The following is a 57,671-nucleotide window of genomic DNA, read 5'->3' as shown; positions in this document are numbered from 1 at the left end:
ACATTTGACGCTAAAAATGGTAAAATTAACTTTAACTAAATTGAGAAGAAGACAAAAGAGGAGACAAATAATGCGGATTTTATTTATCGGTGATGTGATGGGTGAAGCAGGACAAGAAATGTTTGTGGAGACTGTCCCAGTACTAAAAAGAAGCTTGCACCCCCAATTAACGATTGCGAACGGTGAAAATGCCACTCGTGGACGTGGTATTAATGAAAAAGTTTATAAAAAATTGTTGAAAGCCGGGGCAGATGTGATCACGATGGGAAATCACACCTGGGATAATCAAGAAATCCAAGAATTTATTGGCTCCACTAAAAAATTGATCAGACCTGCTAATTTTTCTGCCGGGCAAGTTCCTGGCAAAGGATATACGATTGTGAATGTCAATGGCACTAAGGTCGGTGTCTTAGATATGCAAGGACGGGTTTTTATGAATCCTTCTGATGACCCATTTGCAGTGGCAGAAGAAATCATCTCACAACTGGAAAAAGAAACTCCAGTGATCTTTGTTGATTTTCACGGTGAAGCAACTAGCGAAAAAGAAGCTTTTGCGTGGAACTTTGACGGCCGTGTTTCAGCCGTAGTTGGGACACACACCCATGTGCAGACGAACGATGCGCGGATTTTACCGCAGGGGACTGCTTTCTTGTCGGACGTGGGATTCACTGGTCCATATGATGGAATTCTAGGAATGCGACGCAGCAGTGTGATCAGACGTTTTAAAAACCAGATGCCGACTCGTTTTGAAGTGGAAACTTCTGGCGGGCAGACTTTGGGTGCCGTCGTGATCGATGTCGATGACCAAACGGGACGGGCGAAGAAGATCCGCAATATCCGGGTCGACCCAGACCATCCATTCATGGAATAAAGCAAAAAAGGAGGAACTGTTGCATGCCGCAAAAAACTAAAAGAACACCGATGATGGAACAGTATATGGAGGTTAAAAACCAATATCCTGATGCTTTTTTATTCTATCGTTTAGGTGATTTTTATGAAATGTTTTATGATGATGCCGTCAAAGGCTCACAAATTTTGGAATTAACACTGACTTCTAGAAATAGAAATGCAACTGATCCGATTCCAATGTGCGGGGTACCACACCATGCTGTACAAAATTATATTGATATTTTAGTTGACCAGGGTTACAAGGTGGCAATTTGTGAACAAATGGAAGACCCGAAGCTCACTAAGGATATGGTGAAGCGCGAGGTGATCCAACTTGTGACACCCGGGACTCTAATTGATGGACATGCAGGTGAAGCCAAGGAAAACAACTATTTAACGGCGATCTATGAAGAAGATGGACGCTATGGTTTTGCGTATGCCGACCTATCTACTGGTGAATTAAAAACTGCAGAATTAACCACGACTGCTGATTTACTGAATGAAATGTTGAGTTTGCGGACGAAAGAAGTTGTTTTAGCTCCGAGTGTGACCCAAAACACGTTGGATGAATTACAGAGCCTCAAAATTTTATTCTCACACCAAGAACAAATTGAAGAAAAGTCCGAGGTTGCTTATACAACACAGGATTTGCACAGCCAATTAGAGATTACCGTAGTGAGCTACTTAGTCTCCTATCTGTCGGTCACGCAAAAACGGGCCTTAGCTCATATTCAAAAGGCAGTCGCGTATGAACCAGCGTACTTTTTGAAACTTGACCACAGAGTTCAACGTAACTTAGAACTCTTGGAAAATTCACGAACTAATAAAAAGTCAGGGACCCTGTTATGGCTGCTGGACAAAACTAAAACAGCCATGGGGGGACGGTTATTAAAGCAGTGGATCACTCGGCCGTTATTAAAACAAAATGAAATTGTTGAACGGCAAAATATTGTGCAAATTTTATTGGATAATTATTTTGAACGGTCCGGTCTGCAAGAGGAACTTTCTCAGGTCTATGATTTAGAAAGATTAGCTGGGCGCGTTGCTTTTGGCAACGTTAATGGTCGTGATCTGATCCAGTTAATGACTTCCTTGGAGCATATCCCACAAATCAAATATATTTTGGAACAATTAAATGACGGTCAATTAGACAGCCTGTTAGCCGAACTTGATCCGGTGGAAGATGTGGCTGACTTGATTGAGACCGCGATTGTTCCTGAACCGTCTTTATCTGTTACTGATGGTAATTTGATTCAAGCCGGTTATAATCAGGAACTTGATCAGTACAAGGATGCCATGAACAATGGACAACAGTGGTTAGCTGAATTAGAGGCACAGGAACGAGAAGCGACAGGGATTCATAATTTAAAAATTGGCTATAATAAGGTTTTTGGCTATTATATTGAAGTTTCTAAGGGAAATATTGCCAAGTTACCCGAAGGACGTTACGAACGCAAGCAAACGCTGGTGAATGCAGAACGCTTTATTACACCAGAACTCAAAGAAAAAGAAGCAATGATCTTGGGGGCTCAAACTAAGGCTGCTGATTTGGAATACCGCCTCTTTACGGAGATCCGCGAACAAATCAAGGACCGGATCTTGCGTTTGCAAAATTTAGCAGCGGCAGTTGCCAAGCTGGATGTTTTGCAAAGCTTTGCAGTGGTTAGTGAAGATGGCCATTTTGTTCGGCCTAAGTTTGTTAAGGATCATCAAATTTCAATTCAGGGCGGCTGGCATCCAGTGGTTCAAAAGGTGATGGGTAAGCAAAGTTACGTGCCTAATGACGTCGAGATGCCGAAAGATTTGGAGATCTTATTGATCACCGGACCAAATATGTCTGGGAAGAGTACTTATATGCGTCAATTAGCGTTGACAGTTATTATGGCTCAGATGGGTTGTTTCGTGCCGGCACAAAGCGCAACAATGCCGTTGTTTGACCAGATCTTTACCCGGATCGGAGCCGCTGACGATTTGATCAGTGGTGAATCAACCTTCATGGTCGAAATGATGGAAGCTAATTTAGCTTTAAAAAATGCCACCCCACAAAGTTTGTTGCTCTTTGATGAAATCGGTCGAGGAACTGCGACTTACGACGGGATGGCTTTAGCACAGGCAATTATTGAATACGTTCATGATAAGGTGCAGGCTAAAACGCTTTTTTCGACCCATTATCATGAATTAACAGCTTTAGAAAATAATCTGCCGCATTTAAAGAATATTCATGTTGGTGCGGTTGAAAAAGATGGCGAGTTAGTGTTCTTGCACAAGATTCAAGCCGGTCCAGCTGACCGTTCCTATGGGGTTCATGTGGCAAAATTAGCCGGTTTGCCAGCTAGTTTGTTAAGTAATGCCAGCCAGATTTTAGCTAAACTAGAACAGGCTGGACAATCATTGCCGCCAAGTGGAGCTGAAGTACCTAAAACATCTGAAATATCTGAATCAACCTCACAAGCCAGTGAAGCAGTTCAGGAGGTTCAAGAAGTTAAACCAGCAGCAAGCCCATTACCAGAACAGGTTGAGGCTGAACCAGTAGATGAACAACTGTCCTTGTTTGGTGAAACAGAATCCAAACTGAACAAGAAACAGTCTAAGATCGTGCAAGAAATTCAGAATGCGAATTTAATGGCAATGACACCGATGGATGTGATGAATGCCGTTTACAAATGGCAAAGTCGGTTAAATCAGAAAAAGTAGTTCAATAGCACACCATTCTAGTAAGAAAGGAGTCAACCAATGGCTAAAATTCACCAATTAGATTCAATCTTGGCGGACCAGATCTCAGCTGGCGAGGTGGTTGAACGCCCTGCATCAGTTGTGAAAGAACTGGTTGAAAATTCTCTGGATGCCGGTAGTCGGCAAATCGATGTTAGTGTTGAAGATGCCGGTCTAAAATCGATCACTGTGGTTGATAATGGGGCAGGAATCCCTGTCGAAGATTTAGAGATGGCCTTTCATCGCCATGCCACCAGTAAAATTACCAACCGGCAAGATTTATTTCAAATTGTAACTTTAGGTTTTCGGGGTGAAGCCTTACCAAGCATTGTTTCAGTCGCAGACGTGGTGATGGAAACCGCTGTTGAAGGTCAGCCTGGGACTAAGATTCACTTACAAGGCGGCAAGGTCCTTGAAAAAACTGCTTCAGCTAGTCGGCGTGGAACAAAAATTGTTGTGAGTGACCTCTTTTTTAATACTCCAGCGCGCCTAAAATATTTAAGTTCGATTCAAACCGAGCTGGCAGCTATCACAGATATCGTTAATCGTTTGGCATTAAGTCATACAGAAGTCGCGTTTTCCTTGAGCAGTAACGGCCGCGAACTGCTGCATACTCCGGGTAATGGTAATTTAAAGCAAGTGATCAGTGCGATATATGGAATCAACGTTGCTAAGCAGATGGTAGAATTTGACGCAGAAGATCAGGATTTTAAAGTCAGTGGTTTTGTGTCCTTGCCGAAATTAACACGAGCTTCTAAAAACTATGTCAGCTTTTTACTAAACGGCAGGTACGTGAAAAACAGTCACTTAAATAAAGCCTTAATTCAAGGCTATGGTTCAAAGCTGATGGTTGGACGCTACCCAGTGGCGATAGTAATGATTCAAGTGGATCCCTTATTAGTTGATGTGAATGTTCACCCGACTAAACAAGAAGTTAAGTTAAGCAAGGAAGATGAATTGTGTAATTTGCTGGCCAAGAGCGTTTATGCTCGTATCGCACGGGAAAATTTGATTCCGGATGCTTTAACTAACATGCATAGTGGGCAAAAAAGAAGGACCAAAAGTCAACAATTGGACTTTGGTTTAAGCGAAGGAAATGCAAGATATCAAGCAAGCACGACGCAAAAACGTCCTGGTGCAAAAGAAGTTTTGGATGCATTGATGGGCGGCAAGCAAGAACCGACATCAGACCAAAAAGTGCAGCCGCAAGAACTGACAACCACGCAGGTTCAACCGGTGATCATTAAGCAATTGGCTGATTTGGAATCTTCTTCTGTTAAACAGTGGGACCAAAAGTACCGGCAAGAAGTTCCGACTAAAGTGCCAGAAACGGAGGCACCGTCAGTTGATAATGATACTAGCCTGATTGAGGAAAACGAGGAAGAGCCAACCAGCAAGGGCTTTCCGGCCTTAAACTATTTTGGTCAAATGCACGGGACATTTTTATTCGCTGAATCAGCAGACGGCTTTTACATTGTGGATCAACACGCTGCCCAAGAGCGAGTTAAATATGAGTATTATCGTCAGGCAATCGGTGAGGTTGCAGCAGATCAGCAAAACATGTTACTGCCAGTAATTTTGTCGTTTCCAGTGAATGATGCTTTACAAATCGAACAGAATTTGGATAAACTGGCTGAAGTGGGACTATACTTAGAAAACTTTGGTCAAAACACCTTTGCTGTCCACCAGCATCCCACTTGGTTTAAAAAGGGACAAGAAGAAGCAATTATTCGAGAAATGATCGATTATATCTTGGAAGACCATCAACTGACTGTCGCTAAGTTCCGCGAAAAAACGGCGATCATGATGAGTTGCAAGCGTTCGATCAAGGCTAACCATCATTTGGATGAGAAACAGGCCAGGTCGTTGTTGGAACAATTGCGTCAGTGTGAGAATCCATATAATTGTCCCCATGGCAGGCCAACTTTGGTCCACTTTACCACGGCTGAAATGGAGCATATGTTTAAACGGATCCAAGACCCGCATCAAGGTCACCCAGACCTAGGCTAATTAAAGGCAGTTACAAATAATTTAAAAGAACTGAGGCTCTTGCATGTATGAATATTTTAGCGGGTATGTCACAGATGTTACCCCACATTACATTGTGTTAGAAATTAATGGCATCGGCTACCGACTCAATGTCGCGAATCCGTATAGCTATTTTGTTGACACAACTAAGAAACAAAAAATTTACATTTATCAAGCTGTCCGGGAAAATGATATTAGTTTGTTTGGTTTTAAAGATTTCCCAGAAAAACAGCTGTTTTTAAAGTTGATCAGCGTTTCAGGAATTGGACCGAAAAGTGCCTTGGCTATTTTGGCGACCGAAGACCATGCTGGTTTAGTGAATGCTATCGACGCTAATGATGAAACTTATTTGACGAAATTTCCAAGTATTGGTAAAAAGACGGCTAAACAAATTATTCTTGATTTAAAGGACAAGATGGCTGATTTGACGACACAAACCCCATTAGTCGATGATCAACAACAACTGACTCAAGCAGATGACCCAGTCTACCTGAAAGAGAGTTTAGAGGCACTGTTAGCCTTAGGGTATACTAAAGCCGAGGTCAAACGGGTCGGTAAAAAGCTGCGTGAATTTAGCGGAAACTCTACGGACGAATATTTGCGTCAAGCGTTGAAACTGTTAATGAAAAAATAGTATAGTAAAGGAGGTCTGTCTGAATGGATGAGGATGAACGGATCATTTCGGCTGAAAGTGCTGATTTTGCGGAAGAACAAACGGAGCTAAGTTTGCGGCCGAAGACTTTGACTCAATATATCGGCCAAGAAAAAATCAAGCAGGAAGTTGCGGTATACATTGAAGCAGCTAAAACCCGCGAAGAACCTTTAGACCACGTGTTGCTCTATGGACCTCCTGGTTTAGGGAAAACGACCCTGGCGGGGGTAATTGCTAATGAAATGGAAGTTAACTTTAAAACGACCAGTGGACCAGCAATTGAAAAGCCTGGGGACTTAGTGGCCTTATTAAACGAGTTGCGTCCGGGAGACATTTTGTTTATTGATGAAATTCATCGCTTGCCTAAAAACGTCGAAGAAATTTTGTATTCAGCGATGGAAGATTTTTATATCGACATTGTGGTTGGACAAGATGCCACGGCGCACCCGGTTCATTTTCCTTTACCGCCATTTACCTTGGTGGGTGCAACAACACGTGCCGGCTTGTTATCGGCACCTTTGCGGGCACGGTTTGGTATTGTGGAACACATGCAGTATTATACTGAAGCTGAACTAAGCCAAGTTGTTTTACGGTCAGCAACGGTGTTTAATACCAGGATCGATCCGCTCGGTGCGAGAGAAATCGCGCGCCGTTCACGGGGGACTCCGCGGGTGGCAAACCGTCTGTTAAAACGAGTCCGAGACTTTGCCCAAGTGGCTCATAAAGAAATGATCGACCAAGAAATTGTGGATTATGCCTTAAATCTCTTGCAGGTTGATAACCAGGGCTTAGATGAAACTGACCGCAAGATGTTACAGACGATGATCAACTTGTATAATGGCGGGCCTGTTGGATTAGCGACGATTGCCGCTAATATCGGTGAGGAAACGGAAACGGTCGCAGATATGCTTGAACCGTATTTAATGCAGATCGGCTTTATGAAACGAACTGCCAGAGGACGAATGGTGACCCCAGCGGCCTACGCCCATTTGGGAATTGACCCACACAAAAATAAAAAATAAGAAGAAGGTTTTACTAGTGTCAGAACAACATTTAACTACTGAAGATTTCGATTATGATTTGCCTCATGAATTAATTGCTCAAACTCCATTAAAGCAACGTGATGAATCACGGATGCTGGTGTTAGACCATGTTAGCGGTGAATATCAAGATGATCATTTTTATAATGTCATTGATCGTTTGAATCCTGGCGATGCCTTGGTAATGAACGATTCACGCGTGATGCCTGCTCGTTTATACGGGACTAAACCGGAAACCGGCGGTCATTTGGAAGTCTTGTTATTAAACAACACTGAAGGAGACAACTGGGAAACGCTAGTTAAACCGGCAAAACGCGCTAAAGTTGGGACAGAAATTGTCTTTGGCAATGGTGAATTAAAGGCGACAGTGACCGAAGAATTAGAACATGGCGGCCGGATGGTTGAATTTCACTATGACGGAATTTTCATGGAAGTTTTGGAAGCTTTGGGCGAAACGCCGCTACCACCATACATTAAAGAAAAACTCGATGACCCTGAAATGTATCAGACAGTTTATTCTAAAGAAATTGGTTCAGCAGCCGCACCAACTGCTGGTTTGCACTTTACTAAAGAATTGTTGCAAAAGATTGAAGATAAAGGTGTGAAGTTAGTTTATTTGACTTTGCATGTTGGTTTGGGAACATTTAGACCAGTGACAGAAGAAAACATCGAAGATCACCAAATGCACAGTGAATTCTATCGTTTAAGCGAAGAAGCTGCCCAAACATTGAATGAGGTTCGTCAAAATGGCGGTAAGATCGTGGCCACAGGAACAACTTCGATCCGGACGCTGGAAACCATTGGGACTAAGTTTAATGGTGAAATTCGGGCAGATAGCGGCTGGACAGATATCTTCTTGAAACCTGGTTATGACTGGAAAGTGGTCCAAGCCTTTATTACTAACTTCCATTTACCAAAATCAACTCTAGTGATGTTAGTTGCTTCCTTTACAGGCCGTGAGAACATTCTCAATGCTTATAAGCATGCGGTGGAGGAAAAATATCGCTTCTTTAGTTTTGGCGACTGCATGTTTATCTATTAAACACTAGGCAGTTGTTGGACGTTAACTCAAGTCAAAATAAAGCACAGGTCTTGTTTGATCAGACGTGTGCTTGGATAGGATGGAAATTTAAATGAGTGAAGCGGCAATTAAATACCGTTTGATAAAGAAAGAAAAGCACACGGGTGCTCGTTTGGGCGAGGTCACTACACCACACGGTACTTTTCAAACGCCAATTTTTATGCCAGTGGGAACACAAGCCACGGTTAAATCGTTGGCACCTGAAGAATTAAAAGAAATGAACGCCCAGATTATTTTATCGAATACTTATCATTTGTGGGAACGCCCAGGTGATGATTTAGTAGCTGAAGCGGGCGGTTTACACAAGTTTATGAACTGGGACCGGAGTATTTTAACTGATTCTGGCGGTTTTCAAGTCTTTTCGTTAGCGAAATTACGTGATATTTCTGAAGAAGGGGTACGGTTCCGGAGCAATTTAAACGGCTCGAAGCTCTTTTTGTCACCAGAAAAAGCCATTCATATTGAAAATAATCTTGGGGCAGATATCATGATGAGCTTTGATGAATGCCCACCATTTTTTGAAAGTTATGATTACATCAAAAAATCAGTCGAGAGAACTTCACGCTGGGCTGAGCGGGGCTTAAAGGCACATCGCAATCCGAACACCCAAGGTTTATTTGGAATCGTTCAGGGGGGCGGTCACAAAGAACTGCGCCAACAAAGTGCACGTGACCTAACTTCATTGGACTTTGCCGGCTATTCGATCGGTGGTTTGTCAGTTGGGGAATCTAAGGCGGAAATGAACCACGTCTTAGACTTTACGACTCCGTTACTACCTGAAAACAAGCCGCGGTACTTGATGGGTGTTGGTTCGCCCGACGCTTTGATCGATGGTGCTATTCGCGGGATCGACATGTTTGATTGTGTCTTACCAACCAGAATTGCTAGAAATGGGACCTGTATGACATCACACGGACGCTTAGTCGTTAAGAATGCAAAATATGCGCGTGATTTCCGACCATTAGATGAAAATTGTCAATGCTATACTTGCCGGAACTATACTCGAGCTTATATTCGGCACCTCTTTAAGGCAGACGAAACCTTTGGCTTACGGTTGACAAGTTACCATAATTTGTATTTCTTGCTGGACTTGATGAAGCAGGTCCGTCAAGCAATTATGGATGACGAATTATTGGACTTCAAGGAAGCTTTCTTTGAACAATATGGTTTAAATGTCGAAAATCCTAAAAATTTCTAGTTTTTATGTTGAAGAGCTAGTCAGTTTGCTGATTTTCTGCTAAAGTAAGTAATGTATATTAAGATTGGAGAGAACGTTAAATGTTTATGTTAGGTGCAGGTAGTGTCGCAGGTGGAGGTTTCTCTACTATTCTGATTTTTGTTGTTTTTATTGGGTTGATGTATTTTATGATGATCCGTCCACAAAAGAAACAACAAAACCAGCGTAAAGAAATGATGGATGCCTTGAAAAAAGGCGACAGTGTGATCACCATTGGTGGTTTACACGGTGTGATCGACAGTTTGAATGATGCTGATAAGACAGTTACTTTGGACTGTGACGGTGTCTACTTGGTCTTTAACCGTTCAGCAATTGGTCGGGTTGAAGGTCATGCTGCAGCCGCTCAGCCACAAGCAGCTAAAGAAGTCACAGAAGAAACACCAGTTGATTCTGTAGATCAAGCAGACGACAACGCTGAAGATTCAGAAAAATAAGCGCTCAATCGTTAAAATGGCTCGTTGTCCGATCGTGACAACGGGTCTTTTTCATTTGAATCAAGTGTGCAGACTTTAGTTTCAACTAAATTTTTGGTAAACTAAAGCAAGACACTTAACTAAATGACAGAGTGGAACAAAGCGGTTAATTCCTGTGTGCTATCGGGCTTGACCTGTAATGTGTTTTTGACATTGATGGCTGGGTTTGGAGAAATACGAGGAATTGCTTTGAGAAGTTCAACTAAAAAGGGAGATTGAAAACATGCAAATTACACGTCATGATGAACCATTACAAACAGTCGGTGAACCACAAAAAGTTGGGGAAAAGATGCCTAACTTTACAGTAACTAATGCTCAGGGTCAAGAGGTACAATTGACAGATCTATTGGGCAAACCAACATTAATTAGTGTTGTTCCTAATATCAACACGAGTGTTTGCAGCATTTCAACTAAGAAATTTAATCAAGAAGTTGATAAGTATGATGGAATTAATTTCTACACCATTTCAACAAACACAACTGCTGAACAAAAAGACTGGTGTGCAGCTGAAGGAGTTCAAAAGATGGAACTTTTGTCCGATCATGCTGGTGATTTCGGCCATAAAACAGGGCTATACACTCCAGATCCTGAAAATCCTACTGATACCCGTAGTGTTTGGATCATCGACCCAGCTGGTACAATTTTGTACCAAGAAATTGTCATTGAAATGACACATGAACCTAACTATGAAGGTGCACTTGGATTTTTATCTGCACTAAAAAAATAAAGAATTGACGTCAAAGAGACTGTGGTTAACTAACCAGGGTCTCTTTTTTTGGCTAAAATTTGGACTAAAATTCAGCAGTAAAACACGAAAGTTCATGCAAAAGCTCTGTTTTAGATTACAATTTAATTAGAATTTTGAACGTCAAAGTAATTTTTTTTCCATGCATTCAAAATGGATGATAATTATCCATAAGATTTTTATATACTATATTATAATAATTTTAAAAAACAAATTGGCGAAAAAGTCGAGCTATTTTGGGATTGAATAGTTTCGTGGATACTAAGAATACACGATGTTTTGCCAAATTTATGGAATAATTTTTTTGGCTAAAATAATAGACATGATTTGTCCATCACTATTTGACACAGTTTAGAGACTGTAATAATATACTTTTCATCGAATAGTTTGATGTTCGAAATACTTTTTTGAGTGAGGTGGCAAGTTTGAAAATAATGGGTGCACAAGAGATCATGGATCTCATCCCGAATCGCTATCCAATTTGTTATATCGATTACGTCGATGAATTAGAACCTGGCGAGCGGATCTTAGCAACTAAAAATGTGACGATCAATGAGTCCTTTTTTAAAGGCCATTTTCCGGGAAACCCTGTTATGCCAGGAGCGTTGATCATTGAAACCTTAGCCCAGGCAGCTTCGATCTTAATTTTAAAATCACCTGAATTTCTCGGTAAAACCGCGTATTTGGGAGCTGTCCGCGACGCTAAGTTTCGTGAAATGGTCCGGCCGGGCGATGTTTTAAAGCTTGAAATCAAGATGATTAAAAAGCGAGCGAACCTTGGAATTGTCCAGACAACGGCATTAGTCGATGGGCAGGTTGCCTGTTCAGCTGAATTGATGTTTGTTGTGGAGGAAACTGGTGAAAAAGTTTAGGCCAGTCTGTTAGTGGCATATATACTTTGATTACCAAATTATTTGAATGGCAAACAAAAAGGACGGTAAGGCGATGAGTGAGAATTATCAAAAGATCAGTGAGGCGTTAGTTCAGATTTATTCTAACATCTTGCGGATCGAAGAAAATGAATTGCGCAAAAGCCAATTTAACAACCTTACTATTCAAGAAATGCATGCAATCAATGCGATTTCTATGTATGATCACAAAACAGCTTCCGAAGTTGCTAAAGAATTACATTTGACACCCGGCACCTTAACTTTGACCATCAATCGCTTAGCCAAGAAAGGTTATGTCGAGCGGATCCGTTCAGACGATGATCGTCGGATAGTGCGGTTAGGGTTAACTAGAAAGGGCAGAGTCGAATATCGGGCTCATGCTGCTTTTCATGAAAAGTTAGTGAAGAAATTTTTGAAAGGCTTCAATGATGAAGAAGTTCAAGTGATCTACCGGGCCTTACGGAATTTGGAAGACTTCATGGCAGATCATTCTTGATTATTGAGGGGAAGAAATTAGATGGAAAAATTAAAGATTGTTGAAACAGCCAGTTATATTCCACCTAAGACGGTGACAAATGATGATTTAAGCCAGTTAATGGAAACCTCTGACGAATGGATCACAGCGAGGACCGGCATTAAAGAACGGCACATTAGTTTGGGAGAAAATACTTCAGACTTATGTACCAAGGTTGCCAGTCAACTCTTGCAACAAAGTTCTTGGCCGGTCGAGACCTTGGACCTGATCATTGTTGCTACAATGTCGCCAGATTCGTTTACGCCTGCCACGGCAGCTATCGTACAAGGAAACATTGGGGCAGTCAACGCTGTGAGCTTTGATGTTTCGGCAGCCTGCTCGGGTTTTGTATATGGCTTGGATGTTGTCAGTAAGTTTATGACAGGTCGGCAAGGAATGCGGGCGATGTTAATTGGCGGCGAAGTCTTGTCCAAGGTCGTTGATTGGACTGAACGAGGAACGGCAGTTTTGTTTGGTGATGGAGCGGCAGGAGTTTTATTGGAAAATAACTCAGCTGATTCCTATCTGTTAGCGAGTGTGTTAAAAACCTACGGCGATCAACATGAGAAGTTGACTGCTGGGCAAACACAACCACTGACAGAGTTTCCCCCGCAAACGTCAACGGTCATCCATCCATTCACGATGAATGGTCAGGCGGTTTATAAGTTTGCGACTCATGCAGTCCCAGAAACAATTATTGCTGCCTGTCAACAAGCTGGTGTAACAGTTGATCAAATTGATCATTTTGTTTTACACCAAGCCAATGCCCGGATCGTGAAGGCCATTGCGAAACGAATGAAGCAGCCGCTGGAAAAATTTCCACTGAATATTGCTAAATATGGTAATACTTCGGGAGCGAGTGAGCCGATCTTGCTAGATGAGCTTGTTAAAAACGGGCAGATCAAGCGGGGACAGTTACTTGTCTTAAGCGGTTTTGGCGGCGGGTTGACCGTAGGAACACAAATTATTAAATATTAAGAAATTAACAAAAAAACAGGAAAATTAAAGGAGAAAATTATTATGACAGAACAAGAAATTTTGCAAAAAGTACAGGATATCGTGGTTGATGAATTGGACGTTGAAGCTTCTGATGTAACTTTAACAGCTGATATTAAAGATGATTTGGATGCAGATAGTTTAGATGTTTTTGAAATCATGAACGAACTTGAAGACGAATTAGACTTGAAGCTTGAAGCAAGTGAAGACGTACGTACGATCCAAGATGTTGTCAACTACGTGAAAAAAGAACTCGACGCTCAAGCTAAATAAACGAGGTGACTTGGGATGGAAAAGACAGCTATCCTATTTAGTGGCCAGGGTTCACAGTATAGTGGAATGGGACTTGATCTGTATCAAAAAGACGCCCTCTTTCATGAAACATTGGACCGTTTGAATTCATATTTGTCATCATTTGACTTACTAACTGTCCTGGCGAATGAAAAGCATGAATTAGACCAGACCAAGTTTCAACAGCCAGCCATTGTTGCAGTGAGTTTAGGGCTGCAGGCGATGGTTCAGCGTGATTTGCCGGATTTACCAGTTGCAGGATTGATTGGTTTATCTTTAGGTGAATATGCAGCTCTGATCTCGGCAGGTGCTATGACCGAAGAAGAAGGCATGCAGGCGTTAGAAGCACGGGCATCCTTGATGCAAGTTGATGCTTCGCAAGAACCAAGTGCTATGGCTGCAGTCTTAAAGCCAGATGTCGCAGCAGTTGAAGCAATTTGTACTCAATTGGCTGCAAGTGGTGCGATCATTGCGGTGTCAAATTACAATTCACCTAAACAAATCGTACTTGGCGGGCAGACCGCAGTAATTCAGCAAGCAATTGCTGAGATTACTGAACAAGGAGCTGCAAAACGGGTGGTGGAACTACCAGTTTCAGGTGCCTTTCATACGCAGCTCTTTCAAACAGCCAGCGAGAAGATGGCGCCAATTTTGACGAAGCTGACGGTTAGTGAACCACAAATTCCAGTCATTAGCAACACGACCGGAAAACCATTTGAGAAAGAACGAATTGCTGAAACGTTGGTCCAACAAATTGTCTCGCCAACTCATTTTGCAGACTGTGTGTCTTACTTAGTGAAAAACGAGGGCGTTGAAATGACGCTTGAGTTAGGACCAGGCGGAACATTAACTCAGTTTGTTAAACAAATTGACCGTAAAATCAAACGCCACCACGTGGAAGATTATGATTCTTATCAAGTCTTTTTAGCAGAAATGCGAGGTAATTAAATGGATCTACAAGGTAAAACAGCTTTCATTTCTGGTTCATCAAGAGGAATTGGCGAACAAGTGGCACTAGCTTTTGCTCAAGCCAAATGTAACGTGATCTTAAATGCCAGAAAAGAAGTTGCTCCAGAATTAGTGGCGAAAATTGAAGCCGAAGGAGTTTCATGTGTCACGGTTCTAGGCGATATTTCACAGGCAGATGATGTAGCACGAATGGTTAAAGAAGCCTATGCTGCCTTTCCTCAAATCGATGTGTTGGTCAACAATGCGGGGATCACGAATGACAAGTTGCTGATCGGTATGAATGAAGCAGATTTCCGTTCAGTCATTGATGTTAATTTAGTCGGGACATATGCAATGACTCGGGCTTTCTTACGTAAAATGAATAAGAAACGCTCTGGTGTCATTATCAACATGGCGAGTGTTGTTGGTTTGCATGGTAATGTTGGTCAAGCAAACTATGCTGCTAGCAAGGCGGGGGTTATTGGCTTAACCAAGACCGTCGCTAAAGAAGGAGCATTACGCGGCATCCGTTGCAATGCGATCGCACCTGGCATGATCAGTAGTGACATGACGGACGTTTTAAGTGACAAGGTTAAAGAACAGATTTTGACAGAGATTCCACTAAAACGCTTTGGTCAAGCACAAGAAGTAGCACAAACTGCTGTCTTTTTGGCACAAAATGACTATATTACGGGGCAGGTCCTCAGTATCGATGGTGGAATGAGTATTTAAAGAAAAGAGAAGGCCATTACTGCCAACCTGCGATGAGCGGTGCGGTCAGAGGTGGCCTTCAGTTTAAGAAAACAGAGCGGAATGAAACGGGAGAAAGTGAGCATTATCGGAGTCCAGCCTTTAATGCGGTTTAGGCATAAAAGGTTAGTCTTGGATAAGCGGAGCTTTCTGTTTCAAGCAGCTCGACTAAGAAAACAGAGCGGAGACACCCGCTTAGAAGGTGAGCATTAACAGGCTTCCAGGCAGAATGCGGTTTTGGCATTGTGCCTGGAAGTAGGTTAAGCACAACCTTCTGGGTGAAGCAGCTCGACTAAGAAAACAGAGCGGAATGAAACGGACTCAAGTTTACAAGAGTTCAGTTAAAGGGAGCGTGAAGCATGACTCGAGTAGTAATTACTGGAATGGGAGCTGTGACTCCAATTGGAAATGACGCTAAAACATTTAGCGAAAACGTTCTGGCAGGTAAGTTAGGAATCGATGAAATCACTAAGTTTGATGCCACTGAAACAGGTGTACATGTTGCGGGTGAAGTTAAAGATTTCGATGTTAAAGAACGAATCGGTAAAAAATCTGGTCGTCGCATGGACCTCTTTTCACAGTATGCAGTTCACAGTGCGCTAGAAGCTGCGGAACAGGCTGGAATTACTGAAGAAAATACTGATCCATATGAACTAGGTGTGATCTATGGTTCTGGGATCGGTGGATTGACTACCATTCAAGAACAAGTTATTAAGATGCATGACAAAGGACCACAAAGGGTTTCACCAATGTTTGTGCCAACTTCGATCGTCAATATGGCGGCCGGAAATATTTCTATTCGTTTAAATGCCAAAAACATTTCAACTTCGATCGTGACGGCTTGTTCTTCAGGAACAAATGCAATCGGTGAAGCATACCATCATATTAAGGCAGGTCGGGCTCAGGTCATGATCACTGGCGGCTCAGAGGCTTCGGTCAATGAAATTGGTATTGCCGGTTTTGCGGCTTTAACAGCATTAACAACTGAAGAAGACAAAGAAAAAGCTTCTATCCCATTTGACGTGAACCGTTCAGGTTTTGTAATGGGTGAAGGCGGAGCTACTTTGATTTTAGAAAGCTTAGAACACGCACAGGCACGGGGAGCAGAAATTTTAGGCGAAATCGTCGGTTATGGTACAACTTCAGATGCTTACCATATGACTTCACCGAACCCTTCTGGTGAAGGTGCTAGTCGGGCAATGTCACAGGCAATTGCTGAGGCGGGAATCACACCGGCTCAAGTTGGTTATATTAATGCCCACGGAACTGCGACACAGAGTAACGATTCCAGTGAAGCACATGCAATCAACCGTGTTTTTGGACCAGATAGTCAAGTACCAGTTAGTTCAACCAAATCAATGACTGGTCATTTGTTGGGAGCTGCAGGAGCCATCGAAGCCGTAGCAACTATTGCTGCTTTACGGGCAGGAACTTTGCCTCCTAACATTGGCTTAACTAACCAAGATCCTGAATGTACTGTCAATGTCGTAACAAAGGCACATGAACCACAAGCTGACCTTGAATATGCAATTAGCAATTCATTTGGCTTTGGGGGACATAATGCCGTGTTGACATTTAAAAAATGGAGTGAAGAATAGTTGGAATTTAATGAAATCAAAAAATTAATGGATGAATTTAATTCTTCTAACACCAGAGAAATGGAAATTACGACGGAAGGATTTCACATTCATCTCAGTAAAAACGAGAATTCTTTTCAAGCAGAAGCTCAGATACCAACTCCAACTGCTGCAGCTGCTGTGCCGACAAATGTTGCAGAAAAACAGCCAGTTGAAACAAAACCGGTTGAAGTTGAAGAAGGTACTGTCATTAAGGCGCCAATGGTCGGAACGGTTTATTTGAAACCAGAACCGCAAAAGCCAGCCTATGTTGCTGTCGGACAGAAGGTTAAAAAAGGCGACGTCATTTGCATTATTGAAGCAATGAAAATGATGACAGAAATCAAGAGTGAAGTCAGTGGGACGATCAGTGAAGTACTAGTTGAAAATGAAGAACTAGTTGAATTTGATCAACCATTACTGCGTGTACAGGAGGCATAAAGATGACTGTTTTAGATTCGACCCAGATTCAAGAAATTATCCCGCACCGTTATCCGATGTTGTTGATCGACCGCATCGAAGAATTAGAACCAGGTAAACGGGCAGTTTCCTTGCGAAATGTGACTGCGCACGAAGAAGTTTTCCAGGGACATTTTCCGGGAAATCCTGTCATGCCAGGGGTTTTGATCGTAGAAGCAATGGCTCAAACAGGTGCAGTTGCCTTGTTAAGTTTAGATGAATTTAAAGGTAAAACTGCCTACTTTGGCGGAATTAAATCCGCTAAATTCAGAAAAGTTGTGCGGCCTGGTGACCAAATGATCATTGAAGTTGTGCTCGAAAAAATTCGGGGCAGCGTAGGTTTAGGAAAGGCCGTTGCAACAGTTGATGGTAAGAAGGCCTGCACGGCTGAAATCACATTTATGATTGGGGATTAGCGATTAGAATGTTCTCGAAAGTCTTAGTAGCAAATCGTGGTGAAATTGCGGTCCGAATTATTCGTTCTTTAAAAGAACTCGGAATTAAATCAGTGGCTATTTATTCCACGGCTGATCGCGAGAGTCTGCATGTGCAATTGGCAGACGAAGCGGTTTGCGTGGGAACAGCACGACCGCAAGATTCTTATTTAAATATGAAAAATATTCTGGCAGCTGCCGTGGGGACAGGGGCGCAAGCAATCCACCCAGGTTTTGGCTTTTTGTCGGAAAACAGTCGTTTCGTGGAAATGTGTGAAGATTGTGGGATCACTTTTATTGGGCCACGGTCAGAAACCATTGATTTAATGGGAAACAAGGCCAATGCTAGAGTGCAAATGCAAAATAGCGGCGTGCCAGTGATCCCAGGGAGTGAAGGTTTCTTAAAGGATGCAGACGAAGCCAAGCAAGTTGCACAAAAGGTCGGCTTTCCTGTTTTACTAAAGGCAGCAGCTGGCGGCGGTGGAAAAGGGATTCGGCGCGTTGAAGATGAGCAAAGCTTGGCGGCGGCATTTGAAGAAGCTAGTCATGAAGCCCAGAGTGCTTTTGGCGATGGCCGGATGTACCTCGAAAAAATCATGGAAAATGTTAAGCACATTGAAGTGCAGATTTTCCGCGACCAGCAAGGAAATTCGGTTTACTTCCCAGAACGGGACTGTTCCGTTCAACGCGGTAAGCAAAAGATGATCGAAGAAAGTCCGTGCTCGTTAATTACTGCCCAACAACGACAAGAGCTGGGTGAGATCGCATTACGGGCCGCTAATTCGATTGAGTATTTGAATACTGGAACGATTGAATTTTTAATGGACCAGCAACACAACTTTTACTTCATGGAAATGAACACCAGAATTCAGGTGGAACATACTGTCACAGAAATGGTGACAAGTATTGACTTAGTCAAGGCACAAGTTAAAGTTGCAGCGGGTGAACCGTTGCCTTTCAACCAGTCGCAGATCCATTTGAATGGTGCCGCGATCGAATGCCGGATCAATGCGGAAGATCCTAGCAAGGATTTCTTTCCGTCGACCGGTGAGGTTAAATATCTGTATGTTCCAGTCGGTAATCTGGGGATGCGGATGGACACGGCTTTATACGCTGGATGTAGTATTTCACCGTACTATGATTCAATGATCGCCAAATTGATCGGTCAGGGCCATGATCGGCTTGAAGCAATTGAAAAAGTTAAGCGTCTGTTAAATGAAATGGTGATTTCAGGAATTACGACGAACCAAAAATTTTATCTGGCACTTTTAGAAGACCCAGAATTTAAGCAAGGGACAATGACCACCGATTACGTTGAACGAGTCTTCTTACCAGAATGGAAGAGAAGGGAAAATAATGCAGCTGTTTGATGAGTTAAAAACGCTGGGACAAAAACATATTAAAGCAAATAAGCAAGCCCAGCAAAATTTACCCAGCGGTGTGTGGCTGGCTTGTCCTAAATGCCAGCAGTCTGTTTATCATAAAGACCTGGGCCGCTATTTCACCTGCCCCAATTGCGATTATGGTTTTCGAATCGCTAGTCGGGACCGAGTTGAATGGCTGACTGATAGTTTTACTGAGATGGATCAGGACATCGAAACAGCTGATCCCTTAGACTTTCCAGATTATGGTAAAAAGATTGCTGCGGCGAAACGCAAGACCGATTTGAATGATTCCATTTTGACCGGAGTTGCTAAAATTGGTTCGCAGGAATTTTGTTTGGGGATCATGGATCCAAATTTCATTATGGGTTCAATGGGGACAGTGACTGGTGAAAAAGTGACCCGGTTATTTGAATATGCGACTGAGCACCAGCAAGCGGTGGTGTTATTTACTGCCTCTGGCGGAGCGCGGATGCAAGAAGGAATTTTTTCCTTAATGCAAATGTCCAAGGTCTCTTCGGCCGTCAAAGCTCATTCTCAGGCCGGTTTATTTTACTTATCGGTGATCACTGACCCAACAACTGGTGGAGTTACTGCTAGTTTTGCGATGCAGGGTGATATTATTTTATCCGAACCGCATGCTTTGATCGGCTTTGCTGGCAAACGTGTGATTGAACAAACGATGCATCAAAAAATTCCAGAAAATTTGCAGGATGCAGATAATATTTTGCAACATGGATTTATTGATGCAATTGTGAAACGACCTGATGAAAAAGCGACGATCGAATGGTTGTTAGAAATGAACCAAGGAAAGGCGGGCGAATTGTCATCGTAAGTTTGTTTGGAAAAAAACAGCGGACGGCCGGCGAAATCGTCGCTGCCGCCAGAGATAGTCAAAAAATTACTGGAACTGAATTGATCAGCGAACTATTTCCTGATTTTATGGAAATGCACGGTGATCGTTTAAATGATGACGACCCGTCAATTATTGGCGGTTTAGCCCATTTTGCGGGACAGGCAGTCACAGTTTTAGTGATCGATAAGGGGTTGTCTGCTAAAGACCGGATCGCCAAACATTTTGGTAGTCCAGCACCAGCCGCTTATCGGAAGTCTTTGCGCTTGATCAAACAAGCGGAAAAGTTTAACCGGCCAGTCTTAGCCTTCGTTAATACTGCCGGAGCTTATCCAGCAGCTAGTGCCGAAGAGCAGGGACAGGGTGAAGCAATCGCGCGGAATCTGTTGGAAATTGCAGGTGTACGTGTCCCAATATTGACCATCATTTATGGTGAGGGCGGTAGCGGTGGAGCCTTGGCGTTAGCTTGTGGTGATCAAGTTTGGATGACAGAAAACAGTATGTATTCTGTCCTATCACCAGAAGGATTTGCGTCGATTTTGTGGAAAGATGCTAGTAAAGCAGCCGAAGCGGCCGAAGTAATGCAATTAACTCCAGAGGCATTATTAAAAGCTAATGTCATTGAGGGTATTATTCCGGAGCCTAGTGCGCACAAGCGTTTTTGCCGTAATCTCGCACAGGTCATTCAACCAGAACTCGAGAAACTGACACAGTTGCCGGCAGAAGAGTTATTGGCACAAAGACATGCACGTTTTAGAAAATTTTAAGGGTTAATTAACTAAATAAAATTAATGTAAATATCAAGGGAGCGAATTTATAATGGGAAACTTATTAGAAGGCAAGAAAATTTTGGTAATGGGTGTGGCTAACAAGCGCTCGATCGCGTGGGGCTGTGCTTCAGCTTTGGAAGAACAAGGTGCAACTGTGATTTATACTTATCAAAATGAACGCATGAAAAAGAGTGTCATGAAGTTGGTCGACAACGAAGATAATCTGATCGAATGTGACGTTGCCACAGACGAAAGTATGGAAAAAGCTTTTGGCGAAATTAAGGAACGTTTTGGCAAATTGGACGGTATCGTTCATGCCATCGCATTTGCGAATAAAGCAGAACTTGATGGAGATATTCAAAATACTAGTCGTGATGGATATGCGATGGCACAAAATATCTCTTCATACTCCTTATTAGCTGTTGCACGCTATGGCCAAGAAATTTTAAATGACCCAGCAAGTATTGTGACATTGACATACTTTGGTTCTGAAAGAGCAATCCCTAATTATAATGTGATGGGTGTTGCTAAGGCTGCGTTGGAAGCTAACGTGCGCTACTTGGCTCGTGATATGGGTCAATATGGTGTTCGTGTTAACGCCATCTCTGCTGGTGCGGTTAAGACTTTAGCGGTTACTGGTGTGAAGGATCACTCCAGCCTCTTAGCTGAATCACAAAGTCGGACAGTCGATGGTAACTCAGTCACAACTAAAGAAATTGGTGGGGCTTGTGCCTTCTTAATGAGTGACCTGGCAACTGGTGTCGTTGGTGACACGATTTACGTTGATAAAGGTGTTCATTTGATTTAAACATTTTAATTAGAGCTGTGGTTTAGTTGATCAGACTAAATCATGGCTTTTTCTATTATAGTCGCGTTTTTTTGTGATTTTGTGCCAAATTTTTGCTAAATTAGTCAGAAAGCAAAGATAAAAATAAAAAAATTTAATAAAGTGGCAGAGTTCTCTAGAGCCCTTTGTTATAATAAAGGTAGCGATTGCATTTTTTAAAACCTAGTTTAGTCAGCTTTTGACTAAACTTCTGACTAGTCGGAACAAAATAAAGAATGCTATAATGGATAAGTAAAAAATAAAGAAAGCGGTGCGCAAAAAAATGACAAACGAACAAAAGGCGTTGTTTATTATCTTCGGTGGGACCGGAGACTTGGCACAACGTAAATTGTATCCATCTTTGTTCAACTTATATAAGCAGGGTTTTCTCAAGGACCACTTTGCCGTAATTGGTACAGCTCGGCGACCATGGAACAATGAACGTTACCAAGAAATCGTGCGGAACTCCATTTCTGGAATGGAAGTTACGGCTAAGCAAGCCAATGAATTTTCCAGCCATTTCTATTATCAATCACATAATGTCAATGACACTCAACATTACGAAACATTGCGCAAACTCGCAGATGAACTCGATCAAAAATATACCTTAGAAGGTAACCGGGTCTTTTATTTGGCAATGTCACCGCAATTTTTCTCAATCATTTGTCAGCATGTCAAGACGCAGGGCTTGGTCACAGACAACGGTTATAACCGCGTTGTGATCGAAAAACCTTTTGGTCATGACTTGCAGAGTGCCTGTGAATTAAATGAAGAAATCAACCAGTATTTCCCAGAAAAAGACGTCTATCGGATCGATCACTATCTAGGTAAAGAAATGATCCAAAGTATTCCAGCCTTACGATTTAGCAATAACCTCTTTAATGCCTTATGGAATTACCGCTATATCGATAATATCCAGATCACTTTAAGTGAGGCCTTAGGCGTTGAAGAACGGGCCGGTTACTACGAGGATGCTGGTGCTTTACGGGATATGGTCCAAAATCATATCTTACAAACTGTCGCTTTGTTAACGATGAATGCACCAATGACGTATACTGACGAAGATATTCGTAAAGAAAAGATTTCTGCCTTAAAAGCCTTGCGGGTGTATGATGCAGCGGGTGTTAAGCACAACTTTGTCCGCGGTCAGTATGGTCCAGGTAATGGGCAAGTTGCTTATCGTGATGAAAATCAAGTTGACCCAGAATCTACGACGGAAACTTTTGTGGCTGGCCGGATCTTCGTTGATAATATGAACATGGCAAATGTGCCAATTTATCTGCGGACGGGGAAACGTTTGACGAAAAAAGAAACCCGGATCGATGTTGTTTTCAAAAATGCGCCATATAACATTTTTGGCGATGGACAGTTGAACCGGAATATCTTATCCTTTAAAGTTGAACCAAATCCTGGAATGGAACTGCGGTTAAACGGTAAAAAAGTTGATTATGAAGAATATAGTATCGAAACTATGAAGCTGCACCATGAACATGGTGCAAAGACGCAATCTAAGATGCCAGTCGGGTATGAAAAACTACTCTATGATGTCTTGAAGGGCGATTCTTCCAGCTTCTCACACTGGGATGAAGTTTATTATTCATGGCGTTTCGTGGATTCAGTGCGAAATGCTTGGGACAATGAAACATTGGCTGCAGACGCCTTCCCTAATTATGAATGCGGGTCAATGGGGCCGCAAGCTTCCAAGGATCTATTGGCTGAAGATGGTAATAACTGGTACCTCAGTCCAGATGAAGACTAGCTGTTAGCTGGCTTAAAGTGAATAACATGCTAAAATAGCAGTGACAAGCAGTTGTTACTGCTATTTTTAGACTGTTTTTGCAAATGTGGGCAGGGGGTGACTTGGATGATGGAACGTAAAATAATTCATATTGATATGGATGCTTTTTATGCGTCGATCGAGATGCGTGACGACCCGCAACTGGTTAGTCGCCCACTGGTAATTGCACGTGATCCGCGGCAAACGGGCGGACATGGAGTCGTGGCTACGGCTAATTATGTTGCTCGTTCTTTTGGAGTTCATTCGGCAATGAGCAGTCAGGAGGCACTTAAATTATGTCCCCAGGCCTATTTCAAAACGCCAGATTTTCAGAAATATCGGCAGGTTTCTCAGCAAATGCATGAAATTTTACATGAATATACTGACTATATTGAACCAATTGCTTTTGATGAAGCCTATTTGGACGTGACGAACAATAAAAAGCAGTTAGTTTCTGCGATCCAAGTCGCTCGCAGCATCCAACAAGAAATCTATGCCAAATTACACTTAACTTGTTCAGCGGGGGTCTCGTATAATAAATTCTTAGCGAAGTTGGCCTCTGATTTCAGTAAACCGGTGGGGGTGACTGTCGTTCGGGCAGAAGAAGTCAGCGATTTTTTGTTTCCGTTAGCGATTGAAAAGTTTCGTGGAGTGGGGCAAAAAACAGTCCCCAAAATGCATGAGCTGGGAATCTTTACGGGCTATGACCTCTATCAACTTTCGTCGGCGGAGTTAATTGCGCATTTTGGCAAAATGGGCTACATTTTATACCAGCGAGTTCGCGGCATTGATGAGCGACCAGTTGAGTGGCAACGCAGCCGGAAATCGATTGGGAACGAGCGGACCTTTGATCAGCCGTTGACCGCGCCAGAAGATGTCAGCGACTTCTTACATCGTAGTGCCCAACGTTTGGTCAAAGACCTAACCAAGCAGCAAAAACACGGGAAGACCCTGGTGCTTAAAGTCAGAAATTCTGCCTTTGAGACCACGACAAAACGGCTGACCTTAACCGACTATTTACCTAATCAGGCTGAAACTTATGAATTTTACGGGCAACAGTTATTAGAAGAGATCCAGCCGGATGAACAGTATGATATTCGGTTAATGGGACTAACATTGACCAACTTAGATCCCGTAGATTACGAAAATGTAGTCTTACCTTTATGGGGCAATGACAGTGATCGTTTAGGGTAAGTTTGAAGGCGAAATTAAAATTTTCAGAAAAACCTCTGAAAACTTTGAAAGTAGACGCTAAAAAATGTATAGTGAAGTGTTAGCTAAAAGTAGAGTCAGTCATTAGGGCTCTAAGTTAGAAGAAATTCGAAAATATAGAAAAAATGAAGGAGTTTTTTATGACGATACAAGAACAAATTGTTGATCAAATTGAAAAATATCAAACAATCATCATTCACCGCCACCAACGACCAGATCCTGATGCAATCGGTTCACAGTGTGGTTTAGCCACTATTATTCGGGAAAGCTATCCGGAAAAAACGGTTTATCAGGTCGGAGCTCACGCCAAGGGCTTGGCCTGGATCGCCGAAGAACAGGAAGTAGCTGATGAAGAATTTAAAGAAGCGTTGGTGATCGTCGTGGATACTGCCAATACTCCGCGGGTGGAAGACCAGCGTTATACGACTGGCAAGTTCATGATAAAAATTGACCACCATCCGAATGATGATAATTTTGGTGATTTAACTTGGGTTATCCCAGAAGCGTCCAGTACTTCAGAACTCATTGTAGACTTGGTGAATGCTTCAAATGGGCGGTTGAAATTATCACAGACGTCGGCACGAATGCTCTATGCTGGGATCGTGGGAGATACCGGTCGATTTATGTATGATGCAACGACACCACATACCTTACGGGTAGCGGCTGATTTGATCGCGACTGGTTTTGATGCCGCGGCTGTTAACCGTAAGTTAGATAACATTGAACCAGCTGTTGCTCGTTTGTCAGCCTATGTGTGGGAAAACATGCAGCTGACTGAACATAATGCAGCATATATTGTATTGACCCGCGAAACTCTGGACAAGTTTGAGTTGGGTGATGCCGGAACCGCTGGAATCGTACCTTTACTAGGAAAAGTTTCAACAGTTAAATGCTGGACAATTTTTGTCCAACAAAAAGATGGGTCATTCCGCTTACGCATTCGTTCGAAAAAGGCGGTCATCAATGAACTCGCCAAAGAATACCACGGCGGCGGTCACCCGCTAGCTAGTGGAGCTGTGATGAAAGACGAAGCGGGGATCCCGGCCTTTGTCGAGAAGTTAGATCAGCTGGCAGCCACTGATATAGGAGAAGAAAATGCCGAATAAATTTACTGATTACAACTTTAAGCCCTTTATTAACCGGGCTTTAGAAAAATTGAACTTTACTGCACCCACAGAGGTGCAACAACGTCTGTTACCGCCAATCTTGCACGGTAAGAGTGTTGTTGGTCAGGCACAAACAGGAAGCGGAAAAACTCATGCCTTCTTGTTGCCAATTTTTAATGAACTAGACCTTCAGGCACATGAAGTTCAAGCAGTGATCACCACCCCAAGTCGGGAATTAGCTTACCAGATCTATGATGCTGCTAAACAAATTGCAGCTGAAGCTGATGAAGAGATCACAGTGGTCAACTATGTGGGCGGGACCGATAAGAAACGTCAAATGACACGACTAGAGAAGAAACAGCCCCAAATTGTGATTGGGACTCCCGGTCGGGTCTTAGATTTGATCAATAGTCATGACTTGGATATTCATTTGACCAAGTATTTTGTCGTTGATGAAGCAGATATGACCTTGGACATGGGCTTTTTGAAGGAAACAGATGCAATTGCGTCCGCTTTGCCAGAAGATTTGCAAATGATGGTCTTTTCAGCGACGATCCCAGTAAAATTAGAACCATTTTTGCGGAAGTATATGAGTAATCCAGTCATTGAAGTGGTTGAAAATCAGACTGTGATCAGTCCTACTATTGATAACTGGTTGATCTCAACTAAGGGTCGGGACCGTAATCAGTTGATTTATCAATTGATCACGATGGGTGAGCCATACTTGGTCTTGATTTTTGCCAACACTAAAGAACGAGTGGATGAATTAACTGACTATTTACGGAAATGCGGCTTGGATGTCGCTAAGATCCATGGTGGTTTACAGCCCCGTGAACGTAAACGGGTCATGAAAAAGATCCATAACTTGGATTATCAATTCGTAGTTGCGACTGACTTAGCCGCACGTGGAATTGATATTGAAGGCGTTTCACATGTGATCAATGATGACTTGCCAACTGACTTAGAATTTTTCGTACACCGTGTCGGCCGGACTGGGCGAAACAACATGTCTGGAACAGCAATTACCTTGTATGGGCCAGATGATGACCAAAAAGTTGCTGAACTAGAAGAAATGGGGATCGCTTTCCAGCCAAAAGCGATTAAGAATGGTGAAATTGTGGATTCCTATGACCGTAAACGTCGGGTAAAACGCAAGAAACGGCATAATACGATGGACCCATCATTACGTGGAATGGCGAAAAAGGAAAAGACTAAGCATAAGCCTGGGTATAAGAAGCGGATTAAAAAGGCGATCCATAAAGATCAAATGGCTAAACGTCGGATCGAAATGCGTGCTGAACGCAGAAGCAAGAAGAGATAGTTGGTTAACTAGAAAAAATAGCAGAGCCACAGCGTTAAGCATTGACTTTTGCGCTAAAAATCACTATACTTTTTAATTGTAAATAATTTTGGGATATGTTAGAACAAATGACTGATGCAGAGAGGGTCTGGATGCTGAAAAGGCCCACAGAATTGTTTTAGTGCTACCCATCATCTTAAATTTAAATTATCGCTGATAACAGCACTAAGAGGTTAACGACTAACATCGTTGCAAGCAGGGTGGTACCGCGCAGAAGCGTCCCTGCTCGCAACGGTGTTTTTTGTTCAAAAGAGCCTCAAATAGACTGAAGATCGTGATGGCTAAACTTAACCATGAACTGGCCTGTTAGTGAGTGAATAGTATTGTGCACTTCTGGCAAGCAAGGTCCAGGAAAATCAGAAAGGAAAATTTTTAATGAAAAAATTATCTAGCGCACAGATTCGCCAAATGTACTTAGATTTCTTTAAGAGCAAGGGCCATGATGTGTTAAAAAGTGCTCCTTTAGTTCCACAAGATGACCCAACTTTATTATGGATCAACTCAGGTGTAGCAACCATGAAAAAATATTTTGATGGCTCAGTGGTCCCTAAGAACCGCCGTTTGACCAGTTCACAAAAATCAATTCGAACTAATGATATTGAAAATGTTGGTCATACTGCCCGCCACCATACGTTATTTGAAATGCTGGGGAACTTTTCTGTCGGCGACTACTTTAAGGAAGAAGCAATCGCTTGGGCCTGGGAACTGTTGACAAGCCCAGACTGGTATGCTTTAGACCCAGAAAAGCTGTTCATTACGGTTTATCCTAAAGACCAAGATGCCAAGAAGATTTGGCAACAAGTTGGGGTTAAAGAAGACCACATCTATGAAGCTGAAGATAACTTCTGGGATATTGGCCAAGGTCCTTCAGGTCCCGATTCAGAAATCTTCTATGATCGTGGCGCAGCCATGAACAACTTGCCAGAAGATGATCCTGAAAGCTATCCTGGCGGCGAAAATGAACGTTACTTGGAAATTTGGAATATTGTCTTTTCTGAATTTAACCATAAACCAGATAATACCTATGAACCATTGCCGCATAAAAACATTGATACGGGGATGGGCTTAGAACGTGTTGTCTCAGTTTTCCAACACGCTAAAACTAACTTTGAAACCGATCTGTTCTTACCATTGATCGCTAAAACAGCTGAATTTTCTGATGGCAAACAATATGGACAAGACCCAGTTAGTGATGTCTCCTTTAAGGTGATTGCTGACCATATTCGGGCAATTACTTTTGCGATCGGTGACGGTGCCTTGCCAACTAACGATGGCCGTGGTTATGTTATTCGTCGTTTGATCAGACGGGCAGTCATGCACGGACGCAAGTTAGGGATCGAAGATGCTTTCTTATACAAATTAGTGCCAGTTGTTGGCCAAATTATGGAAGCAGCTTATCCAGAAGTTTTGGAACAAGCTGATTACATCGCTAAAGTTGTCCGGGATGAAGAAGACCGCTTCAATGTAACGTTGAAAGACGGAATGGAACTCATGGATAACTTGGTCCAAGAAACTAAGGCTCAAGGTAAAGATACTTTGCCAGGAAAACCAGTCTTCAAGTTATATGATACCTATGGTTTCCCGTTAGAATTGACCCAAGAATATGCCGCTGACAGCAACTTGAAAGTTGACCAAGCCGGTTTTGAAAAAGAAATGCAAGCACAAAAGGATCGCGCACGTGCTGCACGTTCGGATGCTAAATCAATGGGTGTTCAAGATGCTTTATTAACTGATATTAAGACGCCAAGTGAATATGTCGGTTATGAAACATTAAGCACAACAGGCGTTTTGAAAGATATTATTGTCAAAGACCAAATTATCAACAAAATTCCTAGCGGCCGCGCACGGATGATCTTCTCTCAAACACCATTTTATGCAGAAATGGGTGGACAGGTTGCTGATACCGGTGTGATTAAGGATCAGGCTGGAAACGTAGTTGCAGAAGTCACCGATGTCCAACATGCGCCAAACGGGCAAAACATGCACACGGTTGAGGTTCAAGCTGCGATGGTCAGTGGCCAAGAATATCAATTGGAAGTTAATATTAAACGCCATAATAAGGTGAAAAAGAACCATACTGCTACGCATTTGTTGGATCAAGCCTTACGCGACGTCTTGGGCAGTCATGCTCATCAGGCTGGTTCGTTGGTTGAACCAACTTACTTGCGATTTGACTTTACCAACATGGGGAATGTTACCCCTGAACAATTAACACAAGTTGAACAAATTGTGAATGAAAAGATCTGGGCTAATATTGCGGTCAACACAACTGTGACAGATATTGATTCTGCCAAAAAGATGGGTGCGATCGCCTTATTCTCAGAAAAATACGGTGATGTTGTCCGCGTTGTTTCCGCTGGGGATTACTCTCGTGAATTCTGTGGTGGTAACCACGTTGATAATACTAGTGAAATTGGCTTATTCAAAATTATTTCTGAATCAGGGATCGGGGCAGGTACTCGTCGGATCGAAGCAGTGACTGCACGTGAAGCCTTTGAATACTTGGAAGATCAAAATCAACTTTTGCAAACCACTGCGACAGAATTGAAGATTCCAAAGGCCAAAAATGTTCCGGACAAAGTGGCCAGCTTGTTGGACAATGTTAAACAATTAGAAAACAAGTTGCAAAGCTTAGAAGATAAACTTGCTAGTCAGCAAGCCGCTAATATTTGGGGCAATCTGCAGACTGCAGGTTCACGAACAGTGATCGCAGAAGAAGTTAAAGTTTCCGGTATGAATCAGTTGCGTCAGTTGGCTGACCAGTGGAAGTCTAAGGCAGTTTCTGATGTCTTGATCTTAGCCACTCAAACTGAAGACGGCAAAGTTAACTTGTTAGTTGCCGTTGCAGACTCAAGTGTTAAGGCCGGATTGAAAGCAGGAGACTTGATCAAAAACATCGCACCATTAGTTGGCGGCGGTGGCGGTGGTCGTCCTGATATGGCTCAAGCCGGCGGTAAGAAAGCAGATGGGATTCCAGCAGCTTTGAAGCAAGGCCTACAATGGGTGGCAGACCAAGCTTAATTAGTTAGGAAAATTTCAATTCTATCTCTAAATGATTACGACTTGGTTACAAGTGAACCATTTGATTGTTACAACTACAATGTTCTAGTAGAATTAGACTAGGAGTAACTGTAAACGCGGAGGTGCAGGAAAATGAGTTCGTTGGATAAGACTAGATACTTTAATTTTGATGACAATAGTCAAAAAGATGTCCATGACACGTTAGAAACGGTTTATCGTTCATTGGAAGAAAAGGGTTATAATCCGATCAATCAGATCGTAGGGTATTTGTTGTCAGGAGATCCTGCCTATATTCCACGCTTAAATGATGCGCGAAATTTGATACGTAAACATGAACGTGATGAGATCGTTGAGGAATTGGTCCGTTCATATTTAAACAAGGAGGAGCAACATTAGTGGCACGAATTATGGGTTTAGATGTCGGCTCGAGAACAGTTGGCATTGCTGTTAGTGATCAACTAGGTTGGACTGCGCAAGGCGTTGAGATCATTAGGATCAACGAAGATGAAGAGCAGTTTGGCTTGGAACGAGTAGCACAGTTAGTTGAACAATACGAGGTGACAGCCTTTGTGGTTGGCTTACCGAAGAATATGAACAACACGCTTGGACCGCGGGTCGTCGCTAGTCAAGCCTATGGTCAACGGTTGATCGACATGTTTGACTTACCCGTTGATTATCAAGATGAACGCTTGACCACAGTTGAAGCAGAGCGGATGCTGGTCGAACAAGCTGATACTTCACGGAAAAAACGTAAAAAAGTGATCGATAAGTTAGCTGCCAGTTTAATTTTGCAGAATTACTTGGATCGACACGGTAAATTAGTAGAAAAACTCTAAGAAATGGAGCGCTTGTGATGAGTAAAGAACAAAATGATGCTGAAAATTTGATTACATTAGTTGATGATAGTGGGAATGAGGTTCAATATGAGATCTTGTTCACTTTTGAATCTGAAGATTATGGCAAATCATATATCTTATTGGTCCCAGCTGAATCTGAACCAGAAGAACAAGTTGATGTTATGGCATTTTCTTTTGATCCACAACAGGAAGCCTCAGAGGAAGGCGACCTTGATTTAACTGAAATTGATGATGACGAAGAATGGCAAATGGTTGAAGATGTTTTAGACACATTCTTAAACGATGAAAACATGCAGTAGTCATTGATAAATCAAGAACGTGAAAAAAGCAATGAAAGCATAAAAGTGCTTTTGTTGCTTTTTTTCATTTGGTTAATATTTTAGTGATTTACACTAAAGGCTAGACAATATGTGCTAGAATTAAAGTTACGGAACAAAGCGATGAATGGAGGAACGGTCATGGCTGAAAATAAAAAAAGATTTAAACTAAATATAGCAAATAAAAATTACGTGGTAATTGGTGATAGTACACCAGCACACATGCGGACTGTTTCACGCTTAGTCGATGAACAGTTAGCTGAAATTATGGCTGGAAACGTCAGTCGTGAGGATGCAGCAGTTTTGCTGGCCATCAACGCAGTTTCAGATCAGTTAAAAAAACAACAAGAGTTGGATGACCTGCGTGCCCAAAAACAGGCCCCAGAAAAATAATAGGTGAAAACATGTTAGTTTCTCTAATTATTTTATTAGTTCTACTATTGGGTTTTCGTTATGGTTTTAAGCGGGGGTTAGTACAAACTCTGTTGAGTATCTTGGGCTACTTAGTTGTCTTGGGGCTGGCACTTTATTTTTCGGGTGGAGTAGGAGGCTTTTTGCTGAAATACTTGCCTAATTTAGACCAACAAGTTGGTAATGGTGAGACGATTACACGGCTATTTTACCGAATACTTGCTTTTTGGATCATTGCGATCGTGGGTGGAATAGCTTTTAGGGTCGTAACCAGAACCTTTACTTCTATCACTAAATTACCATTAGTCTCGCAGTTAAATTCTTTGGCTGGCGGAATAGTTTGGTTGGCGGTCGCTTATGTGCTGACTTTTTTTGTCTTACTATTGTTGGCAACCAGTCCGACTAGTCCGGTCCAGAATTCATTAAGTAGTTCACCCGTTGCCCAATTTATGCTGAAAGAAACGCCTATTTTTTCACAACGAGTTTGGAATGAATGGGTAAAATGAAAGTAGACCATGTCTGAAGTTAAGAGAGGTGGAAATGATGAACGAAAAAAGTTTAATCACTTTGGAATATTTTAAAATTAAACAACAGGCTCGTCAGTATTTAGTGACTGACCTGGGTCAGCGTGAGTTAGCTGATCTACGGCCAATGATTACTAGTTCAGAAATCAGACAAGCTTTAAATGAAACGAAGGATGCAGTTGATATTTTACGGTTAAAGGGCGGGATCCCGTTGCCGCAAATTGAAGATGTTAAGCCGTTTTTAAAAAGGCTGGATATTGGGGCAACTTTAAACGCGAAAGAACTAGCCGCCGTGGGTAAAATTTTGCGGGCAACTAATGAGGTGCGGCGCTTTTTCCGTGGTATGCAAGATGACGAACTGGATCTAAGCGAATTATATGAGGTCGCGTTTGCATTAGAAACTTTACCGGATGTGGCGAAACGTTTGACGATCTCGATTGAAAACGATGGTCATGTGACCGATGATGCTTCTGGTTTGTTAAAAAGTATTCGTCGCCAGATTGCCACAACTGAACAGAGTATTCGAGATACTTTGGCAAATTTCACCCGGGGAAAATCAGCTAAATATTTAAGTGAAGCAGTTGTTACGATCAGACAAGATAAATACGTTTTACCGGTTAAAGCAGAATACCGGCATGTTTTTGGCGGTCGAGTTTATGATCAAAGTACAACTGGTCAGACTTTATTTATCGAACCTAAGCAAGTGGTGGCTTTAAATGACCGCTTAGCTCAACAAGAAAATGCCCAGAATGATGAAATTCGACGGATCTTGCAGGAGTTATCAGAACTAATCGCACCATATACTGGTGAAATTGAAGCTAATGCGAAGGTCTTGGGACATTTAGACTTGGTAAATGCTAAAGCGGCTTATGCCAAGAAATTAAAGGCAACTGAGCCAGTCTTAACTGACGACCAGACCTTATATTTGCGTCAAGCTTGGCATCCATTATTGGACCCTAAAAAAGCTGTTAAAAATGATATTATGTTAGGCAAGGATTTCAAAACAATGCTGATCACGGGGCCTAACACTGGTGGGAAAACGATCACTTTGAAGACGATCGGTTTAATTCAGCTAATGGGTCAATCCGGTTTCTTTATTCCTGCCAATGAAGAAAGCCGAATTTGCGTTTTTGATGAAATTTTTGCAGATATTGGTGATGAACAGTCAATTGAACAAAACTTAAGTACATTCTCGGCTCATATGACTAATATCGTGAGCTTCTTAGAACAGTTAACACCACGATCGTTAGTTTTATTTGATGAGTTAGGTTCAGGGACTGATCCGCAAGAAGGGGCTGCTTTAGCAATCGCTATTTTGGATGATGTTGCTGCGCGTGGTAGTTATGTCGTCGCTACGACCCATTATCCAGAACTGAAGGTTTATGGTTACGAACGACCGGAAACAGTGAATGCGTCAGTTGAGTTTGATAGTGAGACACTAAAGCCGACCTACAAGCTGTTAATTGGGATCCCTGGCCGCAGTAACGCGCTCGATATTTCGCGCCGGCTTGGTTTGCCAACTACGATTATTGACTCAGCGACACAATTGGTTTCTAAAGACAGCCAAGAGTTAAATAACATGATCGGCGATTTAGTTCAAAAGCGTCATGATGCTGAAGAAGAAAAAATTCAGACTCACAAATATCTCGTTGAAGCAGAACAATTACATGCTGACTTAGAAAAAGCCTATACGGCATTAAACCAGCAACGGGATAACTTGCTAGAAAAGGCTAAGAAACAGGCCAATGAGATGGTTGAACAGACAAAACACAAGGCTGACCAAGTGATTACTGATCTGCGGCAAATGCGCTTAGCAGGTGGGACTAACGTTAAAGAAAACCGGTTGATCGATGCTAAAGGACAGCTTAATCAATTACATCAACCAGAAAACTTACGGAAAAATAAGGTCTTAAAACGTGCTAAAAAGCAACACGACTTACAGCCAAATGATGACGTCTTAGTTAAAACCTATGGTCAAAAAGGTGTCTTGTTACAAAAAGTTGGTAATCATGATTGGGAAGTCCAAATCGGAATTCTAAAGATGAAAATCAATGAAAATGATTTGGAAAAAATTGAGATCACCGAAGAAAATGCACCTAAAGCGCGAACTTCTGTAAAACGAACAGCTAGCAGTGGAATTTCAACTAGTTTGGACTTACGGGGCCAAAGATATGAAGAAGCCTTAACCAACGTTGACCGGTACTTAGATAGTGCACAACTGGCTGGCTATTCGTCCGTGACACTGATCCATGGCAAGGGAACTGGATCATTACGCCAGGGAATTACGAAGTATTTGAAGAATAATAGAGCAGTGAAGTCCTTTGAATATGCTTCACCGAATAACGGTGGGGATGGGGCAACGATTGTTTATCTAAAATAGTCCACAAAAAAGAAGTGTTCCACGGTCAAATGACTGGGTGAACACTTCTTTTTTTGTAGACTCTGGCTCATAACTGAGTTACGACTATTAATTATTCTAACAGATCCAAAACATTTTTAGTGTTTAGCTGATCTTGGGTGATTGGACTATTTAAATCAACTTTAACTAAAATAGTGACGACATCTTTCTTTTGGCTAGTAACGCTGGCCTCGGTTAAGTGTCCAAGTTGGTTTTGAATTGTTTCCGCTAAAAAACCAGCTTCTAACAAATAATTGGGGTGTTCAGCAACGGCTTGTCGACTTTCAATCACAGTACCGCTTAGTTCAAAGGTCTGAGTCCCTTTATGTGATTGGACGCGTTTTAACTGGCCAAAGCCGGCTTCTGCAAAAAAGAGTGCCAATTCTTCATCTTTATTTAAAATGAACTCACGGGCCATTTTTTTGCCCGCCCAATACAATAATTCACCATCTGTTCCCACTAGGGAAGGTAGTAAGCTATCACGTAAAAGTGTGAGTGGGAAAGTTTTAGCAGCTGATGAAGTTGTGAAAAATTTTTTTGACATGGATTTATACCCCTTTAGATTTCTAAGACTAATTATATACCATTCGTAGTAGTTTTAGTTGCTAAATCTTGAGATTTGTTAGACAATCAATTATGGCTGAGTGATCAGTTAATAAAGAAACAATTATTTTAAGACATGTGGGGGTACTTTGGTGGAAACAATACTAATTGCAACAGCTAATCCAGGCAAGGCAGCTGAATATCGGCGAATTTTTGAAGCAAAAGGTGTGGCTGTCAAAACTTTGGCTGATTTGAGTGAACATTATGAAATTGATGAAAATGGCACTACCTTTGAGGAAAATGCTTTGATCAAGGCACAGACGTTGATGAATGCACTGCAGATCCCTGTTTTAGCGGATGACTCAGGTTTGATCGTTGACGCTTTAGATGGGGCGCCAGGAATCCATTCTGCCCGTTATGCGGGAGACCATGATGATGAAGCAAATAATCGCAAGCTATTAAAGGAACTAAAAGACGTCCCTGCAGAACAGCGAACAGCGCGTTTCCATTGTTCAATCGTGGTCGTTCGACCCAATGTTGCTCCATTAAGTGTGGCAGGAGAGGCAGAAGGACGGATTTTATTTGAAAAGCAGGGTCAGGATGGTTTTGGGTATGATCCGCTGTTTTTGTATCCGCCGTTAAATAAATCTTTTGCTGAATTAACGATGGCAGAAAAAAATGAAGTTAGTCATCGTGGTCGGGCGGTTGAAAAATTAGCCGCTAAATTTGATCAGTGGTGGCAAGATTAAACGGAACTTTTGTTTATCGTAAATTCGATATTATTTTATTCTTGTTTAAAATTATTTTTAATTTGATTTGACAATTACTCTCAGTCATGTATAATTAGAAGAGTAATTTTGCCCGTTGGTCAAATTGGTTAAGACGTCGCCCTCTCAAGGCGGAGTTACGGGTTCGATCCCCGTACGGGTGATAAAGGCAAGGTATTAGTTGAGGAATGCTTGTAAATCAATTTTTGCAGGCATTCTTTTATTTTTATGATTAACTATTAATTTTGTGTCAATTTTTACCGATAAATAGGTTATAATGGTTAATGATAAGTAAGATTGCTAGGAAAGTATCAACAAGGAGGAATTGGACTTGCTCAAAAAAACAAAGCATTTTTTCCGTGCTAACAAAATACCATATACAAAAGAGCACGTTAATCCATTGATGGTACCTGAAAGGGTTTATGTGTTGAATTTCGGACAAGACAGCGATGATAAATATCTGAATCGTTTTATTGTCGAGCACACTTATACCTGGACTGGAAGAGTGAAGATCAATCAAATTACGTTGAGGTTGCATGGTCAAGTACACCCGCATGTTTTTAGAAATGAACATGAATTGTTGCATTACTTGAAAAAGCATACTGATCAGCTCACTGAAGTGTATGATGAAGGCAAATAACTAGCCTTTTGTTGGTCATTGAGACTTCATTAGTTTTTTTCGTAAAAAAATTTGAATATATGTTGACATTTTTTCAAATTTACTGTAAACTAATGGAGTTGAGTTATTGGGCATTCGCCAAACTGGTAAGGCAGTGGACTCTGAATCCATAATTTACAGGTTCGAGACCTGTATGCCCAATTCATTATTAACAGATGCTCCCAAATCTTCGTAAAACGTTGATTTGGGAGCTTTTTCATTCCCAGATATTCTTAAATATTCGTGTAAAAAGTCAGCCACCAAGCAGCCAACAGTCAGCCACGAAATTAGAAATCCACGAACGCTGTAAATTGAGCAGGTATATTTTGCATTTGGTTATCAGTGACTGCAGTATAAATATCAAGTGTTGTTTTGATATCACTGTGGCCAAGTTGTTTCTGTAATTCTTTGGGTGCCATGCCGCCTTGAATTGCCAAAGTGGCATAAGTGTGCCGAAAGCCATGAACAGGGATGTGCCGTAAATTATATTGATCTGTGCAACGAATCATCCAAGTTCTAGGCTTATTCGGGTTATGCATTTGGTTCTTTTCTGAAGCAAAAACAAGCTGTTCATCAGAAAACGAATTGAAGCCTAATTGGTGTAGTTCGATTTTTTGCTTGGTTTGCCATTCTTGTAAGATTTTCATTGTTTTAGGATCTATAAAAATATTACGATAGCTAGCACGTGTTTTAGGTGACTGGACAATTAACGTATTATCGTGTCCATTTGATTGTGTTTTATTGATTGAAATTTGATAGTCCCTAAAATCAATATCTTGCCATGTTAGAGCAAGCAATTCGCCTTTGCGCATTCCAGTGAAAGATAGTGTCCGAAAGAACGCGTAGGCTTGAAAATCGTCCATATCGTACAAACACTCTAAGAATGTACTTAGCTCGTTTTTAGTGTAGTAAAAGTCTTTTTCGTCTTTTCTTTTACCAGTTTGTTGAGATGGGCGTGGGCGGATCACTGCCGTAGTTGGGTTATCTTTAACGATCTTTAAATGGACCGCATAATCAAAAACTCTAGTAATGTCATTTAAAAAGCGTTTATAATTACGTAACGGCTTACTGAACCAATTGTTAACAGCCTTCTGACATTGAAGTGGTGTAATCTTACAAATTGGATAGCTTCCGAAAATAGGTAGAATATGGTTTTCAAAGTTACGTTCAGTAGTTGACCAGGTGGACTCTTTGGTCGTTAACTTATAATTCTCAAACCATAGTTCATAGACTTTGTTGAATGTTATTGTTTCATTGCCAATAAAAGAATTGTTCTGAAGCTCAGTTTTCAGTTTAATTGCTGCTAACTGAGCTTCTTTTTTTGTTGCAAAGCCACGACGCTGTTTTACGATGCGCTTTCCAGTTTCGTCCCTACCAACAAAAATCTGAAATCTCCAGAAGGATCCCTTTGTAGTTTTATATTTTGTATATGATGTCATAATTATTTCTCCTTGCATTAAACGACTAGTTGGCCGTGTTGACTTACTATATACTGAAACACGTTAACAAGCTGTACAAGAATGGCTGGTTTGTTGAATGGTGAACAGATGTGACATACTGCTCACTAAACAACAACCAGCCATTTTTCGTTAAACTTAAGAATGAACAATTGAGAGAGTTGCTAGCTAATAATATTGTAGCGAAGGCTTTCTGGAATTTAAGAAAATTTGTAACTAATTGATAAAACTGGTATTCTTCACTTTCCAATCTTCTAGCTTGATGCCAATCCAAAAAGAATAAATTCCTAAAGTGATGACTGTTAAACACCACCATTTGATCCAATTGCCAAATAAACCAACGGCGGAACCGTTAAAACGCATCCGATGACCATCAACAACTGTATGGTTAATTTTCCAGCCATAAACTAAACAGAGTGCCCACGGATAAAGAATCCCCAGCGAAAAAACTGTTAAGATTGCAGCTAAAATATTCCACCCAATAAAAGATAACAGACCACCATCGAAAAAAGAATTTCTCCCGTATTTTGTTTCCATGTTAATTCCTCCAGCTCGTATAATTTAAATTGTTGATTGTATGATAACCAGAATCAGGGAACGGGTCAATCTTTTTTCGAACATATGTGCAAAAAAACTGCTAATTTAAGCTAAAAATTATGGTATTATTGAACAAGAAAATGGAGGAGAAGTTATGGAAAATATGTGGATGGTTTTGGTACTAGCCTCACTAGCCTACTTTATTTTTAGTCTAGTTAGTCGGAAAAGAAGAAAGGGTAAGCAAAAGTGGGTCGCAGTAGTTGTGGGTGTCCTTTCAATGCTGATGTTTGCACTAACGTCTCCTACTGACCAGCAAGAAACAGCAGATCACGGAGAAAAGACCGAAAAACTTGCAGAAGCGAAGCCAAAGTCTAGGAAACAGTCTTCTACTAAGCAAAATCGGGGAAGTGAGCTGGCTGCGAAAAAGAAACAAGCAAGTCAAGCTGCTGAAAAAAAGAAACAGGCAGCTAAACAAGCAGCAGAACAGGCTCAACGTCAATCCGAGAAAAAAGCACAACAACAGCAACAAGCTCAGGCTAAGCAGTCCAACAATGAGCTGGCTAACTTGGAATTTCAAGGCCAACAAACAATTACAGTTAATAATAATGTGCCCACATTTAGTGCCGCTGAAATGAATACTACAAATGGCGGCTGGGAACGTTATGGCGATTTGGATAGTTTAAACCGTGCAACCACAGCTAATGCACTGCTCAATCAAAGTACAATGCCGCGTTCAGGAGAAAAAAGAGGCAGTATCTCTTCTGTCACACCAACTGGTTGGAAGAATAAGCGGATCCCTAGCGGTTATTTATTTAACCGGTCACATTTAATTGGCTGGGCATTATCAGCCGAAAATGATAACTGGCGTAATTTAATTACGGGGACACGTCAGTTGAATAGTCCAGAAATGTTGCGTTTTGAAATGGATACTAAGACTTATTTGGAACAAAGCAGCAATAATTATGTTAGGTATTCCGTCACGCCAGTTTTCCGCGGTGATGAGTTATTAGCCCGAGGAGTGCACATGATGGCTAAATCCGTGGGCTCAAATGCGATTTCTTTTAATGTTTTCATTTTTAATGTTCAAGATGGAGTTAAATTAAATTACGCAGATGGTTCTAGTGTGGTAAATAACAATGCTGGAAGTAACACGACTGCTGCAAGCAGTAGCGCGACACGTCCCAATAACAATGTTGCCAGCTCAAGTCAGGCTCCAGCTGGACCACAACAAAATGACCAACAAAATTTGACGGTTTATGTCACACCAACGGGCAGTAAATATCATTTACATCCGCATGGTCGGGGGCACTTTACACCAACCACTTTAAAAGATGCTAAGGCGCGCGGACTACAGCCTTGTAAAATTTGTAATCCGCCGGCATAATCAGTAAATTCATGCCGGAGAGTGTAGATTTTTGGGACCTAAAGTATGTTGTTTGCTGGTCAACGTGATATAATTAAAACATTAAATTTAAATGAGTAGATGTGCAAGCAGCATCAAGTTTTTGAGCAACAGCTTGAAGGAGGATTGCTTTGTGTCAGATTTAAAAGTAAAAGTGACGGACTTAAATAAAAGTTTCGGCGATAACCATGTTTTGAAGGGAATCAATTTCGAAGTTAAAAATAATGAAGTGGTTGTTTTAATTGGCCCTTCAGGTTCGGGAAAAAGTACGTTACTTCGGTGCTTAAACCGCCTGGAAGATCCTACATCCGGTTCAATTGAAATCGATGGTGTCGATATTAGTCAGCCTAAAGTTGATATTGATCAAGCCCGTGAAAATATTGGGATGGTTTTCCAGCATTTTAATTTATTTAATAACTTAACAGTCGGTGAAAATATTACTTTAGCACCAGTCCAATTGGGTAAGATGGATAAAGAAACTGCGGAAAAAACCGCTCAAAAACTGTTAAAAACGGTGGGCTTATCGGATAAGTATCATGCTACTCCAGCTTCTTTATCAGGTGGACAAAAACAACGAGTCGCTATCGCTCGGGCGTTAGCTATGAACCCAGACATTATGTTATTTGACGAACCAACCTCAGCACTTGATCCAGAAATGGTGGGCGATGTGTTGGAAGTTATGAAAAAGTTAGCTAAGGATGGAATGACGATGGTCGTTGTGACCCATGAAATGGGCTTCGCTAAAGAAGTAGCGGACCGCGTGATTTTTATGGATGATGGTATCGTCATGGAAGAGGGCAAGCCGCAAGAAATGTTTGCAGCACCGAAGAATGAACGGACTAAAGCCTTCTTGGATAAAGTGATCGATGTTTAATTTAGCAGCAGATCTGCTTGTTTTGCATCAGAATTGATGTTAGAGATAGAGGTCAGTTGAAAGTGGAGGAACTCAGAATGTTAAAAGTGATTTTAGTTATGCATGATTTGGAACACAACGACTATTATCGGATGAATAAGACATATTTTGAAAGTATGCCGGTGGCTGGACAGTATATCTACAATACGGATGCAAATGCATATTTAGTAGAAGAAGTTGTTTCTTTTGCAGGGTATGTTTCCAGCAAGGGAGCAATTGCCGTAATAGTTGTGACACCGGCTGAAAAGGATCTACCGGTGAGCGAGATTTATGGCTTAGATATTGAAGAAGATTTGGATGATTAAGATGGATAATAACAATAATGGTAGGCAGCCAATCATTCATTTTTATCTAGTTCGTCACGGACAAACTAAAGTGAATCGGTTAGTGCGGTTGCAGGGAGCGACAAACTCGGCCTTGACTGTTCGCGGGATCAAAGATGCCAGACAGTTAGGACGACGACTATCAGAGATTAAATTTAGTGCGGTATTCGCTAGTAATTTACGACGGACACAGGAGACTGCTGATAATATTATCCAGATGAACCGTTTTCCGGATCCGCCTAGTTTTTATTTGAGTGATTTAAAGGAATTTGATTTTGGCAAATATGAAGAAGCTAGGAAACGCACATTGATTCCCAACGCCTTACGAGCTTTAGGACCTTTTCAAATTATACGGACGGCGTTAGGCAATCACCATGCGAATGGGTTAGTTGATTTATTTGACGGCATGGCGAATAATATTCCGCTAGAATCTAGTGAAGAACTCAGTTTACGAATGCGCCGGACCTTACAAGCAATTGGGAATACCTATGAACAAGACCAGCAGGAACATAATATTTTGATCGTGACGCATGGATTGATCCTATCATCTTTTATAGAAAGCTTAGATGGCAGCGTACCGTTGTTTCTGATCAAAAATACGAATGTCGTGCGGATCGATTATGAGCAAGGAAAATTTGTGATCCGAACTAAGAATTTTCAAGGCAAAAAGAAGTGATAACCATGAATCCTAAAACTACTAACTTACTGCATGAATTAGTTTCTAAGGGAATTGTTCCAGGTGTTTCCTATGCAATGATTCATGAGGGACAGTTACAAACAGAAGTTTTTGGGGCAAAACAGACTTTTCCAACAATTGAAAAATTAACGCCTAGTTTGCTCTATGATGTTGCTTCGCTTACCAAAGTGGTTTGTGCCACACCCTTGATTTTAAAATTATTTGAGGAACATAAGGTCGGCTTAGAACAGCCAATTTGTCAATTATTGCCGCGTTTTTCGGATCCACGTGTGACGGTTAGGCACTTGTTGACCCATACTTCAGCAATTACTGGTTACATTCCTAATCGTGACCAACTAAATGCAGACGAATTGCTGACGGCAATTTATGAACAACTGCACGTGGGCGACTGGTTGGGAGAAAAAGTAGTTTATACTGATATTGGGATGATCTTGCTCGGACAAATCATTGAACAAATTTATCAGCAGCCAGTGCAACAGGTTTTTGCTCAGGAAATTTTGGCTCCACTAGGTTTAAGCGAAAGTACTTTTCATCCCGACCAGCAGGAATGTGTGCCAACCTCTTATGACCAGGTCCGGGGTTTGATCAAAGGTGAGGTCCACGATCCTAAGGCCTATGTTTTAGGCCAGCATTGTGCTTCGGCAGGGCTGTTTATGACTTTAAATGATGTCACCAAGGATGTGTTATGGCTGCTGGGAGAGCGAAAACCAGGGGTGCTCTTGAGTGAGAAGACCATCGACTCATTATTTACTGATTGGACGCCAAATCATCAAGGTCAACGTTCCTTAGGCTTTGACTTATTAGCGGCACCTGAAGGACACTGGTGTCTTTATCATACTGGCTATACTGGGACTTTTGTTGTGGTCGATCGAGTCAAACAAGACGGTTTAGTGGTCTTAACTAATCGAGTTCATCCGCGCCAGCAGAATAGTCAATTTTTGCGGGCACGAGATGAGTTATTACAGGTTTATTTAGCAGAAAAATAGAAAAAAGACAGCGTTGATCTGGGAAAATTGGGATCACGCTGTCTTTTTGTTGAGATTAACGGGTTTCAAGGTTGTCAAAAGTTTCACAAATAGGTAAAATGAAAGTGCAATAAAAAAGGAGCGGATCAAATTGACTGAACCATTATTTTTAAAGCCTTATTTTCAAGAAAAAATTTGGGGTGGGTCTCGCCTCGCTAGTGAATATGGTTATGATATTCCTAGTGACCATACTGGTGAATGTTGGGCAATTTCTGGACATACACATGGGCCAGCAACCGTGATCAACGGGCCATACCAGGGACAAACTGTGATACAGTTATGGGATGAACACCGCGAATTATTTGGCAACGCTAAGGGTGATGTGTTCCCATTATTAACTAAAATTTTGGATGCGCGTGAAGATCTATCTGTCCAGGTCCATCCTGATGATGCTTACGCTGAGGAACATGAAGGCGAATTAGGCAAAACTGAATGCTGGTACGTTTTAGCTGCTGAACCAGGGGCAGAAATGATTTATGGTCATCATGCCTCAACTAAAGAAGAATTAACTGAGATGATCAATAATCATGAATGGGATAAACTATTTAGATATGTCCCGGTTAAACCGGGCGATTTCTTGTATGTTCCAAGTGGAACGATTCATGCGATCGGTCAGGGGATCATGGTCTTAGAAACACAACAAAGCAGTGATACGACTTATCGACTGTACGATTTTGACCGGGTTGATCAAAAGACAGGGAAAAAGCGTGAACTGCATTTGCAACAGTCGATCGATTGTACCAATGTTCCATTTGTAGAACCTAAATTAAATCGTGAGGAATATCAAGTTGGTGATGCAGAGGTCACACGCTTTGTTGCGACCGAATTCTTTGCAGTTTACAAATGGCAGCTTGCTGGCGGGACTGCCGAATTTGAACGACAAGCAGCACCGTATACTTTAGTTTCAGTCCTTGATGGTGCGGGGGAGCTGCAAGTCGATGGGCAAACTTATCCACTGAAAAAAGGGGTCCACTTTATTTTGCCAGCTGAAATTACAACTTGGAAGTTTAGCGGCAACTTAACGATGATTGCTTCGGAACCAGGCCAAAAAGCTTAACAGCCAGACCTTAAGTTACTGAGATTTATTGATCATGCCAGAGGTCAAAAGACACTCAATAAGTTAGTAGATCACAATTAAATTTAGCACAAATAAGCTCCCCTGAAAGATGATTTAAGATCGACATCTTTTTCAGGGGAGCTTATTTGTGTTTAGTAAGTTGGTTTGATTTCTAACGCTTCTTGCTTCGAGAAATCAGCTGTTGGATATTTTCGTTTTAAAGCAGTTAATAACATTTCTTTAGCTAGTTGACCGTTGCGAGCTAGGATCGGGCCGTGGAAATAGGAACAATACACGTTATTGTAAATTGCGCCTTCTCCGCCGTCTTCACCATTATTACCATGACCAGTCAGCACGGTGCCTAGCGGCTTTTCGCCTGCGCCTAAATAAGTCACACCATTATGATTTTCAAAGCCATGATAGGTAGTCTGGCTAACTTCATTTTTAATGGTAATGTCGCCAATAAAGCGGTGATTATCCTGGCTCTTGGTATAGTGCGGTAATGCCGAGATCCCAGCGATTTTTTGACCGTCAGCACCAATGTAGTATTGGCCTAATAATTGGTAACCGCCGCAGATTGCCAAACCAGGACCGCCATCTTCGATAAATTTGATGAGTTGGTCTTTTTTAGCCTGGATATCCTTGGAAACAATCATTTGTTCATAGTCTTGACCGCCGCCGAAAAAGAAAAGGTCGTATTTGTCAGCGTCAAATGGTTCATCTAAGGAAACAACGTCCGCTTCAAGTGAGACCCCCATTTGTTTAGCATAGTACTGCAGAGTTAAAATATTGCCGATATCGCCGTAGGTATTGAGTAAATCACCATAAAGGTGGGCCAGTTTTAATGAATATTCCATTAATCCATTCCTCCTTTAATATAACCTTGTTGGGCTAACATTTTACGCAGCTGTAAGACCGCCGTGTAAGTTGCTAGGACATAAACGTGGTCAGTTGGCATTTGTTTGATTTTTTGCAAAACTTTTTCTAAATCTTCTTCTTGGTCAAAGTTGGCTTCAGGAACACCAGCGACCCGTAAGCGGAAGGTAATGTCCTTGTAGCGTTCGCCCCCGGTCAAAATGGCGGGAATCCTGTCAAAGGGCAAGTCTTCAAAACGACCATCCCAGATCCAACTAGTGTCAATTCCATCGGCATAGTTAGCATTTAATAAGATTGCTAGAGAGAACGGTTCTGAGTCACTCTTGATCATTTGTAAGACCTGGTCTAAACCGACCGGGTTTTTAACTAAAATTAAAGTGACTTCTTTACCATCAACATTAACAACTTCTTGACGACCAAAGACTTTACTATTGGGGTCATCTAACGCTGTGACCGCCGTCTGTGGGTCAACCTCTAAAAAGGCGCCAATTGTATAAGCTGCCAAGGCATTGTAAATGTTGTAAGTTCCGCCAATATGGATCGTCATTTCGTGACCATCGATCATAAAGGTTGAAGATTGTGGTGTTTGCTGACTTAAATCCGTGACCTGATACTGTAATTCTGGCCGTTTAAAACCACAATTAGGGCAATAATACTTACCTAAATTACTGTAGATCCGATTCTTAAAGTGTAAAATATGCTGGCACTTGGGACACAGTAGTCCATCAGTGTTAGCTGGCGCCATTTGTTCATGATCTTCTTGGTGGTTAAAACCATAGTAGATCACCGGATTCGGTAAGTCCTGACTATTAAAAATGGGTGCATCCCCGTTCGCGATGACTGTTGCTGTGGGATGCATTTTAATGCCTTCCAAGATCTTGGCGTAGGTGGTGTAGATTTCACCATAACGGTCCATTTGATCACGGAAGAGGTTAGTTAAGACAAAAGCAGCTGGTTTGAGATATTTAGAAATAATGGGGACGTTAGCTTCATCAGTTTCCAAAACTGCGATTTTTTTACCCTGTTTATTTTTTTTGTTAGTTAAAAAGGCAGTAACGATACCTTGTTTCATATTTGAACCGCTGGGATTAGTTAAAATCTTGCCGTATTTGGCTTGTAGGACTTTCACTGTTAAAGCGGTGGTTAAAGTTTTTCCGTTCGTACCAGTGATAATTACGATTTCGTAGTCTTTAGCTAAGTCTCGCAAAACATCTGGATCGATTGAAAGTGTAATTTTGCCGGGTAAAGAAGTTCCTCCATGCATAAAATTATGTAAGAACCAGTATGAAGATTTGCCGGCTGTAATTGCTAACGAGCTTTTCAGCGTCATTGATTCATTCCTCCACTTCCAAAATAATGTAAATTAATTTAATTGATTAAAAGTTATCATATGGTATCTTACCATAAATTTAGCAGTGAGAGCGGAGCTTTTACTTTTTTTAAGTTCTTTCAAGGTACGTGGCTCCACCGCAAGCAAGATTTGAAAGTGACTAATTTAATTTGTCAGGAACAGATGAAATTTTTGTGAAAATCATATATACTAGAAAATGAAGTTTTTTGGGGAGATGAGAGAGTGGCACAGTTATTTTTTCGTTATGGTGCGATGAACAGCGGCAAATCAATTGAGATTTTAAAAGTCGCTCATAATTATGAAGAACAAAATAAAAAAGTCTTAATTTGCACGAGCGGATTAGATGATCGTGAAGGTGTGGGCTATATTGCCAGCCGCGTGGGTTTAAAGCGGACAGCTGTGCCGATTTTTAATGAAACCGACGTTTTTGACTTAGTTCAAAATGGCGAAACTGAAATTGCCTGTGTTTTAGTTGACGAAGCACAGTTTTTACAAAAACATCATATTGTGGAATTAACTAAGATCGTGGATCAGCTGCACATTCCAGTCATGACGTTTGGGTTGAAGAATGATTTTCGGAATGAGTTATTTGAAGGTTCAAAGTACTTATTACTCTATGCCGATAAAATTGAAGAAATGAAGACAATTTGCTGGTTCTGTAATAAAAAAGCAATTATGAATTTGCGGATGAATGATTGTTCGCCGGTTTATAATGGTGAACAAATTTTAATTGGTGGTAATGAACAGTATTTTCCTGTTTGCCGGAAACATTATTTTGCCCCGCCAGAAAAATAAATTAATTAGTTGTTGTGTTAGTTAGCTAGTAATGAGAAAAGGGGTTACTAATGGATAAGTTATTTGAAAGATTACAAATGTTAGAAGACCGTTATAGTGAATTAGCGGAATTACTTTCTGACCCAGACGTGATTTCAGATACATCACGTTTTACTGCATTGTCAAAAGAGATGGGCGATTTGCGGGATACTGTTGAAAAATTTCGGCAGTTAAAGCAAGTGCAACAAACCATCGAAGATGATGATGAAATGATGCGTGCTGGTCTAGATGATGATGAAATGAATGAAATGGTCAAAGAAGAATTGTCTGAGGCTAAAAAGCAACGCGAAGAATTAGAAGAAGAAATCAAGATTTTGTTGTTACCTAAGGACCCTAATGATGGCAAGAACATTATTATGGAAATTCGTGGGGCAGCTGGTGGTGACGAAGCCAGTTTGTTTGCGGGTGATTTGTTTAATATGTATAGCAAATACGCTGAAAAGCAGGGCTGGTCAATTGAAGTCATCGATAAAAACGTGACCGAAGTTGGCGGTTTTAAGGAAATTGCCTTGTTGATCAACGGCAGCAAAGTTTACTCGAAGCTTAAATATGAAAATGGTGCCCACCGTGTTCAACGGGTGCCATCAACTGAATCAGCTGGACGGGTCCATACTTCAACTGCGACGGTAGTTGTCATGCCTGAAGAAGAGGACGTCGAGATCGATATCGATCCTAAAGATATCCGGGTCGATGTTTACCGTTCTTCCGGTGCCGGTGGACAGCATATCAATAAGACTTCATCAGCGGTTCGAATGACTCACTTGCCAACAGGAATCGTAGTTGCGATGCAAGACCAACGTTCGCAACAACAAAACCGTGAAAAAGCGATGAAAATTTTAAAAGCTCGGGTTTATGATTACTATGCTTCTAGGGAACAGAATGAATATGATGAAAACCGGAAGTCAGCAGTGGGAACTGGGGATCGTTCAGAACGGATCCGGACTTATAACTATCCGCAAAACCGGGTCACTGATCATCGAATCGGTCTGTCCTTGAACAAATTAGACCGAATCATGAACGGTGAATTGGAACAAGTCATTGATGCGTTAGTATTATATGATCAAACGAAAGCTTTGGAGAATTTAGAAAATGAGTAATTGTCCAACTTTTTTTGAAGCTCAGCAATGGGCTTTTTCTTTTGTGAAAAAGCATAATTGTGAACCAAGTGGGGCAGACCTATTATTATCTGGTGAAATGGGCTTTTCTGCGACTGAATTTTTACTGCATTTACGGACTGAGATGCCTGCAGAAAATTGGGAGCATTTTAAGCAAAATGTTAAGTTATACTGTGAAGGGTGGCCGCCTCAATATCTCTTGGGTCAAGCCTACTTTTATGGTCTGCAGCTCAAGGTCACACTTGAGACTTTGATTCCTCGGCCAGAAACAGAAGAATTAGTAGATTGGGCTTTAAGTGATAATGATCACGCTGTGAAAAACGTGGCTGATATTGGAACTGGGACTGGGGCAATCGGCTTGGCCCTTAAAAATGAGCGTCCCAAGTGGCAGATGACTCTGACAGATATTTCTGCGGGTGCACTTGCGGTAGCTCAAGAAAATGCCGCCACGCTCGGGCTTGAGGTTTCTTTGGCTCAAGGAGACCTTTTGAGTGCACTAACAGCTGGTCCGTATGATATCATTATGTGCAACCCTCCATATATTAGTACTGATGAAAAAACAGTGATGGATAAAAGCGTGCTTGAACATGAACCGCAGTTGGCATTATTTGCGTCGGAACAAGGCTTGGCTATTTATCGACGGTTGTTTGAGCAAATTCAAGACTATCTTCGGATTGGCTCTAAACTGTATTTGGAAATCGGATATTTGCAGGGACCAACGATTGTTGCCATGGCCAAACAAGCTTTTCCTCAAGCTGAAGTAACGTTAAAAAGAGATATTACCGCACATGACCGCATGGTTCGTGTAGTTTTTAAATAGAAAGGATGAATTTATTTTATGATGATCACTAAAATCTTTACTCCCGCTGAAACCAAGCAGGCAGCTAAAGAGATCCAGTTGGGAGAGCTAGTTGCCTTCCCAACAGAAACAGTTTACGGCTTAGGCGCCGACGCTACTAATGAACAGGCAGTCAAGCGGGTTTACCTAGCTAAGGGACGTCCATCAGATAATCCATTGATCGTGACAGTTTCTTCACCAGAAATGGCTGCTGACTACATTGCCGATTATGGCGAGTTTGGTCACAAATTGATTAAGGAATTTTGGCCGGGACCATTGACGTTGATTTTTAAAATCAAGCCGGGTTCATTGTCACCAGTAGTAACTGGCGGTTTAAAAACAGCCGCTTTTCGGATGCCGGCTAATGAGACAACTCGTAAAATGATTGCCGAAGCTGGTGTGCCGATCGTTGGACCTTCCGCTAATTCATCCGGCAAACCAAGTCCAACAACGGCCCAACATGTTTTCCATGACATGGAAGGCAAAATTGCTGGGATCTTGGACGATGGCCCAACTCAATTAGGAGTTGAATCGACGATCGTTGATTTGAGTACCGCTGAACCGGCCATTTTACGTCCGGGTGGAATTACACCTGACCAAGTTGCACATGCACTTGGTCAGTCAGTGGATGCCAGCCAGCATAAAGTGGGTGCTAATGAAACACCTAAAGCACCAGGCATGAAGTATAAACACTATGCCCCAGCTGCACAGGTCTTAATTGTGCATGCTAATGATTGGGAGCAGGCCTTGAACTGGGCGAGCCAACAAAATGAGAAAGTGGGCGTAATGGCTTTGTCTGAGACACTAGCTGGTGACTTGCCAGCCAATGTTTTATCTTATGACATGGGCAATGATTTACAGACAGCCACTCATCGTTTATTTGACGGTTTGCGTTATTTTGATAATGAAGAGCCGGTTAATTGGATCTTAGCTTGCGCATTTGCGGAAGATGGCTTGGGTGCAGCTTACATGAATCGTTTGAAAAAGGCTGCTGGAGATACATTTTTTGAGAAAAAATCTTAAACCACTAGAAATATAGAGGTTTAGTCTGGTCTTTATGGACAAAGTCTATTAAAATATATAAGAGAATAATTTAAAGGAGTGTTATTGGTAATGGGAAAATTTGAAATCTTGAATCATCCTTTGATCCAGCATAAGTTAACGATTATCCGGAATGAAGAATGTGGGACCAGAGAATTTCGTCAGGTTGTCAACGAAATCGCTGAATTAATGGCTTACGAAGTTTCACGTGACATGCCTTTAGAAGATGTTGAGGTTAAAACTCCGGTTGAAACAACAACTGCTAAACAATTAGCAGGTAAAAAAGTGGTAGTTGTCCCAATTCTACGGGCTGGCTTAGGAATGGTCGACGGGATTTTAGAATTGATCCCTGCTGCTAAGGTTGGTCACATTGGGATGTATCGCGATGAAGAAACCTTACAGCCGCATGAATATTTTGTTAAAATGCCAGACGATCTGGGCAACCGTGAAATGATTATTGTTGATCCAATGCTTGCCACTGGCGGTTCTGCAATCATGGCAGTGGATGCGTTGAAAAAACGTGGGGCACAGGCAATCAAGTTTGTGTGCTTAGTTGCTGCGCCAGAAGGTGTAAAGGCATTACGTGAAGCTCACCCTGACATCGATGTCTATGCTGCTGCACTAGATGATCACTTAAATGAAGATGGTTACATTGTTCCTGGTTTAGGGGATGCCGGTGACCGTTTATTTGGTACTAAATAATAATTAAACAAGCTTGTCGGAGTAGTTCTCAACCTGAGAGAAAAACTCCGGCTTTTGTTTTTTAAAAAACAAGGTACAATAGTATTAACTAGGGTGAACAGTTTGCAATTGACGGTCTGTGAAAAATAAAGAAATCTTTTTGAAAGATGTTTCACATTTTCAGAAAATTTTTGCAAGAAAAGCTTTATTTTTACGTCTAAAAGGTGGTATGATTTCAGATGTATTCAATGATATTATATCTTGAATCAACCTGATGGTTTTACCGTAAAAGTTCAACCGTGGTGATTATAATTGAAAAGAGGTGAGACTTGGTGGATGATGGAGCAAAAATTATTACACTTTTGGGAATTCCGTTTAATGTAGGAAACTGTTTGTCTGGCCTACTGGCAGCAGCGATTGCTTTCATATTGGTTTTTACTTTTTCGAGAAATATTAAGATGAAGCCTACAGGAAAGCAGAATGCATTGGAGTGGCTGATCGATTTTACTAACAATATTGTGAAGGCTAATATTCCGAACGAACAAGGGCGTAATTATCAATTATTTGCTTTTACCCTGTTTATCTTAGTCTTTATGTCAAACCAAATTGGATTAATTTTCCAATTTAAGGTAGGTAATGTGTCATATGTTAAAAGTCCAACTGCATCACCAATGACAACATTGACTTTGGCTTTTCTAGTGATGGTCCTCTCCCATTTCTTGGGGATGACACGCTTTGGCTTTAAAGGCTACGTCAAAAACACTTTCCTTAGTCCGATGCCAGGATTGTTCCCAATTCAGTTGTTGGAACAGTTTACTAACTTCTTGACGTTGGCATTGCGTTTATACGGAAATATCTTTGCCGGTGAAGTGTTACTGTCACAAATCGGTAAGTTGGCAAAAGGCGGTTGGTTCGGATTTATCGGAGCGATTCCGCTGGACATGATTTGGCAGGGCTTTTCCGTCTTTATCGGTTCGATCCAAGCTTATGTTTTTGTCATTTTGACAATGCTGTATATTTCACAAAAGGTTGAAAAAGAATAGAATTTCATTTAATTTAAGGAGGACTTTATTATGGCAACAGGTATGGGATTAGCATTATTCGGGGCCGCACTCGCTGCAGGTTTTGCTGCGATCGGTACAAGTATTGGTAACGGTTTGGTTATTTCAAAGGTGATGGAATCAATGGCACGCCAGCCAGAACTATCTGGTCAATTAAGAACAACGATGTTTATTGGTGTCGGCTTGATCGAAGCTGTTCCGATTATCGCTGTCGTTGTTTCATTCTTAATTATTGCTAAATAATCAAGAAAAATAATTTATTTAGTTGCCAGGGGAGGTGTCAATAGATGAATTCAACGTATTTGCTTGGAGCAGCGGAACAAATTGCGTGGGGGGATTTCTTATTTTACCTCATTTTATTTGTAATTTTGATGGCATTAGTTGGACATTTCGCTTGGAATCCAATTCAAAATATGCTGCAAAAGCGTGCGGATAAGATTTCTAATGACTTGGATTCTGCCGAAGGAGCACGGTTAAAGGCTGAAAAATTAGCACAACAGCGTGAGGATGCTTTAAAGGATTCACATAATGAAGCTAATCAAATCGTGACTCGTGCCAAGGATAACGCTGAACAACAACGTTCAGTGATCGTTCAAAAGGCAAACGACGATGTTACCAGCTTAAAAGCCAACGCTCAAAAAGATATTACTCGGCAAAAACAAGAAGCCTTGGATGGCGTTAGAAATGACGTAGCAGAGTTGTCTATTGAAATAGCTTCAAAAATCATCGAAAAAGAACTTTCAGTTGATGATCAAAAAGATTTAATAGACAAATATATTGAAGGGTTGGGGAAGCAAAATGGCGCTCAGTAATGCTGAAATAGCAAGTCGTTATGGTCAGGCACTTTTCGATGTCGCTGAGTCAAAAGAAATTACTTCTCAAACCACAGCGGAGCTTGCCGAATTACAAGCAGTGATCAAAGAGCAACCTGACCTGCTCGTGTTTTTTGCGAGCCCACAGATCACGAATGAAGCAAAGAATGAAATGCTTCATGGTTTACAAACAAATGCCTCTCAGTTAGTTAACGACTTCTTACAGATGTTGTTTGACTACGGGAGAATTCAAAATGTTTCAGAGATAATAGATGAATTTAACAGATTGAATGACGAGAAAAATGGGACAGTTCGAGTAAAAGTTACGACAGCAATCGAATTGGATGATGATCAAAAAGCAAAACTTTCAGCAAAATTTGCTCAGGTTGTAGGTGCTAATAAAGTTATCCTCGAGCCGGTCGTAGACGGAAGCATTATCGGCGGCGTAATTTTACGTTCGAAGGATAATATTTACGATGGCTCGGTCAAGTCCAAAATAGACAAAATCAAACGTCTGTTACTAAATTGATTTAAAGAGGTGAGACTTTTATGAGCATTAAGGCTGAGGAAATCAGTTCACTAATTAAACAGCAATTAGCTAATTATCAAAACGAACTGACCGTTGACGAAGTGGGAACTGTTACTTATGTTGGTGATGGTATTGCACGGGCGAACGGTTTGGAAAACGCTTTGGCTGGTGAATTGTTAGAATTTCCTGATGGGACATTTGGAATGGCCCAAAACTTGGAATCTAATGACGTTGGTATCGTTATTTTAGGTTCATACAGTAATATTCGCGAAGGACAAACAGTTAAGCGTACCGGCCGCATCATGGAAGTTCCGGTAGGTGAAGAATTGATCGGACGGGTCGTTAATCCGTTAGGTCAAGCAATTGATGGACAAGGTGAGATCCACACAGGCAAAACTCGTCCAGTCGAAAAAAAGGCTCCTGGTGTTATGGAACGTCAATCAGTTTCAGAACCTTTGCAAACTGGTTTGAAAGCTATCGATGCTTTAGTTCCAATTGGCCGGGGACAGCGTGAATTGGTCATTGGTGACCGTAAAACTGGTAAGACTTCAGTCGCAGTTGACACGATCTTAAACCAAAAAGGCCAAGATATGATTTGTATCTATGTTGCGATCGGACAAAAAGAATCAACTGTTAGAACACAGGTTGAAACTTTGAAGAAGTTCGGTGCCATGGACTACACGATCGTTGTTTCAGCTGGTCCTTCTTCTCCAGCACCCTTGCTATGGTTAGCTCCATATGCAGGTGCAGCGATGGGTGAAGAATTCATGTACAATGGCAAACATGTTTTGATCATTTATGATGATTTGACAAAACAGGCGGATGCATACCGTGAACTGTCATTGATCTTGAGAAGACCGCCTGGTCGTGAAGCTTATCCTGGTGATGTTTTCTACTTGCATTCACGTTTATTGGAACGTGCTGCTAAGTTGAACGATGAATTGGGCGGCGGTTCAATGACTGCTTTACCATTTATCGAAACTAAAGCCGGGGACGTTTCTGCTTATATTCCAACTAACGTGATCTCCATCACTGATGGTCAGATCTTCTTGGATAGTGATAACTTCTATTCAGGTGTTCGTCCTGCGATCGATGCCGGAACTTCTGTTTCCCGTGTTGGTGGTGACGCACAGATCAAAGCGATGAAGAAGGTTGCCGGAACATTACGTTTGGACCTGGCTTCATATCGTGAATTGGAATCATTTGCACAGTTTGGCTCTGACTTGGATGAAGCCACCCAAGCGAAGTTAAACCGTGGACGTCGGACTGTGGAAGTATTGAAACAACCATTGCATGCACCACTGGCTGTTGAAAAACAGGTTGTGATCTTGTATGCCTTGACTCATGGCTTCCTAGATACTGTTGTTGTTGACGATATCTTAAACTATCAGGATCGGTTATTTGAATTTATGGATAATAATCATGCTGAATTGTTGCAAGAGATCGCAACTACAGGTCAATTACCTGATACAGATAAATTAGATGCCGCAATTTCAGAATTTGCGGAAAGCTATCAAGCTAGTCAGAAATAGAAAGGGCGGTGACAACTGATGCCAGCATCTTTACAAGAGGTTAAACGACGGATCACCTCCACCAAAAAGACCGGTCAGATCACAACTGCAATGCAGATGGTCTCGACTGCGAAGCTGAATCAGATTCAAAAGCATACAGCCTCTTATCAGGTCTATGCTGCGAAAATTAGGAATGTCATCACCCATCTGGCAGCTTCACATTTGCTTGATGATGTTGAAGCACCTGAGACGGTGGAAAAAGGCAAAGTCAATTCATTATCGATGTTAGACAAGCGACCAGTTAAAAAGACTGGTTTGGTTGTGATCACATCTGATCGAGGATTAGTTGGTAGTTACAATAGTAACGTTATCAAACAGACTTTAAGCCTGATCACTAAAAATAATCACTCTAAAGAAGACGTCGAAATTATTGCAATTGGCGGAACTGGTGCGGATTTCTTCAAAAAGCGCGGCTATGACATTCTCTATGAGTATCGTGAATTAGATGATGTGCCAACCTTTAGAGAAGTTCGTCCAATCGTGCGGGCAATCTTAAAGATGTTTGAAGCAGAGAAGTTTGATGAATTGTTTGTTTGTTACAATCATTTTGTGAACTCTTTGACTTCATCATTTCGTGGAGAGCAAATGCTGCCGATTGCAGCTGAAAATCTTGGGAGTGATCAGCTAGATGCAACCGATGATTCTGGTTATAATTACGAATATGACACAGAACCGTCAGAGGATGCGATCTTAGAAGTGATCTTACCGCAGTATGCTGAAAGCTTACTTTATGGAGCAATGTTGGATGCGAAAACATCAGAACATGCTTCTAGCTCGACTGCAATGCGCTCAGCTTCTGATAACGCTGATGACATCATTGCAAAACTAGAGCTGCAATATAACCGAGCTCGTCAGAGTGCGATTACAACTGAAATCACCGAAATTACTGGTGCTCAGGCAGCTTTAGAGTAGAATAGGAGGAATTAACGAATGAGTTCTGGTAAAGTTGTTCAAGTTATCGGACCTGTTATCGATGTACAATTCCCTCTTAATGATTCTTTACCTGACATTAACAATGCGTTGACTGTTGACCGTGATGATGGTACACAACTAGTGATGGAAGTTGCCCTAGAATTGGGTGACGGTGTCATGCGTACGATCGCCATGGATTCATCTGACGGTTTAAAACGTGGTGCAACTGTCGTTGACACTGGTTCTTCAATCAGTGTTCCAGTTGGTAAAGATACACTTGGACGTGTGTTCAATGTTTTAGGGGATGCCATTGATAATGGCCCTGAATTCGATGCAGATCACCGTCGCGACCCAATTCATCGCGATGCACCTGCATATGATGAGTTAAATACAAGTACTGAGATCTTGGAAACCGGGATCAAAGTCATCGACTTGCTTGCCCCATATGTTCGTGGTGGTAAGATTGGTTTGTTCGGTGGTGCCGGAGTTGGTAAAACCGTCTTGATTCAGGAATTAATTCACAACATTGCGCAAGAACATAATGGTATTTCTGTGTTTACCGGTGTTGGTGAAAGAACTCGTGAAGGAAATGACCTTTATTATGAAATGAAGGAGTCAGGTGTTCTCGAGAAAACGGCCATGGTCTTTGGTCAGATGAACGAGCCGCCTGGTGCCCGGATGCGTGTGGCGTTGACTGGTTTAACAATTGCGGAATATTTCCGTGATGTTGAAGGTCAAGATGTGTTGCTCTTTATTGACAACATTTTCCGCTTCACGCAGGCTGGTTCTGAAGTTTCTGCTTTGCTTGGCCGGATTCCATCAGCCGTTGGTTATCAGCCAACATTGGCAACTGAAATGGGTCAGTTACAAGAGCGGATCACTTCCACAAAGAAGGGCTCAGTTACCTCAATTCAGGCCGTTTATGTGCCTGCCGATGACTATACTGACCCTGCTCCAGCAACAACCTTTGCCCATTTGGATGCGACAACTAACTTGGAACGTTCATTGACACAACAAGGGATTTATCCAGCGGTTGATCCTTTGGCATCAACTTCTGTGGCTTTAACGCCTGAAATTGTTGGTGAAGAACATTACAAGGTCGCAACTGAAGTGCAGCATGTGTTGCAACGTTACCGTGAATTGCAAGATATTATTTCAATTCTTGGGATGGATGAATTATCTGACGAAGAAAAGGTGATCGTTGGCCGCGCTCGTCGGATCCAGTTCTTCTTATCACAAAACTTCCATGTCGCTGAAAGCTTTACTGGTCAACCAGGTGCATATGTACCTTTGGAAGAAACAGTTAAAGGCTTTAAGGACATTTTAGATGGTAAATATGATGATTTGCCTGAAGATGCTTTCCGTTCTGTAGGTCGGATCGAAGAAGTTGTTGAAAAGGCAAAGAAAATGACGCAAAACAATTAAGGAGGTAAGGTCTAATGGCTGACAAACCTGAATTAACTGTAAATGTCGTCACACCAGATGGAAGTGTGTATGAACGAACTACTGATATGGTTATTTGTAAGACCACGCAAGGTGAAATCGGGATTATGCCGAATCGCTTGCCGCTTTTGGCCTCGCTTGCCATTGATGAAATGCGCGTTCGCTTAGAAAACGGGGAATTTGATGAAGTTGCTGTGAGCGGCGGTTTCCTTGAATTTTCTAATAATACTTTGTCAGTCGTTGCTTCGGCAGCGGAACGCAAAGAAGATATTGATTCTAAACGTGCCGAACGAGCACGTGAACGAGCACAGAAACGGATCGAAAAAGCACGTCAGGCACATAATCCAGATGAATTACGCCGGGCGGAAGTTTCTTTACGTCGCGCTTTGAATCGTTTAAACATTTCAAACCATTAATTAAAAAGTCTAGTTGTCCAGTTTGGATGCTAGGCTTTTTATGTGTCCAGAGATAAGGAAGGGAACATTGGTAAATAGTGTTGATGAAATAAAAGACGCTTACAAAATATTTTTAGTGACTGGGAAACTAGGGGACTTTGTCAAATAGTGTTGATGGTCCTTGGAACTCTATCTTAAAGGTGGAGTTCTTTTTTATACTTTGATAGCTAGTTTAAAGTGCTGGGGTGTGTGGCTGGGGCCAGCC

At 41.6% G+C, this 57,671-nt stretch carries 59 protein-coding genes and 2 tRNA genes; 56 read left to right on the top strand and 5 right to left on the bottom strand.

The genetic code is table 11. The features are described from left to right. Positions 1 to 70 precede the first annotated feature (70 nt). The 33 genes from LPAF129_RS07810 (at position 71) to LPAF129_RS07650 (ending at position 34,550) form a co-directional block, all read left to right on the top strand. Positions 71 to 871, top strand: a complete 801-nt coding sequence (locus LPAF129_RS07810; protein ID WP_244055797.1) for a TIGR00282 family metallophosphoesterase — start codon at positions 71 to 73, stop codon at positions 869 to 871. A gap of 23 nt (positions 872 to 894) precedes the next feature. Next, positions 895 to 3,582, top strand: a complete 2,688-nt coding sequence (gene mutS, locus LPAF129_RS07805; RefSeq protein ID WP_244055796.1) for a DNA mismatch repair protein MutS — start codon at positions 895 to 897, stop codon at positions 3,580 to 3,582. Positions 3,583 to 3,621: 39 nt separating this feature from the next. Next, positions 3,622 to 5,610 carry a DNA mismatch repair endonuclease MutL gene (mutL, locus tag LPAF129_RS07800; protein WP_244055795.1) on the top strand — a complete coding sequence of 663 codons (1,989 nt, stop codon included), beginning with the start codon at positions 3,622 to 3,624 and terminating at the stop codon, positions 5,608 to 5,610. 43 nt (positions 5,611 to 5,653) lie between these two features. Continuing rightward, entirely contained in the window at positions 5,654 to 6,262 is a 609-nt protein-coding gene (ruvA, locus tag LPAF129_RS07795) for a Holliday junction branch migration protein RuvA (RefSeq protein WP_244055794.1), read from the top strand. 23 nt (positions 6,263 to 6,285) lie between these two features. Continuing rightward, positions 6,286 to 7,302 carry a Holliday junction branch migration DNA helicase RuvB gene (gene ruvB, locus LPAF129_RS07790; RefSeq protein WP_244055793.1) on the top strand — a complete coding sequence of 339 codons (1,017 nt, stop codon included), beginning with the start codon at positions 6,286 to 6,288 and terminating at the stop codon, positions 7,300 to 7,302. A gap of 16 nt (positions 7,303 to 7,318) precedes the next feature. Continuing rightward, positions 7,319 to 8,362 carry a tRNA preQ1(34) S-adenosylmethionine ribosyltransferase-isomerase QueA gene (queA, locus tag LPAF129_RS07785; RefSeq protein WP_244055792.1) on the top strand — a complete coding sequence of 348 codons (1,044 nt, stop codon included), beginning with the start codon at positions 7,319 to 7,321 and terminating at the stop codon, positions 8,360 to 8,362. 91 nt (positions 8,363 to 8,453) lie between these two features. Further along, the gene (gene tgt, locus LPAF129_RS07780) at positions 8,454 to 9,599 is read left to right on the top strand and encodes a tRNA guanosine(34) transglycosylase Tgt (RefSeq protein ID WP_244055791.1); all 1,146 of its coding nucleotides are present in this window, start codon (positions 8,454 to 8,456) and stop codon (positions 9,597 to 9,599) included. An 86-nt stretch (positions 9,600 to 9,685) separates the two neighbouring features. Beyond that, positions 9,686 to 10,072, top strand: coding sequence for a preprotein translocase subunit YajC (gene yajC / locus LPAF129_RS07775; RefSeq protein ID WP_244055810.1), 387 nt, complete (start codon positions 9,686 to 9,688; stop codon positions 10,070 to 10,072). Between the two features lie 262 nt (positions 10,073 to 10,334). Continuing rightward, positions 10,335 to 10,838 carry a thiol peroxidase gene (gene tpx, locus LPAF129_RS07770; RefSeq protein ID WP_244055777.1) on the top strand — a complete coding sequence of 168 codons (504 nt, stop codon included), beginning with the start codon at positions 10,335 to 10,337 and terminating at the stop codon, positions 10,836 to 10,838. A gap of 443 nt (positions 10,839 to 11,281) precedes the next feature. Further along, positions 11,282 to 11,728 carry a 3-hydroxyacyl-ACP dehydratase FabZ gene (gene fabZ, locus LPAF129_RS07765; protein WP_244055772.1) on the top strand — a complete coding sequence of 149 codons (447 nt, stop codon included), beginning with the start codon at positions 11,282 to 11,284 and terminating at the stop codon, positions 11,726 to 11,728. A gap of 73 nt (positions 11,729 to 11,801) precedes the next feature. Next, complete coding sequence (locus tag LPAF129_RS07760; protein WP_244055809.1) at positions 11,802 to 12,242, top strand: MarR family winged helix-turn-helix transcriptional regulator; 441 nt, start codon at positions 11,802 to 11,804, stop codon at positions 12,240 to 12,242. A gap of 21 nt (positions 12,243 to 12,263) precedes the next feature. Then, positions 12,264 to 13,238, top strand: coding sequence for a beta-ketoacyl-ACP synthase III (locus tag LPAF129_RS07755; protein ID WP_244055767.1), 975 nt, complete (start codon positions 12,264 to 12,266; stop codon positions 13,236 to 13,238). A 42-nt stretch (positions 13,239 to 13,280) separates the two neighbouring features. Beyond that, positions 13,281 to 13,529, top strand: coding sequence for an acyl carrier protein (locus LPAF129_RS07750; RefSeq protein ID WP_244055766.1), 249 nt, complete (start codon positions 13,281 to 13,283; stop codon positions 13,527 to 13,529). Positions 13,530 to 13,544: 15 nt separating this feature from the next. Further along, entirely contained in the window at positions 13,545 to 14,495 is a 951-nt protein-coding gene (locus LPAF129_RS07745; RefSeq protein ID WP_244055764.1) for an ACP S-malonyltransferase, read from the top strand. Further along, positions 14,496 to 15,227 (top strand): 3-oxoacyl-[acyl-carrier-protein] reductase, encoded by a 732-nt coding sequence (fabG, locus tag LPAF129_RS07740; protein WP_244055763.1) that lies wholly within the window; start codon positions 14,496 to 14,498, stop codon positions 15,225 to 15,227. Between the two features lie 377 nt (positions 15,228 to 15,604). After that, entirely contained in the window at positions 15,605 to 16,843 is a 1,239-nt protein-coding gene (gene fabF / locus LPAF129_RS07735) for a beta-ketoacyl-ACP synthase II (RefSeq protein ID WP_244055762.1), read from the top strand. Continuing rightward, positions 16,844 to 17,302, top strand: coding sequence for an acetyl-CoA carboxylase biotin carboxyl carrier protein (gene accB / locus LPAF129_RS07730; protein WP_244055760.1), 459 nt, complete (start codon positions 16,844 to 16,846; stop codon positions 17,300 to 17,302). 2 nt (positions 17,303 to 17,304) lie between these two features. Further along, positions 17,305 to 17,736: a 3-hydroxyacyl-ACP dehydratase FabZ gene (gene fabZ / locus LPAF129_RS07725; protein WP_244055759.1), complete on the top strand. Its 432-nt coding sequence runs from the start codon at positions 17,305 to 17,307 to the stop codon at positions 17,734 to 17,736. Between the two features lie 8 nt (positions 17,737 to 17,744). Further along, positions 17,745 to 19,124 (top strand): acetyl-CoA carboxylase biotin carboxylase subunit, encoded by a 1,380-nt coding sequence (gene accC / locus LPAF129_RS07720; protein ID WP_244055758.1) that lies wholly within the window; start codon positions 17,745 to 17,747, stop codon positions 19,122 to 19,124. Further along, positions 19,111 to 19,971 (top strand): acetyl-CoA carboxylase, carboxyltransferase subunit beta, encoded by an 861-nt coding sequence (gene accD / locus LPAF129_RS07715; RefSeq protein WP_244055757.1) that lies wholly within the window; start codon positions 19,111 to 19,113, stop codon positions 19,969 to 19,971. Before accC ends, accD begins: the two co-directional genes overlap by 14 nt. A gap of 2 nt (positions 19,972 to 19,973) precedes the next feature. Continuing rightward, the gene (gene accA, locus LPAF129_RS07710) at positions 19,974 to 20,756 is read left to right on the top strand and encodes an acetyl-CoA carboxylase carboxyltransferase subunit alpha (protein WP_244055756.1); all 783 of its coding nucleotides are present in this window, start codon (positions 19,974 to 19,976) and stop codon (positions 20,754 to 20,756) included. A gap of 52 nt (positions 20,757 to 20,808) precedes the next feature. Then, positions 20,809 to 21,567: an enoyl-ACP reductase FabI gene (gene fabI / locus LPAF129_RS07705; protein ID WP_244055747.1), complete on the top strand. Its 759-nt coding sequence runs from the start codon at positions 20,809 to 20,811 to the stop codon at positions 21,565 to 21,567. Between the two features lie 301 nt (positions 21,568 to 21,868). Then, on the top strand, positions 21,869 to 23,344 hold the full coding sequence (zwf, locus tag LPAF129_RS07700) for a glucose-6-phosphate dehydrogenase (protein ID WP_244055745.1): 1,476 nt from the start codon (positions 21,869 to 21,871) through the stop codon (positions 23,342 to 23,344). A 108-nt stretch (positions 23,345 to 23,452) separates the two neighbouring features. After that, complete coding sequence (gene dinB / locus LPAF129_RS07695) at positions 23,453 to 24,556, top strand: DNA polymerase IV (protein ID WP_244055739.1); 1,104 nt, start codon at positions 23,453 to 23,455, stop codon at positions 24,554 to 24,556. A gap of 158 nt (positions 24,557 to 24,714) precedes the next feature. Next, positions 24,715 to 25,680, top strand: coding sequence for a DHH family phosphoesterase (locus tag LPAF129_RS07690; RefSeq protein ID WP_244055735.1), 966 nt, complete (start codon positions 24,715 to 24,717; stop codon positions 25,678 to 25,680). Beyond that, complete coding sequence (locus LPAF129_RS07685; protein ID WP_244055733.1) at positions 25,670 to 27,001, top strand: DEAD/DEAH box helicase; 1,332 nt, start codon at positions 25,670 to 25,672, stop codon at positions 26,999 to 27,001. Before LPAF129_RS07690 ends, LPAF129_RS07685 begins: the two co-directional genes overlap by 11 nt. 414 nt (positions 27,002 to 27,415) lie before the next feature. Continuing rightward, complete coding sequence (alaS, locus tag LPAF129_RS07680) at positions 27,416 to 30,061, top strand: alanine--tRNA ligase (protein WP_244055731.1); 2,646 nt, start codon at positions 27,416 to 27,418, stop codon at positions 30,059 to 30,061. 132 nt (positions 30,062 to 30,193) lie between these two features. Beyond that, entirely contained in the window at positions 30,194 to 30,457 is a 264-nt protein-coding gene (locus LPAF129_RS07675; protein ID WP_244055730.1) for an IreB family regulatory phosphoprotein, read from the top strand. Then, the gene (gene ruvX, locus LPAF129_RS07670; RefSeq protein ID WP_244055729.1) at positions 30,457 to 30,897 is read left to right on the top strand and encodes a Holliday junction resolvase RuvX; all 441 of its coding nucleotides are present in this window, start codon (positions 30,457 to 30,459) and stop codon (positions 30,895 to 30,897) included. The genes LPAF129_RS07675 and ruvX overlap by 1 nt, the downstream gene beginning before the upstream one ends. A 17-nt stretch (positions 30,898 to 30,914) precedes the next feature. Beyond that, on the top strand, positions 30,915 to 31,217 hold the full coding sequence (locus tag LPAF129_RS07665) for a DUF1292 domain-containing protein (RefSeq protein ID WP_244055725.1): 303 nt from the start codon (positions 30,915 to 30,917) through the stop codon (positions 31,215 to 31,217). A gap of 159 nt (positions 31,218 to 31,376) precedes the next feature. Beyond that, the gene (gene zapA / locus LPAF129_RS07660) at positions 31,377 to 31,628 is read left to right on the top strand and encodes a cell division protein ZapA (RefSeq protein ID WP_244055724.1); all 252 of its coding nucleotides are present in this window, start codon (positions 31,377 to 31,379) and stop codon (positions 31,626 to 31,628) included. 11 nt (positions 31,629 to 31,639) lie between these two features. Then, positions 31,640 to 32,152, top strand: a complete 513-nt coding sequence (locus LPAF129_RS07655; RefSeq protein WP_265747410.1) for a CvpA family protein — start codon at positions 31,640 to 31,642, stop codon at positions 32,150 to 32,152. Between the two features lie 37 nt (positions 32,153 to 32,189). Further along, positions 32,190 to 34,550 (top strand): endonuclease MutS2, encoded by a 2,361-nt coding sequence (locus LPAF129_RS07650; RefSeq protein ID WP_244055715.1) that lies wholly within the window; start codon positions 32,190 to 32,192, stop codon positions 34,548 to 34,550. A gap of 91 nt (positions 34,551 to 34,641) precedes the next feature. On the opposite strand, the gene LPAF129_RS07645 is transcribed toward LPAF129_RS07650, so the two are convergent. Beyond that, positions 34,642 to 35,112, bottom strand: a complete 471-nt coding sequence (locus LPAF129_RS07645; RefSeq protein ID WP_244055713.1) for a YslB family protein — start codon at positions 35,110 to 35,112, stop codon at positions 34,642 to 34,644. Between the two features lie 151 nt (positions 35,113 to 35,263). Between LPAF129_RS07645 and LPAF129_RS07640 the strand changes: the two genes are divergently transcribed. The 4 genes from LPAF129_RS07640 to LPAF129_RS07625 all read left to right on the top strand — a co-directional run bounded on the left by LPAF129_RS07640 (position 35,264) and on the right by LPAF129_RS07625 (position 36,698). Continuing rightward, on the top strand, positions 35,264 to 35,860 hold the full coding sequence (locus LPAF129_RS07640) for an XTP/dITP diphosphatase (RefSeq protein ID WP_244055712.1): 597 nt from the start codon (positions 35,264 to 35,266) through the stop codon (positions 35,858 to 35,860). Between the two features lie 109 nt (positions 35,861 to 35,969). Beyond that, positions 35,970 to 36,042: transfer RNA gene (locus tag LPAF129_RS07635), tRNA-Glu, on the top strand. A 167-nt stretch (positions 36,043 to 36,209) separates the two neighbouring features. Beyond that, positions 36,210 to 36,518, top strand: a complete 309-nt coding sequence (locus tag LPAF129_RS07630; protein WP_244055710.1) for a hypothetical protein — start codon at positions 36,210 to 36,212, stop codon at positions 36,516 to 36,518. Between the two features lie 107 nt (positions 36,519 to 36,625). Next, positions 36,626 to 36,698: transfer RNA gene (locus LPAF129_RS07625), tRNA-Gln, on the top strand. Between the two features lie 125 nt (positions 36,699 to 36,823). Here the strand turns inward: LPAF129_RS07625 and LPAF129_RS07620 are convergent. Both LPAF129_RS07620 and LPAF129_RS07615 read right to left on the bottom strand, forming a co-directional pair. Further along, positions 36,824 to 37,975, bottom strand: coding sequence for a site-specific integrase (locus tag LPAF129_RS07620; RefSeq protein ID WP_244055708.1), 1,152 nt, complete (start codon positions 37,973 to 37,975; stop codon positions 36,824 to 36,826). A 234-nt stretch (positions 37,976 to 38,209) separates the two neighbouring features. Next, positions 38,210 to 38,530, bottom strand: a complete 321-nt coding sequence (locus LPAF129_RS07615) for a DUF898 family protein (RefSeq protein ID WP_244055705.1) — start codon at positions 38,528 to 38,530, stop codon at positions 38,210 to 38,212. A gap of 154 nt (positions 38,531 to 38,684) precedes the next feature. Here LPAF129_RS07615 and LPAF129_RS07610 point away from each other — a divergent pair, with 154 nt between their 5' ends. The 6 genes from LPAF129_RS07610 (at position 38,685) to manA (ending at position 43,947) form a co-directional block, all read left to right on the top strand. Next, the gene (locus LPAF129_RS07610; protein ID WP_244055703.1) at positions 38,685 to 39,914 is read left to right on the top strand and encodes a DNA/RNA non-specific endonuclease; all 1,230 of its coding nucleotides are present in this window, start codon (positions 38,685 to 38,687) and stop codon (positions 39,912 to 39,914) included. A 151-nt stretch (positions 39,915 to 40,065) separates the two neighbouring features. Beyond that, positions 40,066 to 40,806, top strand: a complete 741-nt coding sequence (locus LPAF129_RS07605) for an amino acid ABC transporter ATP-binding protein (protein ID WP_244055701.1) — start codon at positions 40,066 to 40,068, stop codon at positions 40,804 to 40,806. 77 nt (positions 40,807 to 40,883) lie between these two features. Next, a complete protein-coding gene (locus LPAF129_RS07600; RefSeq protein ID WP_244055692.1) occupies positions 40,884 to 41,150 on the top strand; it encodes a LysR family transcriptional regulator in 267 nt (88 codons plus the stop codon). Between the two features lies 1 nt (position 41,151). Next, a complete protein-coding gene (locus LPAF129_RS07595; protein ID WP_244055683.1) occupies positions 41,152 to 41,844 on the top strand; it encodes a histidine phosphatase family protein in 693 nt (230 codons plus the stop codon). 5 nt (positions 41,845 to 41,849) lie between these two features. After that, positions 41,850 to 42,851, top strand: a complete 1,002-nt coding sequence (locus LPAF129_RS07590) for a serine hydrolase domain-containing protein (protein ID WP_244055682.1) — start codon at positions 41,850 to 41,852, stop codon at positions 42,849 to 42,851. 130 nt (positions 42,852 to 42,981) lie between these two features. Next, positions 42,982 to 43,947, top strand: coding sequence for a mannose-6-phosphate isomerase, class I (gene manA, locus LPAF129_RS07585; protein WP_244055680.1), 966 nt, complete (start codon positions 42,982 to 42,984; stop codon positions 43,945 to 43,947). A gap of 152 nt (positions 43,948 to 44,099) precedes the next feature. On the opposite strand, the gene LPAF129_RS07580 is transcribed toward manA, so the two are convergent. Both LPAF129_RS07580 and LPAF129_RS07575 read right to left on the bottom strand, forming a co-directional pair. Then, the gene (locus LPAF129_RS07580) at positions 44,100 to 44,804 is read right to left on the bottom strand and encodes a type 1 glutamine amidotransferase (RefSeq protein WP_244055672.1); all 705 of its coding nucleotides are present in this window, start codon (positions 44,802 to 44,804) and stop codon (positions 44,100 to 44,102) included. Continuing rightward, the gene (locus LPAF129_RS07575) at positions 44,804 to 46,153 is read right to left on the bottom strand and encodes a Mur ligase family protein (RefSeq protein ID WP_244055670.1); all 1,350 of its coding nucleotides are present in this window, start codon (positions 46,151 to 46,153) and stop codon (positions 44,804 to 44,806) included. Before LPAF129_RS07575 ends, LPAF129_RS07580 begins: the two co-directional genes overlap by 1 nt. 243 nt (positions 46,154 to 46,396) lie before the next feature. Between LPAF129_RS07575 and LPAF129_RS07570 the strand changes: the two genes are divergently transcribed. The 13 genes from LPAF129_RS07570 to LPAF129_RS07510 all read left to right on the top strand — a co-directional run bounded on the left by LPAF129_RS07570 (position 46,397) and on the right by LPAF129_RS07510 (position 57,427). Next, a complete protein-coding gene (locus tag LPAF129_RS07570; RefSeq protein ID WP_244055668.1) occupies positions 46,397 to 46,969 on the top strand; it encodes a thymidine kinase in 573 nt (190 codons plus the stop codon). A 50-nt stretch (positions 46,970 to 47,019) separates the two neighbouring features. Beyond that, the gene (prfA, locus tag LPAF129_RS07565) at positions 47,020 to 48,105 is read left to right on the top strand and encodes a peptide chain release factor 1 (RefSeq protein WP_244055666.1); all 1,086 of its coding nucleotides are present in this window, start codon (positions 47,020 to 47,022) and stop codon (positions 48,103 to 48,105) included. Beyond that, complete coding sequence (prmC, locus tag LPAF129_RS07560; RefSeq protein ID WP_244055664.1) at positions 48,098 to 48,943, top strand: peptide chain release factor N(5)-glutamine methyltransferase; 846 nt, start codon at positions 48,098 to 48,100, stop codon at positions 48,941 to 48,943. The genes prfA and prmC overlap by 8 nt, the downstream gene beginning before the upstream one ends. Before the next feature lie 18 nt (positions 48,944 to 48,961). Further along, a complete protein-coding gene (locus LPAF129_RS07555) occupies positions 48,962 to 49,984 on the top strand; it encodes an L-threonylcarbamoyladenylate synthase (RefSeq protein WP_244055654.1) in 1,023 nt (340 codons plus the stop codon). 90 nt (positions 49,985 to 50,074) lie between these two features. Beyond that, a complete protein-coding gene (upp, locus tag LPAF129_RS07550; RefSeq protein ID WP_244055645.1) occupies positions 50,075 to 50,704 on the top strand; it encodes a uracil phosphoribosyltransferase in 630 nt (209 codons plus the stop codon). 311 nt (positions 50,705 to 51,015) lie between these two features. Continuing rightward, positions 51,016 to 51,726, top strand: a complete 711-nt coding sequence (atpB, locus tag LPAF129_RS07545) for a F0F1 ATP synthase subunit A (protein WP_244055636.1) — start codon at positions 51,016 to 51,018, stop codon at positions 51,724 to 51,726. Between the two features lie 30 nt (positions 51,727 to 51,756). After that, positions 51,757 to 51,987 carry a F0F1 ATP synthase subunit C gene (atpE, locus tag LPAF129_RS07540; protein WP_309296506.1) on the top strand — a complete coding sequence of 77 codons (231 nt, stop codon included), beginning with the start codon at positions 51,757 to 51,759 and terminating at the stop codon, positions 51,985 to 51,987. Between the two features lie 44 nt (positions 51,988 to 52,031). After that, positions 52,032 to 52,556, top strand: coding sequence for a F0F1 ATP synthase subunit B (gene atpF, locus LPAF129_RS07535; protein WP_244055631.1), 525 nt, complete (start codon positions 52,032 to 52,034; stop codon positions 52,554 to 52,556). Then, positions 52,543 to 53,085, top strand: a complete 543-nt coding sequence (gene atpH / locus LPAF129_RS07530) for an ATP synthase F1 subunit delta (RefSeq protein WP_244055626.1) — start codon at positions 52,543 to 52,545, stop codon at positions 53,083 to 53,085. The genes atpF and atpH overlap by 14 nt, the downstream gene beginning before the upstream one ends. A gap of 20 nt (positions 53,086 to 53,105) precedes the next feature. Continuing rightward, positions 53,106 to 54,617 (top strand): F0F1 ATP synthase subunit alpha, encoded by a 1,512-nt coding sequence (gene atpA, locus LPAF129_RS07525; RefSeq protein WP_244055617.1) that lies wholly within the window; start codon positions 53,106 to 53,108, stop codon positions 54,615 to 54,617. A gap of 18 nt (positions 54,618 to 54,635) precedes the next feature. After that, positions 54,636 to 55,568 carry a F0F1 ATP synthase subunit gamma gene (locus tag LPAF129_RS07520; protein WP_244055609.1) on the top strand — a complete coding sequence of 311 codons (933 nt, stop codon included), beginning with the start codon at positions 54,636 to 54,638 and terminating at the stop codon, positions 55,566 to 55,568. Between the two features lie 18 nt (positions 55,569 to 55,586). Then, positions 55,587 to 56,993 carry a F0F1 ATP synthase subunit beta gene (atpD, locus tag LPAF129_RS07515; RefSeq protein ID WP_244055599.1) on the top strand — a complete coding sequence of 469 codons (1,407 nt, stop codon included), beginning with the start codon at positions 55,587 to 55,589 and terminating at the stop codon, positions 56,991 to 56,993. A 14-nt stretch (positions 56,994 to 57,007) separates the two neighbouring features. Beyond that, positions 57,008 to 57,427 (top strand): F0F1 ATP synthase subunit epsilon, encoded by a 420-nt coding sequence (locus LPAF129_RS07510; RefSeq protein WP_244055591.1) that lies wholly within the window; start codon positions 57,008 to 57,010, stop codon positions 57,425 to 57,427. Positions 57,428 to 57,671 lie beyond the last annotated feature (244 nt).

It is taken from the genome of Ligilactobacillus pabuli (assembly GCF_022836475.1).
GTDB lineage: Bacteria > Bacillota > Bacilli > Lactobacillales > Lactobacillaceae > Ligilactobacillus > Ligilactobacillus pabuli.
This window is presented reverse-complemented; position numbering and strand designations above follow the sequence as displayed.

Coding starts and splice junctions, on each gene's coding strand:
- LPAF129_RS07810 (WP_244055797.1), top strand. CDS start 71: ATGCGGATTTTATTTATCGGTGATGTGATGGGTGAAGCAGGACAAGAA.
- mutS (WP_244055796.1), top strand. CDS start 895: ATGCCGCAAAAAACTAAAAGAACACCGATGATGGAACAGTATATGGAG.
- mutL (WP_244055795.1), top strand. CDS start 3,622: ATGGCTAAAATTCACCAATTAGATTCAATCTTGGCGGACCAGATCTCA.
- ruvA (WP_244055794.1), top strand. CDS start 5,654: ATGTATGAATATTTTAGCGGGTATGTCACAGATGTTACCCCACATTAC.
- ruvB (WP_244055793.1), top strand. CDS start 6,286: ATGGATGAGGATGAACGGATCATTTCGGCTGAAAGTGCTGATTTTGCG.
- tgt (WP_244055791.1), top strand. CDS start 8,454: ATGAGTGAAGCGGCAATTAAATACCGTTTGATAAAGAAAGAAAAGCAC.
- yajC (WP_244055810.1), top strand. CDS start 9,686: ATGTTAGGTGCAGGTAGTGTCGCAGGTGGAGGTTTCTCTACTATTCTG.
- tpx (WP_244055777.1), top strand. CDS start 10,335: ATGCAAATTACACGTCATGATGAACCATTACAAACAGTCGGTGAACCA.
- LPAF129_RS07760 (WP_244055809.1), top strand. CDS start 11,802: ATGAGTGAGAATTATCAAAAGATCAGTGAGGCGTTAGTTCAGATTTAT.
- LPAF129_RS07755 (WP_244055767.1), top strand. CDS start 12,264: ATGGAAAAATTAAAGATTGTTGAAACAGCCAGTTATATTCCACCTAAG.
- LPAF129_RS07750 (WP_244055766.1), top strand. CDS start 13,281: ATGACAGAACAAGAAATTTTGCAAAAAGTACAGGATATCGTGGTTGAT.
- LPAF129_RS07745 (WP_244055764.1), top strand. CDS start 13,545: ATGGAAAAGACAGCTATCCTATTTAGTGGCCAGGGTTCACAGTATAGT.
- fabG (WP_244055763.1), top strand. CDS start 14,496: ATGGATCTACAAGGTAAAACAGCTTTCATTTCTGGTTCATCAAGAGGA.
- fabF (WP_244055762.1), top strand. CDS start 15,605: ATGACTCGAGTAGTAATTACTGGAATGGGAGCTGTGACTCCAATTGGA.
- fabZ (WP_244055759.1), top strand. CDS start 17,305: ATGACTGTTTTAGATTCGACCCAGATTCAAGAAATTATCCCGCACCGT.
- accC (WP_244055758.1), top strand. CDS start 17,745: ATGTTCTCGAAAGTCTTAGTAGCAAATCGTGGTGAAATTGCGGTCCGA.
- accD (WP_244055757.1), top strand. CDS start 19,111: ATGCAGCTGTTTGATGAGTTAAAAACGCTGGGACAAAAACATATTAAA.
- fabI (WP_244055747.1), top strand. CDS start 20,809: ATGGGAAACTTATTAGAAGGCAAGAAAATTTTGGTAATGGGTGTGGCT.
- zwf (WP_244055745.1), top strand. CDS start 21,869: ATGACAAACGAACAAAAGGCGTTGTTTATTATCTTCGGTGGGACCGGA.
- dinB (WP_244055739.1), top strand. CDS start 23,453: ATGGAACGTAAAATAATTCATATTGATATGGATGCTTTTTATGCGTCG.
- LPAF129_RS07690 (WP_244055735.1), top strand. CDS start 24,715: ATGACGATACAAGAACAAATTGTTGATCAAATTGAAAAATATCAAACA.
- LPAF129_RS07685 (WP_244055733.1), top strand. CDS start 25,670: ATGCCGAATAAATTTACTGATTACAACTTTAAGCCCTTTATTAACCGG.
- alaS (WP_244055731.1), top strand. CDS start 27,416: ATGAAAAAATTATCTAGCGCACAGATTCGCCAAATGTACTTAGATTTC.
- LPAF129_RS07675 (WP_244055730.1), top strand. CDS start 30,194: ATGAGTTCGTTGGATAAGACTAGATACTTTAATTTTGATGACAATAGT.
- LPAF129_RS07665 (WP_244055725.1), top strand. CDS start 30,915: ATGAGTAAAGAACAAAATGATGCTGAAAATTTGATTACATTAGTTGAT.
- zapA (WP_244055724.1), top strand. CDS start 31,377: ATGGCTGAAAATAAAAAAAGATTTAAACTAAATATAGCAAATAAAAAT.
- LPAF129_RS07655 (WP_265747410.1), top strand. CDS start 31,640: ATGTTAGTTTCTCTAATTATTTTATTAGTTCTACTATTGGGTTTTCGT.
- LPAF129_RS07650 (WP_244055715.1), top strand. CDS start 32,190: ATGAACGAAAAAAGTTTAATCACTTTGGAATATTTTAAAATTAAACAA.
- LPAF129_RS07645 (WP_244055713.1), bottom strand. CDS start 35,112: ATGTCAAAAAAATTTTTCACAACTTCATCAGCTGCTAAAACTTTCCCA.
- LPAF129_RS07620 (WP_244055708.1), bottom strand. CDS start 37,975: ATGACATCATATACAAAATATAAAACTACAAAGGGATCCTTCTGGAGA.
- LPAF129_RS07615 (WP_244055705.1), bottom strand. CDS start 38,530: ATGGAAACAAAATACGGGAGAAATTCTTTTTTCGATGGTGGTCTGTTA.
- LPAF129_RS07610 (WP_244055703.1), top strand. CDS start 38,685: ATGGAAAATATGTGGATGGTTTTGGTACTAGCCTCACTAGCCTACTTT.
- LPAF129_RS07600 (WP_244055692.1), top strand. CDS start 40,884: ATGTTAAAAGTGATTTTAGTTATGCATGATTTGGAACACAACGACTAT.
- LPAF129_RS07595 (WP_244055683.1), top strand. CDS start 41,152: ATGGATAATAACAATAATGGTAGGCAGCCAATCATTCATTTTTATCTA.
- LPAF129_RS07590 (WP_244055682.1), top strand. CDS start 41,850: ATGAATCCTAAAACTACTAACTTACTGCATGAATTAGTTTCTAAGGGA.
- LPAF129_RS07580 (WP_244055672.1), bottom strand. CDS start 44,804: ATGGAATATTCATTAAAACTGGCCCACCTTTATGGTGATTTACTCAAT.
- LPAF129_RS07575 (WP_244055670.1), bottom strand. CDS start 46,153: ATGACGCTGAAAAGCTCGTTAGCAATTACAGCCGGCAAATCTTCATAC.
- prfA (WP_244055666.1), top strand. CDS start 47,020: ATGGATAAGTTATTTGAAAGATTACAAATGTTAGAAGACCGTTATAGT.
- prmC (WP_244055664.1), top strand. CDS start 48,098: ATGAGTAATTGTCCAACTTTTTTTGAAGCTCAGCAATGGGCTTTTTCT.
- LPAF129_RS07555 (WP_244055654.1), top strand. CDS start 48,962: ATGATGATCACTAAAATCTTTACTCCCGCTGAAACCAAGCAGGCAGCT.
- upp (WP_244055645.1), top strand. CDS start 50,075: ATGGGAAAATTTGAAATCTTGAATCATCCTTTGATCCAGCATAAGTTA.
- atpE (WP_309296506.1), top strand. CDS start 51,757: ATGGCAACAGGTATGGGATTAGCATTATTCGGGGCCGCACTCGCTGCA.
- atpF (WP_244055631.1), top strand. CDS start 52,032: ATGAATTCAACGTATTTGCTTGGAGCAGCGGAACAAATTGCGTGGGGG.
- atpH (WP_244055626.1), top strand. CDS start 52,543: ATGGCGCTCAGTAATGCTGAAATAGCAAGTCGTTATGGTCAGGCACTT.
- atpA (WP_244055617.1), top strand. CDS start 53,106: ATGAGCATTAAGGCTGAGGAAATCAGTTCACTAATTAAACAGCAATTA.
- LPAF129_RS07520 (WP_244055609.1), top strand. CDS start 54,636: ATGCCAGCATCTTTACAAGAGGTTAAACGACGGATCACCTCCACCAAA.
- atpD (WP_244055599.1), top strand. CDS start 55,587: ATGAGTTCTGGTAAAGTTGTTCAAGTTATCGGACCTGTTATCGATGTA.
- LPAF129_RS07510 (WP_244055591.1), top strand. CDS start 57,008: ATGGCTGACAAACCTGAATTAACTGTAAATGTCGTCACACCAGATGGA.